The following is a 57,671-nucleotide window of genomic DNA, read 5'->3' on the forward strand; positions in this document are numbered from 1 at the left end:
AACTAACAATCAGTGGGGAGGAAGCAGACTTAAAACGTTCTTCCTGTCGCAACATTTGCACTAGACACATCCTGTGCGTCGGCCCCCCACAGATTGAAGTTTCACTTTATCATTCATACTCGGCTTTCATTTGCACTTCCTCAGCTAATACTTGTAGGTCATCGAAACTGATAACTCTAATTTCATAATGACTCTTTTCCTGCTTCCTTTTCGCTTCTTCAAATAAGTATTTTGGGCTTCCCTCTTTCTCCGTATCATAAAACAAAAGCAGAACATCACTTTTTTCTACAAAAAATTGGTTCTTTATACGGAATTGCCAAGGCTTTTCATAAGGCTTTCTCGAAACAGAATCAATATAATCAGCTTGTGCCAATATCGATTCATACCATTCTTTATTTGCTTCCTTCCATGTATCTTCCTGATTCAAGAAAGGAGTTATTACGGCAAGCTGAAGATCATGGAAGCCTTCAAGCTGAAGGTCGAACACTACCTCTGCAGCCCATAGTTCTGTACCAAGCTGACCGCTAATGATTACCCATTCCAGCCCTTCGTCTAATAGGGATAAGAGCTGGTTTTTTATTGCCAATTTAATAATATGAACAGCTGGATCATCATTTTTAAATATACCGATTTCATAAGGTTTATAGCCAGATATGATTGCAACTTTAGTCATAGCACTAGCCTTTCTATGTATACATGATAATTTCAAATGATACTTGCTCACTCACCGGATATATAAAAACAAGGGCATATCCAAATATGCCCTCGCCTTGATTATTTTCTGAAATATGGTCCTGCACCGTACATTCCCGGTCCCGGAACACCGAAGCCCGGAGCTACTGCCCCTGGACCAGGTGCACCATATCCTGCAGAAGGTACAAATCCAGGTGCTGCTGGTGCAACAAACTGTTGGTTTGTCACCTCATTAACTACTGATTGCGTATGCGGGAAAGAATGCACATGCTGGAAATTATGATGGTTCACAGTAGTTGTATGACTTGGATGGATATGTGGAACGATCGTATTCTGGAAATTATGATTCACACAACATTTAGTTGGTGAAACAAAAGCAGGTAAAATATTTGTTGGTCTTGGTCCGCAAAACATATCAAGATCCCCTTTCTCCATAATTTATTTACATTAACAGCCTATGTAGATGGGGGGAATCTTGTACTAATGAAAAAACCTATTTTCTTTACTTTTTACTTATATTGTGCTACTACCTAAAGAGAAACAAAAGCAACAGGATTTCAGAAATATGTATGACCCTTTTAGAACATACTATAAAAACTCCCTTTTAAGTTGGAGAATAAAACGGCTACAAATATAATAACGAAAAAAAACAGAAATAATATTGCTTTATACATGATATCTGCCTCACTCTATTCCTAAATAATACTGCACAATTACACATTTTACAGCTTTTGCAATAGGCTTACAACTAGGAATTAGTGGGTTTTTCAAACAATTATTAATTATTTGTGAAGATATTAGAGGACTCCTTCTTTCTCATCAGTCGCTGGAGCCTATTAATGAGATCCTCATATTTAACGGAAGCGCTCTCTATCTCATTTGCCTTATAAAAGGAATCAGCCATTTTCGTATATGTAAGAGCTTGTTCGATATTTTTTTGACGATGCTCAAAAATTTTCGCAAGTTCAATACATGCCTCCACCTTTATTTCCATTTCGCTTCCCTCAGCAACGTCTTTCCATAGCTGAATGGCTTCAAGCCATTTCTTTTGTTTCTTATATTCGAATGCAAGTGCATGCTTAGCTTGAAGTGCTTCAATGCCATCTCCTGCTGAAATATTTGAGAATGCCTTCTTGGCTGATGCAGTTTCTCCCAATTGGGAAAACCATCTCCCAACTTCGTATGTCTCCCGTGCAGTCTGTGACTTATCAATCCCAAGAATTTGATAAGATAGGTGAGTATATAAGCTAATAAGGGATAAAATGTCTATTTCATTATGTTTCAATACTCCTAGCATTCCTTCTGGATTTTTTGTTTCCACATAATCAAAATAAATCATCGGTGCTAAAAAACCTGGAAGATCATCCTTTCTTTCGACACCTAATATTTCTTTTTCAACTACAGACAACTTCAAACGTTCTAATTTATGCTTCCACATCCTTCTAGAAGCATGATATAAATCGAAATGGCCAAATGGAGGCAATTTAGGAACTTGATCCCGAATAAGAGTATGTCTCGTTTTCACTTGCGGCCAATCAAATGATTTTCCATTATAGGTTGCCATCATCTTATAATCAACACTGTCTAGAAAGCTTTTGTATAAAGCGACCTCTGCTCCTGGATGGGGCAAAATATGCTGCTTTAGACGAACCTTGTTTCCTTGAAGGCTAGCATGGCCAAGGATAAAGATTGTGTTTCCAGCACCTCCACCGAGTCCAGTTGTTTCTGTGTCAAAGAAAAAAAATTGATCTGCCCGAAACCCAGCAGCTGACAATGGATGATAGATATCTGAAGAATTCCATGCTTCCACAGCCTGATAAAATTGGTCAAACGTATAAATGCCGTGTTTCTCGTTAACTGAATATTCCTTTTCCCTAATTAAGCAAAAATCCTCGTCAAAATAATATGGTGTAACTCCTTCTTTTTCCCAAACCTCTCTATAAGGAAAGTCGGTTAATTCTACTTTTTGAACTCGCTTTTCAGTGCTGCTTTCATGCGATAGATGTGACTTTATTCGATTCAGCTTGTTTTTAATGGACATAGTTATCACCAGTGATTACATTTCTCGATGTGAAGCTTGTTAATATGTTGAGGACATCTGCTTTAGCCGTTTTTGAAGCAGTATCAGTCCCAATGCAGGAAGGACAGCCTTGCTCACAAAGACAATTGCCCACCATTTGTCTTGCCTCATGTAAAACATGTTCAAACCCTTCGTATATCTTTTCACTTAATCCAACCCCACCCGGATAGCGATCATAGAAAAATATCGTTGGCTTCTCATTGTGAGCCGCTTTCACCTGCGGGACAACATGAATATCCTGAGGGTCACACATGACAAAAAGCGGGGCAATATGCCTTAATGCATGAGCTGACCCTATAAGCCCTTGCTCTAATCTCTCTCGCTTGTCTTGTAAGCACTCTTCATTTAATGAGAACCACGCAGAGCTTGTATGAAGCTCTGCCTCTGGAAGACTTATAGGCCCTGAACCAATATTTTCGTGTGTTTCAAATTTTATCTTTTTAAAAATAGTTGCCATGGCAACAACGCTCACATCACCATAACCAATTTCTCCTGAAGGCAGGCAACGCTGCTTATCCTGTTCGAGAACCTTGAGCTCAACGGCCAAATTAGCATCTGTGAAGTAATCCGCCTCCACTTCTCTAACGAAGGCTTTTTTCTCCTCCCAGTCTAACAGCTCTACTTGGTACTGGGTTCCTTGATGAAGATAAATCGCCTCTTCATGCAGGAGCGTCATAGCAGAAAATTGATCCATTTCACCGATTACCTTCACATTCGCTATGTCAGATTGATCAATAATGACTACATTTTCCTGGGAAGCTGAACGTAAACTAATATTATGGGCAGGAAAAGAATCATTCATCCAATAATATTTTCCCCCATTTTCATAAAGAACCCGTTCTTCCGCTAAATATTCGAGGACTTCTTCCGTTTCAAATGATCCAAAGGATTCTCCTGCATGAAAGGGAAGCTCGAAGGCTGCGCATTTGATATGATCGATTAAAATAATCAAATTATCGGGATGAATTCTCGCTGTTTCAGGACTTCTTTTGAAGAAGTAATCCGGATTTTGAATGACATATTGATCCATTGGGCTGCTGCTCGCAACCATAATCACAAGGGATTCACCATGCCTCCTTCCGGCACGCCCTGCTTGCTGCCATGAGCTCGCAATCGTCCCAGGGAAGCCATTCATAATACACACTTGCAGCTGTCCAATATCTACTCCCAATTCCAAAGCATTCGTGCTGACAACACCGTATATTTCTCCAGAACGGAGTCCTTTTTCAATTTCCCGTCTCTCTGTTGGCAAATAACCGCCTCGGTAGCCGCGAATAGCCTTTGGCCCTAATTTATACTTTACGAGTTCCTGTAAATATGTAAGTAGGATCTCGACCCTTACACGGCTTCTCGCAAAAATAATCGTTTGTATTTTATTTTTCAACAAAATTGAAGCTAGCTTTCTAGCTTCTAATGTAGCGCTTCTTCTAATATTTAAAGGCTTATTAACAATTGGCGGATTATAGAAAACAAAATGCTTTCTCCCGCTTGGTGCCCCGTTATTATCAATTAATTTAACCGGTTTTTCTGTTAACTTCTCCGCAAGTTCCGATGGATTAGCGATAGTTGCCGATGTACAAATGAAAATAGGATCACTTCCATAAAAGCGGCAAATTCTTTGTAATCGCCGGATGACATTAGAGACATGACTTCCGAAAACACCACGGTATATATGAAGTTCATCAATCACAACAAATTTCAGGTTTTCAAAAAGGGAAACCCACTTTGTATGGTGGGGAAGGATAGCCGAATGAAGCATGTCTGGATTTGTAATGACGACATGCCCCGCTTTTCGGACCTTCTGCCGAATATTAGCAGGGGTATCCCCATCATATGTATAGCTATTAATAGCTAATCCTGTTTCATTTATGATTTCATTAATTTCGCTTTTTTGATCTTGGGCAAGGGCTTTAGTTGGAAACATATATAGCGCTCTTGCATGAGGGTCATTAATAATGGTCTGTAAAACAGGGAGATTGTAGCATAGTGTCTTTCCTGAAGCAGTTGGAGTTACTGCAACAAGACTTTGTCCCTTCATAGCGGTTTCATATGCCGATTTCTGATGAGTATAAAGACTTGTTATTCCTCTTCTTTGTAAAGCCTCCTTAAGATTAGGGCTTATATCAGCTGGAAGGTCGTCAATCCTCGCTTCCTTTTCTTCAATTGTGTGCCAATGAACGATGTTTTGCTTGAACTCTTCCAGTTCTTTCATTTCCTTCATTAATTCATGCAAGCTTTTCCGAACTTTCATCTTACTCACCTCATATCTATTATTCTAGCGAATAAGCGTTCGTTTTTAAAGAAAAACTTCCCTGTCATAAAATGTTCAAATTCTTCCAAACCCAAAACGCTTCTTTCTTGTGGCTTTTTTGTTACAATATTGGTAACAATGGTTTTACTTAAGAGGTGATAACATGAATTATTCTGACATTAAAAAGGTACTCTCGCAGTTTACTCTTTTTAAAGAGCTCAGTGATTCAGAAATTGACAAAATTGTTGAGATCTCCATCTCTAGGGAATGGAAAAAAGGCAGTCATGTATTCATGCAGGATGATCCGTTAGAGAATGTATATTTTATTCAAAGCGGACGAATTAAAATTTATAAAAGTGATGTGAATGGCAGAGAACAAATCGTGGCAATCGCTAAAAATGGGGATATGTTTCCACATGTAGGCTTTTTCCGAAAAGGAGGATACCCTGCTTTTTCTGAGGTACTCGAAAGCTCCACATTAGTTGTTGTGCCAATTGACCAATTTGAAAAGGTCCTTATAGAAAATCCTGAGCTATGTATTAAAGTGTTTAAAGTTCTGGGAGAAAAAATTGTTGACCTGCAAGAACGGCTCGAATCGCAAATCCTAAATAATACATATGAGCAAATTATTAAACTGCTCGTTCGCCTAGCAAAAATTCACGGTCAGAAAATGGATAATGGGTTCTATCTCTTAAAGGCAGAGTTCACTAATAAAGATCTCGCCAACATGATCGGCACAACGAGAGAAACTGTCAGCAGGACACTAACTAAGCTTAAAAAGGACCAGCTGATTGAAACAGATTCATCCGGAAATATTATTATTGATCCTGATAGTCTATTAGAAGAAATCTTATAAATAACAATGAAGAACCACTTATTAAAGGTGGTTCTTCTTTGTTAGCTATTAATTATATTGAAGCATTTCTTCCAAGTCTTCTTGAACCGTTCCAATAAGTTTTAGATTGAAAGTGTTTTGTAGTACATCCAAAACGCCTTCTGAAATAAATTCAGGTGCCTTAGGTCCTATACGGATATCCTGAATTCCTAAACTAAATAATCCTAGTAGAATCGCAACGGCCTTCTGTTCAAACCAAGATAATACAATACTTACTGGCAGCTCATTAATTTCACATTCAAAAGCATCTGCCAAAGCTTTCGCAATTTTCACGGTTGATCCCGAGTTATTGCATTGACCTAAATCAATATATCTCGGAATTTCTGTTCCTGGAACAACCCCGTAATCAACATCATTAAAACGGAACTTTCCACAGGATGTTGTTAGAATAACTGCTTCAGGCGGCAATGATGTAGCAAGTTCACGGTAGTATTCTCCGTCCTTCCCTGGGGCATCACAGCCAGCGATGACGAAGAACCGTTTTATTTTTCCTTCTTTAACAGCCACAATAACCTCTGGTGCAAGACCTAGTACGGTTTCATGGTGGAAGCCAGTTAGTAATGTTTCATCTGATTGAATATTTGCCTCTGGCAGCTCCAACGCCCGATTAATTAGCCGGCTATAATCATCATTCACTATTTTCTCTACATTTTCTAGACCTGCGACCTCATAGCTAAACATCCGGTCTGCATATGTACCTTTTATTGGCATGACACAGTTAGTCGTTGCCAAGATGGCGCCAGGGAACTTTTCAAATAATCTGCGCTGGTCATACCAAGCTTTACCGATATTTCCTTTTAAATGGCTATACTTCTTCAATTCAGGATACCCATGAGCAGGCAGCATTTCTGAGTGCGTATAAATATTAATTCCCTTTCCCTCTGTCTGCTTGAGCAGTTCCTCTAATGCGAATAAATTGTGGCCTGTTACGATAATACATTTACCTTCGATTTTGTTTTGCGATACGCGGATTGGCTGTGGAACGCCCAGTCTTGTAGTATGGGCCTCATCAAGCATTTCCATTGCCCTAACGGCTGAGCGCCCTACCTTTAACGCCATCTCAATATGTTCTTGTACATTAAAATTTGAGTTTGTTAATGTCAAATAAAGTGCCTCATGGGTCGTTGCATCAACAAATGGATCCGTGTATCCTAGCTGATTTGCATGTGTACGGTAGGCAGCAATCCCCTTTAAGCCAAAAATAATTGTATCTTGCAAGCTTGCAATGGTTTCATCTTTTCCACAAACACCGATAACTTTACATCCCCCACTCGGAGTTTGTTCACACTGGTAGCAAAACATTCTTTCAATCTCCCACTTTCCCAATAAATTAACATGATCTGAATATCTTCAATTCCAATGATCAAATGTGATTCAAATCACGCTTTTTCATAACATGATCAGAATATCCTCAATTCCAAAGTTAAAGTGTGATTCAAATCACGCTTTTTCAATTGTCAATATTTGTTCAAAAATTACCAATATTTTATTTACCAAGAACAAATACCCAGTTACCTTCATATGATATTGTGGCTATGCCAACATCATTAATTGATAGGGGCTGAAAAAATTGAGCAACGATAACAAAAAGGGAAAAAATGAGTTGGGAGATTTAGTGAAATCGGTGAATCATTTCTTTAATGAAAAACCAGTTAAGGGATTTCTGCAATCAATAGATGAATTCTTCAAGAGCCCATTTCCTTTTCATACTCCATTTCACGTTGATGTCCGAGAAACAATGGAGGAGCATATTATTACGGCAGAGCTGCCTGGTGTTAAACGTGAGCAGATTAAGCTCGATGTCTTTGATAATTACGTAACCATCTCCGTTCAATCTAATGAAATATTCACCGAAGAGGATGAGGACCAGAAGGTTAGAAGAATGCGGCAATCAATGCAAAAATCAAGCAGAACGATACCACTTCCGCAGCCAATTATCGAAAATAAGGTAAAAGCATCATACCAAAATGGACTCTTAAAGATCCGTGTTCCTAAACAAAAAGGAAAGCATATAAAAATCGATGAAATTGAATAAAAAACAAGCAGTCTAATAAACTGCTTGTTAATGCTCGGAAGTATCCAGCCATTTATTAAAATAACCAGTCGGTACACTGAAATAATCTCTTGTGAACCGAATAAATTCCTTCGTATCTACTTCCTTGTATTTAAAATGCTCATAGTAGCTAGAAAGAAATTGCATGCTAACTTCCTTTACATCGGCTCCTTTAAGTCTATACTTATCCTCCACCATCTTTAACATTTCAATGGCAGGCTGACCATAAATAAAGCCTGTATTTTTTACTTTATCTAATGAAACATTTGAATATTGTCTGCCAATTGGAGGATTAGCAGCCTTTATACGCTCCATTCGGTTATAGGGAATGCGAAATGCTTCACTCCTGCTTTGATTTTTGCCAGCATAAAAGTACATAGAGGTTGCAAACTCAGTCATGCCTTCATCAACCCATGCCTGATGATATTGATCGTTCGCCACCACACCATAGAAATACTGATGGGCGATTTCATGGACTACGGCGTTTCTGTAAAAATACGTATCCTCTATGTAAGGATTAATTGTTACTACACCTGAATATTCCATAAATGGGCCGTTATCTAAAATAATATCTAATTGTTTATGGGGATATTTCCCTATATTCTCCTGATAGAAGCTTAATGCATCTCTTGCTAACTCTAAAGTTTCCTTAATATTTTTCTGATGGTCCGTCTTTGTGAACAATCGGATCTTGACTCCGTCATTAGCCTCCGTTTCATGGATATCCATATCTCTAACAATGCCAATGAAGAAATCCCTCACTTTTTTTACTTTGATTTTCCCTTCACTTGCACCTATTCGAGGGTCCTTATCGGATGAAGAAATAAGGGAGTACCCTTCTGGAATTTTATAAGAGACTTCAAAATTAGAAAAGTCTGTATGGAACGTCTCCATTCCTACATCATAATCTTCCTTATTCCATTTTCCATTTTGATAGGTTGCCAGCATTGGGTACCAATGTGCCAAATAATAATTTTCCTTTTCTTTTGAAAGACGTACACCTTCATTTGGAATCGTGAATGAATACTCAATTTTAATTTGATATTTTTTCCTTTTCTGCATGGTTGACGGGATGCTAATGTTTAATTGATCTTTTTCCAAGCTATATTTTGCTTGCTCGCCATTTATAATGATTTTCTTCATTTGTACTGTAGAATAGCTTTTAACCGATTGGAAAGAATGCCCTTTTTCAAATGCATTTGGAATGAAATAAAAGGTGAGATCCTCCCAATAATTATCTGATTTATTTTTGATATGAATATTTGCTGTTGTATGAAAGACACCTTTTGAATCCATTTCTACATGCATATCATAGGACGCTTTACTATCATTTTTCACCCCTACATCTGCATCCTTCGTGGCTGTAACATAAACACCTGCCCCGGTAAATAACATGACAAGCAAAACGAAGGCAAGTCCTTCTCCTCGAGGGAGTATACGCTTCCTTTCCTGATTGAATTGCTTGCGAATAGGTAAAATCCGATGTACCTGTCCCGTCCTTATCCATGGTGTTCTTGAGTAGTTTGCCTGAAAGCGATTTTTTAGACCATTTGCTAATAAACTGAAAGATATGGTCGTAAATAAGAGAACCATTAAAGGGATCAACAAAATATGAGTATTCCCGTAAATATTTCCTCTAGCTTGTCCAACTAAACCAGATAGCTCCTTCGTTACCGATAGATAAATGATCGGATCAAATCGAACAGTAGTTCCGCCAATGAAAATATTCATAAGTGACAGCTGGCCCATAATAGTAATGACATAGACAATTTCCAAAATGAACATCACTAAAATCGTTTCCTTCATTTGCGGAAAAATATGCTTCCAAATTAGCCTGTTTTTGCTGGCCCCGAGAATATGTGCAGCCTCAATATATACAGATTTATATAACTCAGCCGTTTTCTGTCTCACGGAAGAAACAATACTAGGGATACTGATTACAGAAGCAATAATAATAAAATATCCTAAGAGAGTGCTTGTACTTAATTGACTATTAAAACTTATCGGCCTCATAAAAAAATATAAAATGAGAAACAAAGGGATATAGCTCCAGGCATTTTCAAAAGCACTCAACAAGCTAGATGTTTTTTTCCACATGCCTGCATATAATCCTATTATTGTCCCTAACACCATCTTAATACATGTAACAGCCAGTGCTACAAATACCGTATAACGAATTCCATATAGGATCATCGTCATCAAGTCATAGCCCCATTTATCTGTACCTAATGGGTAGCTTTCATTTTCAAAAGGTTCTATTGGCGGAGATAGTACCTTTCCATTCCTATATTGCGTTTCGAGCATCTCTGTTAATGAGTGCGGAGCCAGTATTGGACCAAATACACATAGAAAAAGAATGATTGATACGCAGAAAATCCCTACATATAAAGAATAATTGATGTTAAATAATTTATTCATATATAAATCCTCGTTTAAAAAGGTAAAGTACTATTCTAATGGATAAATAGACGACACCCGATATAAAAAGCATCGAGAAAAGGCCAATAGCAATTGGCTGAATCTCATTACTTTGAAAAATAAATTTCGTAATACCAGATACATTCATGATGTACTCGATGATAAATAGATTTCCGACGCTTAAGGAAATGACTTTAATTAATTCAGCTTTAATAAAGGGCTCAACATTTTTATAAACATGCTGGAAATTAATATAATTTAAACGCATTCCTTTTGCTACCGCTGTCTTAATATAATCTTCACTGCTCATTTGAAGATACTTCACTGATACAAGCTTAAACATATATAATGTCGGTGCAATACTTACAAGCAAGGTTGGAAACCAAAGATTGAGCGTTCCCGCATCGGCACGTAAAGAAATTATTCTAACTCCTGTGACTTTATAGATATTTACAGCTAAAATCAAAGACAAAATAATAATAATAAAATCAGGTATGGCTGATAAGAGGTTCAAAATGAAATTAAAAAGCTTTGTTAATCGAAAACGGCTTACGAAAATACCAAAAATCAAGCTAATAATAATTGAAACATTTACACCTATAAGCATGATTTTTAAACTAGTAAAAAAGTTATTCCGAATATCCTCCGCAATTTCCCGCTGCTGAGTCCCTAACTGATATGTACCAAGGCTACCATTACTGATTTCACTAATAAAATCACCATAAATTCTAGGCAATTTTTCGAAATGCCATTCCAGCCGATTCTCAAGCGGATTTACTTCTACTATCATTGGTATTGCAGCAAGAGAAAGGATTAAGAGGAATATGATAACAATTTGCTGTAATGAACGTAACATCTGGATCCCCCATTTATTGCAGATTAACGGGCTGTAAGACCCTCACTTCAAAAAGTTGCGTAAAGTAAAAAAATTCTAAGTGGGGATCAACAGCCCGTAAAGGCCCGATTGGTTCAACTAACAATCAGTGAGGGATGAAGGAACTCCCCCACTGATTGAAGTTTCACTTTATATTCATTTCTCTATTTTTTCACCATTTTCTATTTACTGTCAATCCTATTTTTTTTAGCCTATAAAAAACAAGGTATTCGCATGACTATTTTGGCGAATACCTTATTGTAAATTTTTTCATTAAACCTTGATAAACCCGCCTAATCCTTTTACAAGCGATGAAACCTGACTTACGGCATTAACCATCTGGCCGGCCGTATTCATCATTTTATTAATATCGATTGAACCATCCTGTGACTTAAATGAATTCATAAGGGATTGTACACCTGATGACTGTTTAGGCATAAAGGATTGCTTTGGGTAAGGGTTCATATAAGAATTAGAGAAATAGGGATTATAAGAGTTCGATATATTTTCGTTTGTTTCAGGATCTAAAGGATTTTGGAAAATGCTCTGTGAAACATTTCCTTGCCCCATCTGCATCCCATTTTGCTGCATCGGATATCCATTAGTTGGGTACTGGTTATACATTAAATTTTGGCTGCCCATGGCAGGATAGGAATTTTGATACATCATGTCACTTCCATATGGAAAAGGTTGATTGTGTGGACCGTTGTAGAACCCCATATTCCCTGTAGGAGAAGGATAATAAGGGGGCTGCTGTCTCCAATGATATTGGTTTAGTCCGTAATCAAATTTATTCATATAAGTTGGGTGATATTGATTCATATATGTTGGGTGATATTGATTTATATAATGGCTGGCTCCTCTTCGGCCAAACATGGGGACATCCTCCTCTTTCATAAACAATCTATCTCAGCTTGTTTGAGAAATCATTACTATAATTTATGAAAAGAATGCCTATATTGTGATTACACTGGAAACGTTTTCATTTTTTGTCTATTGTTGAAGATTCATGTCGGAAGTCTTAATATTTGAAAAATAAAGAACCATACCTTTTTTATGATAGGATATTGAAAAGAAATAAACGCTATGCAGTAAAATTTCGTTATTCTGCTAGTAAACTAGCTTTCTAGTTTAGCAGAATACGAGAGAAAATTAGAGGAGGGAAATTAGCATGAATGTTCACGAACTAGCAATGAAATTTTTTCAAATGAGGAATTACAGTCCTGAAAGTGTAAACGAATTACTTGATTTTACGAAAAAGTCATATGTTCAAAACGATATTTGTATTAATGTCTATCGTAACCTTGTTCGTGAACTCGAGGCTCAAGGAGCAGAGGTTCCTGAATCCCTTTAAGGCACATTAAGAGAGACAAACTATAGTATCGGCGTACAAGTAGTCAATCTTATCATCGCTGTAGATACTCTAAGCTGCAAATGACATAATTCAAACGGCCCTCCTATTACGTGACAGGAGGGCCCATTTCTTCTTTTACAGTTTGAAGCAGTCGGTCTAGTACATATTGCGAAGAAACAATTAAATTAGTGAACCTCGACTTGCTCGTTTCTGGATAAAAGGCTTGTACAGATATTGCTTCGATATTTTCATATGTAGATTCTACTTGCTGGGCAAATAGGTTTTTCGGTCGATTGGTTGTAATCCATTGGATCGCTTTATTTTTCCATTCATCGTTCGTTAATTTCACTTCATCCGCGAACGGTTTAACTTCTTTATAAAAATCTCCGGGCTTCTGCAGCTCCCTAGCCTTTTCATATCTTTCAGACAAAAAGAACATATAATTTAATAATTGGTTTGTCAGATGGATTAGTTCTACATCTTCATTCATAATAATCAGCTCCAAATTCATAGACAGAAATTGCTGTCAGGAGAATTTTTGCAAAAATAAAAGTAGCTTATAAAAATCAGCTACTAAACATTGACCCAATTTTAGTGTAATTTGTAACCTATTTCAAGCTTTATGCTTGGCTGACGATGAAAATTTTCCTTCACATCGGCCTTGCCGCTCTTAGCCTGATAATAAGCGGCTTCCGTTTCTAACGCTTCCATGCTTTTCGTACAGGCTGATATTTGGTCAGAACAATTTATTTGTAATTCGTTTCTAATGCCGGAAAAGTTTGAATCAAGTACAGTTTCTAATTCCTCAAGCTGATTATAAATTTCAGAAAGCATATTAATTAATTCCTCTTTTGCCTTAACATTTTTCTTCATCTTCTAAGCCCTCCTTGGAATAAGAACACCGGTTATTTAAGAATTGTCTAGCTCCAGCGCCTACCCCCTCGAGGTCACAAGCCAATCCTCCCAGAAAGGTAAAACCGCCTTTCCGAGAGGCTTGTCTTGTGCTTGTCGGGGGTGAGCAAGGCGCTTCCGCTTTTCTAATTGTTATGTACTCTATTCGCTCTCCTTAATTCCAATCCTTCAAGGCTGACAAAACTAGAAGCGTTTCGTCAAAGTAAGAAAAAATTTTTATTATTTCTCCCTTTCTTTCGACATTTTCGTCTCGCATGGAAACCCCATTACTGTGCAAACTAATAAGCGGAGGTGCGGTATTTTGAATAAAAAGGAAAAACATACAAGAAATCAACCAAAAAAGCAGGAAGAAACTAGAACCGGCTATGGAAATAAAAAACTTGAAGGACCCAATCGTCCATCAACATAACAAAGTATTTTTTCCATTTCACAGCCAAAAGGCGGAAGACAGCATTCGTGTCGAATTCCATTTTTTGGCTATCTTTTCATTTCCACGATTTCTTTTAAGTTAATAGCCTTCTTTATTTGAGCTTGTTTATTCATATACCATTCTGTCAATTCGATTGGGTGAATATGCTCCACATTTTCCTTTAACCATTTTCTTTTTAATCTTTTATTTTTGGACCAGTCTTCTGCCTTATGTTTTCTTTGCTTTATTAATGGGAATGTACATCGTAAAAATGGAGTCGTTCTTTTAGGCCGATCTTTAAAATAAAATTCATAATCATACCTGGAGCCAGTGTGAACGGTCCGCTTTGCGAATTCGTAAAAGGAAGGATATAACTCCTTTTGAAATAGAATATCGGCAAGGCGCTTACCTAGATCGATTCTTTTAGATAACGATATAAAACCATTTACACTCGCACCAAATAGCTGCCCATCACATGTTGGAAAGATAACGGAGCTATAATGAAACCAATCCTGAAGCAGGAACAGCGGAGTTTGAAAAACTTTCCTTCTATAGGCTGGATGCTTTATAACAGGCTTCTGAATGATATTTTGTTCGTTAATGATTTGTGAAATCATCAGTCTTTTTATACATCTGCGGTCCCAAAAAAGCCGCCATTCCTTAACCATATATGAAGATACATGGAAATATCTTAATAAATGAAACATTGGACGATTCATTTTCGTCGAATATTGATAGAGCAGCAATTGCGGAAATGCATCTTGAAAAATAAGCCAGTTGGCCCGCTCATAAGTTAGGAACAGTTTTTTTCTTAATTGTTTATTTATTATTTTTGAAAACCATTTACCTTCGAGATCACACATATTCCATCCAGCATTTCGGGACACCATGCTTGCAAGGAATGACCAAATAATTTCGGGATTTCGATTATAATAATGAAAATAGGCATCTGTCCGGGAAATATTATCAGCATTGTACTTTTGTGTATGTTTTTTTATTTTTTGAATCAATTCCAATTCTTCCATATTTAGCTGATTTAAATAATTTGCCCTTTCAAAAAACATAATTGATCTGCCTCCAAAAAAAGCATATGGCTTAACATTTGCAAATCTGTACTTTTTATTCAACCACAAATAACGAAGATTTGTTATGATAAGTAGTAGCTTGTGAGGTGAATTAAATGAATTTCCATTATCCGAACGGCAAGAAGTTTCTACCCGTTAAAAAAGAAACGATGCGCACCAAAATAGAAAAAAAATGGTCCTATAGCAACCGTGGTATGACTTTGGAGGAAGATATAAATGAAACGAATGAGTATTATTTAGCGAATGGAATTGCCTCCATTCATAAAAAGCCTACACCTGTGCAAATTGTTCATGTGGATTACCCGAAAAGAAGTGCGGCGGTCATAAAAGAAGCGTATTTCAAACAGGCTTCAACAACAGATTACAACGGTGTTTACAAAGGCAGGTATATTGATTTTGAGGCAAAGGAAACTCAGAATCAAACTTCCTTTCCATTAAAAAATTTCCATGACCATCAAATTTTGCATATGGAAACGATTCTGAAGCAAAAAGGGATCTGCTTTGTTTTATTAAGGTTTTCTGCAACAGAGGACATCTATCTGCTTGAGGCTCATCATCTACTTATGTTTTGGAAAAGGATGAAGGATGGCGGCAGAAAATCGATTACTATAGAGGAAATTGAAACTTTTGGCCACCAAATCCCACTAGGATATAACCCTAGAATTGACTATATTAAAAAAATCGATTATCTTTATAGCCTCGGATAAATATCTCAATCTACCTTCTACTCATCAGAAAGGATGAACATATATGGCAGAAAAATATCAATCGAGAGAGGAGCGCCGTAAACAGCAAGCTTCCAAGCCAAAAAACAAAGGAAAGAAACCGGCACAGAGCCTATTTAAACGTATCTTTCTTACACTAATTGCACTTGGAATTGTTGGAATGCTTGTTGGAGCTGGAACCTTTGCTTTTATGGTAAAGGACGCACCTAAACTTGATGAAAAACAATTAAGGGATCCAATCCCTTCGAAATTATTAGATAAAGACAATAATCTTATTACGGAAATTGGCTCTGAACGCCGAGAATATGTTGAATATGAGGATATTCCTAAATTAGTGGAAGAGGCCTTTCTTGCAACAGAGGATGTGCGGTTCTACAAGCACCATGGAATGGACTTAAAGCGTTTAGCTGGAGCAGTGCTTGCAAACGTTACCCGCGGGTTTGGTTCAGAAGGGGCAAGTACCATTACCCAGCAGGTAGTGAAAAATTCCTTTCTTAATAATAATAAAACAATAAGCAGAAAAGCCCAGGAAGCATGGTTGGCCTTTCAGCTAGAGCGTAAATATACGAAGCAAGAAATATTCGAGATGTATGTAAATAAAATCTGGATGGAAAATCGCAGTCATGGGGTTTTAACAGCTTCCCAAGTTTACTTTGGAAAGAATCTTGATGAGCTAACACTTCCTGAAGCTGCATTGCTTGCGGGCATTCCGCAAAGCCCTGCAAACTATAATCCTTTTAAACATCCAGATCGGGCAGAAAAAAGACGAAATATAGTCCTTTCCTTAATGCATCAGCATGGCTTTATTTCAAAAGAGAAAATGGAAGAAGCAAAGGCAGTTTCTGTAGAATCCTCACTCGTTCCTGAGGAAAATAGAAAGCAGAACGATTCTCCTTATGATTCCTTTGTAGATATCGTCATTGATGAGGTTCAGAAAAAGTATCCTGATCTAGATATTTCTTCCGACGGCTTGACGATTTATACAACATTAGACACGAATGCCCAGGATTATATGGAAAAAATGTTAAATACAAATGAAATTATTAATTTCCCAGACGAGGACTTCCAAGCCGGCATTACTTTGCTTGATACTAAAACGGGGGAAATTCGAGCTATTGGCGGCGGAAGAAATCTTAAAGTAAAGCGCGGGTTTAATTTTGCCCAAGATACGATGAGACATGCCGGATCCACATTTAAGCCAATTATTGATTATGGCCCTGCCATTGAATATTTAAAATGGGGCACCTTCTATACTCTTGACGATAAGCCCTATACTTATTCAAATGGGACGAAAATTAATAACTGGGACCGAAAGCATATGGGCCCTATGTCGATGAGAGAAGCTTTAGCTCGTTCAAGAAATATTCCAGCCCTGCAAACATTACAGGAGGTTGGACTTGATAATGCAAAACAATTTGCAAATAACCTAGGATTTAATATTAAGGATGTTTTTGAATCGTTTTCGATCGGTGCTTACGAGGTTTCACCGATGCAAATGGCTGGCGCATACAGTGCATTCGGCAATAACGGGATTTATACGGAACCTCATTCCATCACAGCCATTGAAATGCGTGATGGTTCAAAGATCGATGTCACTCCTGATTCAAAGCCAGTTATGAAGGATTACACAGCTTTTATGATTAACGATATGCTTAAAAGTGTATTGAAAGATTCATATGGAACAGGTAAATTAGCTAATATTTCAAACCTTCATGTTGCAGGTAAAACGGGTACAACTAATTACACGGCACAAGAAATAAAGGATTGGGATATTCAAAATGGAGGCATTCCAGATGCATGGTTTGCCGGATATACGACCAACTATACAGCTGCTGTATGGACTGGTTATAAGGAAAAGAAAAACTCTATCGCTCCTAAGGACCAAAAGCTCGCTATGCTTCTTTTCAAAAATTTAATGGCGCATGTTTCTCAAGGAGTCGAAACACCTGACTTCCCTGTTCCAAACAGTGTTGAAAAGATTGCGATAGAAAAAGGCTCAATCCCAGCAAAACTTGCTAGTGAATTTACGCCTAAAGATCAAATCATTTATGAGTATGCGGTTAAAGGAAATGCACCAACAGAGGTATCCGAGAAATTCGATAAGCTTGATTCTCCTTCAAACCTAAATGCATCATATGATGTAAATACGAATGAAATACTCTTAACGTGGGATTATCCAGAAGGGGTAGAGAACGTTCAATTTGAAGTTTCAGCGGCATTAGACGATGGTGCAGACCAGCTACTACAGGTGATAGCTGAAAAAGGAATTAAAGTTGCAAATCCGGTTCCAGGCGGCATATATCAGTTCAAGGTTACAGCAATCCGTGATGATCAAAAGAGTGAACCAGCAGTTCAAACAGTTCAAGTTCCTTTGCCGGAAATGGACGATGGATATGGTGATGGTCAGGACGGCGAGGATGGTATCCCTGATGATGATGGAAACGGAAATGACAATGGGAATGGGCAAGGAAACGGAAACGGTAATGGTAATGGTAATGGTAATGGACAGGGTGATGGTGATGGCGATGGTGGTGACGGTGATCAAACTGACACCAATCCGATCATCCCTCCAATTGTAAATCCACCTGGCAGCAGTGGATAATAAAGAAAAAAAGCGTCTTAAGCTTATGGCTTAGACGCTTTTTTCATTATCTGTTGTTTGACATATTGTTTATTCATTTCACCTATTAGCTCTGCTAATTGAATATAAGAGTGATATAAGGATGGTTTCTTCATAATAAATTCTAGTCGCTCTGATAAATTGACAGGCTTAATGGCTAATTTATTTAAGTCCAAATTTGAAAGAACAACCGGAAGTCCATTTCCCCAATAAACCAATTCGATTAAGAGGCTAATCCCTTTTTTCATAGGTGCCAGTACATGAATCATCTCCCGTTTAGCAAAAAGTGTTTCTAATAATTCTTTTACTTTTTGCCATTCCTCAATTAGAACTGGTATGCTTTTTTCTTGAATTTCCCATGGTTTTACTGCTTGTACTCCTGAAAAAAAAGCCGTCTCATAAAGAAATGGCCTTAGTGCATACAAATTTTTCATTTCTTCCACATCGAAGGTAATTTCCTCATTCTCTTCAAAGAAAAATGGATGTACTAATTCTATAGGAACGGAAAGGGGCTTGTTATTACTCATTCCCCTTTCTTCCCCTTCATTCTTTTTTTCCCTTCTCTGCATATTTCCAGTAGCGGGCAGCTCTCACATTGAGGATTTTGTGCTTTACAGTGATATCTCCCAAAGAAAATCATCCGATGATGCGTAACAGACCATTCGTCCATTGGCACCTTTTTCATCAATGTTTTCTCTACCTCTAAAACGGAATCTTTCCACCTGCAAATAGCTAATCTCTTACTAACTCGTTCAACATGGGTGTCAACAGCGATAGCTGGAACACCATATGCAACGGAGACTACTACATTAGCTGTTTTCCTGCCGACTCCCGGAAGCTTTGTCAGTTCATCCCGATCATGCGGCACTACTCCATTGTAATCATCTAATAGCATTCTGCACAGTTTTTGAATATTTTTACCCTTGTTTCGATAAAGCCCAATAGATCTAATATCCTCTTGCAGCTCCTCCAAAGGTACATTTAAATAATCCTCGGGAGTTTTATATTTTTGAAATAAATTCTTTGTTACTTTATTGACAAGCACATCCGTGCATTGTGCAGATAAAGCAACTGCAATGACAAGTTCAAATGGGTTGGAGTGGTTAAGTTCACAGTGTGCATCCGGAAACATTTCCCCCATCTCATCAAGGCAAAATCTTATTTGACTATTGTTCAACAACTTCCTCACCACTTTATTTATTCTACAATTATTGCTCTAGCCAATTATAAAAAGGTATGGTTTTTCCAGGTTGTTCAGAAGCTTCGTTAGCCTTAACTCTTTGCTGCTGGTTTTGTCTGAACTTTTTTCCGTAGCTCTTCGCTTGTTCAATTGTTTTTATTCCATTCTTTTTCCATTCGAATAAAATTCTATCGATATAACGGAAATTTAATTTCCCCGAAATAACCGCTTCTCGAAGAGCCGCTTTTATAATATGTGGATCATGGCGGTCATCATCCATCCACAATGCAAGTGTTTCACATTCAAATGGAGATAAAGGCCTTCCAAATTCTTGTTCAAAGCAAGTATATAAATCAGTCTCACTTTGCTGATTTATCTTTGCCGTTTCTTGCTTTTCCTTAAATAGAAAATAATCTATCAGCTTTTCCCATAAAGGTTCAATATTATATTGTTCGTAGCGAATTCCATCTGAAGAGTAGCTATCTTTAATTTCGATATACCCTTTCTGGATTAATTTTCTAAGGATCGATGTACATTCTGAAACGGAGATCGTCATGCTTGAAGACAATTCAACTGGAGTGGGAAATGCATTCCCTCTTTCAATAAAGGAAGTAACATGCAATATAAGCACTAGTTCATGCTCATTTAAATTCATCTCTTTATAATGAGTTAATAAAACCCCAGGTATCGTAATATTTCCTTCCTGGAGCCACTTTAATATACTTGTTTTGGACATTCCTGACACCTCCATATCAGTATATCATGAACAAAGTCTTTGTAGTAAGGAGAATAACAGGTAACTATTCCTTTCTTACTACTCTGAAAAAATTAGAGGAATCGCCAACAGGACGATTCCTCTAATTTTGCTCAAATTATGAAGAGCTGCTGCTTATGGATATAGTCGATTTAATAAACGCGGGAATGGAATCGTCTCACGCACATGCTCCACTCCGCTAATCCAAGCTACAGTTCTTTCTAGTCCAAGTCCAAACCCTGAGTGAGGAACTGAACCATATTCACGGAGTTCTAAATACCATTTATAAGTATCCATATCTAAATTATTCTCTTCAAGACGTTGCTTCATTAGATCATAATCATGAATCCGCTCTGAGCCGCCAATAATTTCCCCATATCCTTCCGGCGCAATTAAGTCCGCACACAGAACAACTTCTTCCCTGTTCGGATCTGGCTGCATGTAAAATGCCTTTAATGACGTTGGGTAATGAGTAATGAAAACCGGTTTGTCATAGCCTTCTGCAATCGCTGTTTCGTGAGGGGCACCGAGGTCATCTCCCCACTGGACATCGTCAAAGCCCTTTTCATGTAAAAACTTAATCGCTTCATCATAAGTAATGCGCGGGAATGGTGCCTTAATATTCTCAAGTTTAGACGTATCTCGGCCTAGAGTTTTTAATTCTAATTCACAATTTTTTAGGACAGATTGAACAATATATGACACGTAGTCCTCTTGCACCTTTAAGCTATCTTCATGTTCATAGAAAGCCATCTCTGGCTCAATCATCCAGAACTCAATTAAATGGCGGCGTGTTTTGGACTTTTCTGCACGGAAAGTTGGACCGAAAGAGAATACCTTTCCAAGTGCCATTGCCGCTGCTTCTAAATGTAATTGTCCGCTTTGTGATAAATAGGCATCTTCATCGAAGTATTTCGTAGCAAATAATTCTGATCCGCCTTCAGCCGAGCTTCCCGTTAAAATTGGAGGATCGACTTTTACGTACCCTTCATTATTAAAAAATTCATATGTTGAGCGAATAATTTCATTTCTAATTTTCATAACCGCATGCTGACGGCGGGAGCGAAGCCATAAATGACGATGATCCATTAGAAATTCAGTTCCATGCTCTTTCGGAGTAATTGGATAATCAACTGCTGCTTGGATCACTTCTAATCCTGTTACAAGCATCTCATATCCAAATGGTGAACGCTCATCCTTTTGAATTTTTCCAGTTATGTAAATAGAAGATTCTTGAGTAACAGACTTTGCCGCTTGAAAAACTTCTTCTGGAACATCCGTTTTCACGACAACGCCTTGAATGAATCCTGTTCCATCGCGAAGCTGAAGGAATGCAATTTTTCCGCTTGAACGTTTATTTGCGATCCAAGCGCCTATTTTCACTTCTTGATCAACATATTTGTATACTTCAGATATCGTTGTTTTTATCAATTATATTCCCTCCAAAAACTTGCAAATCACTTTTACATCCTATATATTATACTCTTTTGTATTAGAGACAAGCAACTAACAAAAGCGGCAGCTAGATATTTAGCTGCCGCTTTAATGTTATTTCATTTTCTTCTCAACAAATTGATGGATTCTTTCAACTGCTTTTTCTAATAAATCCAAGGAAGTTGCATAGGATAAACGAATATTATTAGGAGCACCAAAGCCTGATCCAGGAATAACGGCAACCATTGCTTCCTCAAGGAGCGCTTGGGAGAATTCATCTACATTTACAAAGCCTGTTAATTCAGCTGCCTCCTTCACATTAGGGAAAAGGTAAAAAGCACCTTGTGGTTTAATGCAGGTAAAGCCTGGAATAGCGACAAGCTTATCGTAAATAATATTTAAGCGCTGTTCAAAAGCCTTTTGCATTTCTGAAAGCATCTCTTGTGAACCCGCATATGCAGCAATCGCCCCATATTGAGCAGTTGTTGTTGGATTCGAAGTACTATGGCTCGCAAGATTTGTCATTGCCTTAATTAATTCTTTATTGCCGGCTGCATACCCAATTCTCCAGCCTGTCATAGAATGGGACTTTGATACACCGTTCACTAGTATTGTTTGTTCTCTAAGCTCTGGTGAAAGCTGAGCAATGGAAACATGTCTATTGTTTCCATAAACTAATTTTTCATAAATTTCATCTGAAACGATCAGAATATTATGCTTCAAACAAACCTCGCCCAATGCCTTTAACTCTTCTTCAGTATAAAGCATACCAGTCGGGTTACTTGGTGAATTGATTATAACTGCCTTTGTCTTATCCGTTAATGCTTCTGCTAGTTGATCAGGCGTAATTTTGTACTCGTTTTCCTCTTTACCTTCAACATAGACAGGAACACCGTCTGCTAATTTAACTTGTTCAGGATAGCTAACCCAATATGGAGTAGGGATAATTACTTCGTCCCCTTCATCCAAAATAGCTTGGAATAATGTATAAAGGACATGCTTTGCGCCGCTTCCCACGATGATTTGAGAGGCTTCATATTCAATTCCCTGGTCTGCTTTAAACTTGTTAACGATCTCTTTTTTCAATGCAGGAAGACCTGCAGATGGAGTATATTTCGTATGTCCTTCATTCATCGATTTAACGGCAGCATCAATAATATGCTGCGGCGTATTAAAGTCAGGCTCACCAGCTCCTAAGCCGATTACATCATAGCCTTGTTCCTTCAATTCTTTTGCTTTCGCTGTAATGGCAAGCGTTGTCGATGGGGTTAATGCTTTTACTCTTTGTGCTAATTGAAAGTTCATTTCCTTTTCCTCCACTCACATAATGACATTTAAGAAGACTAAGAGCTTGGATCATAAATTCTCTATCTTCTTTAGCCACTCACCTGTTTTGAAATCAACATAATAATAATTTATTAAATTCCCCTCTGTCCGGTAATAAATTTCCCATAACGGGATATTCTTTTCCATTCCGAGGCGAACGGAAATAATCTTTTTCGGATTTTTCTCTTCTTTTAGCTTATTAATTGCTTCCTGTTTGGAAACTCCATCTGTCACCTTTCTAACAATAATCTGTCCTTCTTTTTCAGGTACCCAGACGTAAATGTTTGATCCGGCTTTATTTATCCCTTTAATGACAAAATATGTTTCCAGTCCATGATAAAGTTGAAAATCCTCAGCCTTCCAAAGTCTCGTTTCTTCCATGGCTCTTTCAATGGCTTCTTTTTCAGCTGCCTTAACAGGCTCAACTGCATTTAAATAAATAATAACCCCAGATCCTAATATAATTGAAAATATCAATAAACTTATAATAATTATTTTTTTCACATTTGTCACTCTTCTTATGTACGATAAATCGAAAAAACAGCTTTATTTTGATCTTCTTTATCAAGTGCCAGTCCAAACATTAAATCATTTTCCTTTAAAGTTCTGTTCAAAGCATCAACAACTTTATAGAGGTCAGGGCTTAGTTGAATTTTCACGGTTGATAAAACCTCAATTTTACTTTCCATACTGGAATTCCTCCTCAGGTAGTACAATATTTGTAATTAATACGCAAGTAAATATAGGGCAAGCTATATATACGAAACATTTTAACCTTTAAATATCAGTATAACAGCTACATCAAACAGCTTGAATAAAAAATTCTATTAATTCTTCTAATCCACCAACGTCATTGGCTGCGCCTTAAAAGGCGCAGCTCTTTTTTAATTATTCGCAAGCCTTTTCCTTTATTTTACAAATATTTATTAATTAATTCGACTATTCCATTAATATTGCTTTTTGTATGAGGGATTTTCGGAATGGAATCTAAAAAAGCCTTTCCATATTGGGTTGTAACCAATCTGCGATCAAAAATAAAAATAAACCCCTTGTCGCTTCTCGTTCGAATCAGTCTTCCAAATCCCTGTTTAAAGCGAATAATCGCTTCCGGCAAAGAATAGTCAGAAAATGGATTTCCGCCATTTTGCTTAATTTGTTCACATCTCGCTTCTGTAAAAGGTTCATCCGGCGGTGAAAATGGAAGTCTAACGATGATTAAACACGTTAAATCCTCTCCAGGGATGTCTACACCTTCCCAGAAACTATTCGTTCCTAATAAAATTGCCTTTTCGAACTTTTGAAAATTACGTGTTAACCTCGATCTGCTCCCGCTCGATACGCCTTGGGCAATAATGGCATATTCATTTAAAAATCCAGATTCTTTTATAAGCTCATATGTTTTTTTGAGCATCTCATGAGAGGTAAATAATATGAGCATCCTTCCTTTTGTTGCTTCTGCTATGGAGATAATATGTTCACTAATGGACATTACATATTCATCCAATGAAACAGAATTTACTTCAGGAAGATCATCAGGAATGATGAGCTTTACTTGTTCATGATAATCAAATGGAGATTGAATTTGCTCTGCTGAGCATTCTGTTAATTGCAAGCCCAGTTCATTTAACATATAGTTGAATGAGTTTTTCACCGATAAGGTTGCAGAAGTGATAACAGCTGATTCTTTTTTACTGAAGAATTCTTCCTTTAATAAATGCCCTGCATTAACAGGCTGTGAATAGACGGTAGTAGCATTTTGCATAGATCGAACATCCATGTCGATCCATGTAACATATTCTTCAGATGGATGTAAAAAGATATGTTTAATGGCTTCAGCTATTTCTTTTAATTCTTCTACAACAGAAGCAAGCTCTTCCAATGAGGATTTTTCCCTGGCAGAAAGATTCTCCTTGATTATACTCATGACATTTAATCTTTTCTCTAGCTCTGCAGTAAAATCCTTAATGAGAAATAAAAATCTTTCAGCACTTGCTTGCACCGCTCTGCTTTCATGACTAGAATCATCACCTAAAAAACGGCTGCTAATCCGATTGTACCCTTTTCTGGATTTTGTTTTCTTTTTTGCAAATATGCTTATAATCTTAAATAGCTCATCCATTTCAAAACTAAGTTCTTGTATCATTTGATTCATTTCAAAAGAATGAACTAAGTGCTTCTTCTCAATCTCAGCTTTTTCTAGAACTTGTTCAAGCATAAACAGTAATTGTTTCTGTTCCAAATGCCCAATACGGCTGATCAAAAAACGTGTCTTTAAGTAATCTAAAGAAAAGCCAAAATACTGACCGGACACTTTCACAAAATGATGGCCCTCATCAATGACAATGTGACTATATTCTGGCAAAATCTTATTGTGTGAAACTAAATCACTCAGCAGCAGTGAATGATTCGTAATGATCAGGTCAGCTTTTAAAGCGGATTTTCGGGCCCGCAAATAAAAATCTCTTGAAATCCAAGATTTATTTTGAAGGAATATCGCCTCATCATTTTTGATTTTATTCCAAAATATCATTCCACCACTGGACAAATTTATTTCGTCTATATCCCCAGTATTCGTTTCTGTGAGCCATACAAGAATTTGCATTTTTGTTAAAATAGTGTCGTAATTATCATCTAAATCCTTTAAAGTTTGCTCAAATTTAGCCAAACTTAAATAATGGCTTCTTCCCTTTAGCAATACTGCCTTAACAGGAAATGGAAGCATCTGTTTTAATTTAGGAATATCATTGGAAAGAAGCTGCTCCTGAAGCTGTGTTGTATATGTACTAATCATGACAGTTTGTCTGTTTTCTTTTCCGTAAATAGCAGCAGGAATTAAATAGGCTAATGATTTGCCAACACCTGTGCCTGCCTCAATTAATGCATGTCGTTTATGTTTAAAGGCTTGATATACTGAATCCATCATTTTAAATTGTCCTAAACGAATTTCATAATTTGAAAAAGCCTTTTTGAAGAGCTCTTCTTTCGCTTCTTGCTGTTTAGGATAATTTAGTGTCTCATTGTCATCATCAGTATCTTGTTCATGAAACATTTTCAGTGCAATTCCTTGGTGAATTTCAAGATCGTTTTGTAAAACCTCGACCATTGCTTCTTTTTTCGTAAGAATTGAGTCTATGAGTAAATCTAAATCACTTTTTAATCCGCCAGAAAGCTTATAAATTTGCTTGATCGTGCAAAGTGGCAGCCGTTCTAGCCGGTCCAAAAGGAGAAGCAGAAGCTCAGCAGTTACATAGGCATCGCTGTCAGCCTGATGGGGACGCTCATGATTTAACCCTTCCCTAAAAGCCAATTCTGATAATTGAAAGCTATCTGCAGTTGGCATAAATACTCGAGAAAGCTCTACTGTATCCAAAACTGGTCCATAAAATCCATTGTAGCCAGCTAGAAGGAGCTCCTCCTGTAAGAACGATAAATCAAATAGGACATTATGTGCAACAAAATAAGCATCCTCTAATAAAGTAAGGACTTTTGGTGCTATTTCAGAAAAAACAGGGGCATCCTTTACTGCCTCATCATCTAAACCCGTTAACTCCTCAATGAATGGAGGGATTGACTGTCCTGGGTTCACAAGTGAGGAAAATTCTTCAACTATTTTTCCGTTTTCTATAACAACAGCGGCAAATTGGATCATTTTATCGCCCTTCTTTGGGGCGTTCCCTGTTGTTTCTAAATCGATTACAACATATTTATTACACATACTACACACCTCTAACATTCAGTCAATCAAACGGTACCATAAAAACGGAAAAAGAAAAAGAATTAATGCCATCCATTATATATTTTAGGCCATTTTCATTGTTTTCAAAAGAGTATTGGACAAAAAGGCCGACTCGGTCTTTACCGGTCAGCCTTTTAATAATAAGAAGCATGTTTACATCATGATCGTTTTTTCAGGTTCCTTATTGATTATTTCCTTAATTCTATTATTTTCACCCATTATAGCAACTTTAGGCTGATGAATATAAATTTTTTCCTCAGCAACTAGCGCATAGGAAATAATAATAACAACATCTCCCTCTTGGACAAGTCTAGCTGCAGCACCATTCACACAAATGACACCACTGCCTCTTTCTCCAGGAATGATATACGTCTCAAACCTTGCCCCATTGTTATTATTCACAATTTGTACCTTTTCATTTGGAAGCATTCCAACGGCATCAAGAATATCTGTATCAATTGTAACGCTGCCGACATAGTTTAGATTAGCCTCTGTCACAACTGCTCTATGAATTTTACCATTCATCATGGTGCGGAACATGATGTTTCCCCCTTAAACGAAATGTGGAAGCGCCTTGCCCACCCCCGACAAGCACAAGACGAGCCTCCCGGAAAGGTGTCTTTTCCTTTCTGGGAGGATTGGCTTGTGACCTCGAGGGGGTAGGCGCTGAAACTGGACACTCTTCAAACTTCAAAAAGCTAGATATTATTATAAATGGAATATCAAATTATCAATAAGCCGTGCTTTTGAAAATTTTACTGCTAAGGCAATAATAATGTTGCCTTCTAGCTCCTCAATTTCTTTAAGATTAGGATAAGAGTATATTTCAATATAGTCGATCGTTCCGCTCGTCTTTTCAGAAATCAATTCTTTCATAGACGAAATGATTTGTTGAGAGTCTCTTTCCCCTTCATCGATCATTGCTTTAGCCTCTAATAGACTTTTGTATAGAAATGGTGCTTGCTCTCTTTCTTCTGGAAGCAAATAAACATTTCTTGAGCTCTTAGCTAGCCCATCATGTTCTCTCACAATGTCCACCGGCACAATCTCAATTGGGAAATGGAAATCATTCACAAGTCCCTCCACAACAGCTAGCTGCTGAGCGTCTTTTTTGCCAAAATAAGCTCTATTCGGCTGAACAATATTGAAAAGCTTCGTTAAAACTGTTACAACACCATCAAAATGGCCCGGCCGGGATTGCCCGCATAATACCTCAGTCCGCTCCTTAGCGATTACGGTTGCCGATAAGGGTGCTGGGTACATTTCCTCTGCAGACGGATGGAAAATATAGTCAACGTGATGTTGTTCAGCTAAAGCACTATCACGGTCAAAGTCTCTAGGATATGAGCCTAAATCTTCAGTTACCCCAAATTGAAGCGGATTTACGAAAATACTTAGTACGACTATATCATTTTCTTCTCGAGCATGATCGATTAATGTCAGATGACCTTCATGTAAAAAACCCATTGTTGGGACATAGCCAATTGATTTACCTGACATTTTTTCTCGAATCATTGTTTGCTGCATGTCGCTAATCGTTGTAATGACTTTCATGCTTTCCCTCCGTACAAGCTTAAAAGCTCAGTTTCTTTCATTGAGAAACTATGCTCTTCTCCAGGAAATACTCCTTGTTTCACTTCATCCACATAAGCAGATAGACCTTCCTCTATGACTACATTCACATTTGAATATTTCTTAACAAATTTCGGTACTCTTTCAACACCATAGGAAAGTACATCATGATAGACAAGAACTTGTCCATCTGTTTCAATGCCAGCACCGATTCCTATTGTCGGGATTGTCAGGCATTCGGAAACTTCCTTTGCTAGCTGCTTCGGAACACATTCTAATACAACGGCAAACGCACCAGCATGCTCGCATTTTTTCGCGTCTTCGATCAGCTTACGAGCCGCTTCTGCATTTTTGCCTTGAACCTTATAGCCTCCAAGCACTGCGACAGATTGCGGTGTTAGTCCGAGATGAGCCATGACAGGTATACCAGCCTTTGTTAATGCTTCGATTCCGTCAATCACTTCATCTGCACCTTCAACTTTAACGGCATGTGCCCCTGTTTCTTGAATAATACGCGCACCATTTATAAGTGTGTCGCGAACTGACAGATGATAGCTCATGAATGGCATATCTACGACAATAAAGGTTTCCCCAGCTCCTCTTTTGACAGCCTTTCCATGATGAATCATGTCTTCTAACGTAACAGGGATGGTTGAATCATATCCTAATACAACCATTCCAAGTGAATCACCAACTAAAATCATATCAACCCCGGCTTTTTCCGCTTGCTTAGCAGCCGGAAAATCGTAAGCCGTCAGAACAGCAATCTTCTCACCGTTCTCCTTCATTTTCAAAAAATCAGTCGTTTGCTTCATCCTTATTCCTCCTTTGAATTAAGGAAGAGGGTGAAAAACAAAGATAAAAATCCTTCTGTAAGCAGAAGGATTCCGAATTTCTTTCGTTCTTTATTATGTCTCATCCCTCTGTCCCGGTCCATTATTGGATCTAGGCAGAATATCTTTAATTTTTAGGTGTTTCAAAGAATTTTTCATTGATGACCTAATCATACACGGTGCAGTTCAACTTGAGGATACTGCCCAATCATTTAGCTTACGCTAGACACGTTAATTATAACAAATCAATGATTCATTTGACTAGATAAACTTTTTTATTTAAGTTCAATGTCGGCTGAGTAAATATGGTGGATTTTACTCATTTCATCTTCTATCATAAGAACACCATCTTCAGTAATACCCAATGCCTTTCCTTGAATACTTCCCGTAATCGTTCTGGCTGTTATGACTTTGCCTATACTGATGGCATAACTTTCCCAAAGCAGCTTTATCGGGTAGAAGCCTTTTTCTAGGTATAGAGTATATAAATTCTCCAATTTGCTTAACAGAATTTTTACTAATTCTGCTCTTTGGAGTTTTTTACCGCTTTCGATAGATAGAGAGGTAGCAATAGTATGCAGTTCCTCAGGATAATCTTCCTTTTGCTGATTTACATTAATACCAATTCCAATAATAATGGAAGTGATCCGGTCTGCATCGGCTTGAAGCTCTGTCAATATTCCGGTCACCTTCTTCCCATTGATTAAAATATCATTCGGCCATTTTATTTGTGGAGATAGGTCAGTTAATTCTTCTATTGCTTGAACAACGGCAACCGCAGTTATTAAGGTTAGCTGTGGGGCCTTTGGAGGCGGGAGATTTGGACGCAAAATCACACTCATCCAAATCCCGGTATATTTCGGAGAATGCCATCTCCGGTCCATTCTTCCCCTGCCTAATAACTGCTCCTCGGCGATAATAACTGTACCCTCCGGAGTATCTTCATTTGCTAGACGATGGGCAATTTTTTGTGTGGAGTCAACACTTTCCTCGTAATGTATATTCTTTCCGATAAACTTTGTTAAAAGCCCCAACCTTATTTCATCTGCTGTAATTCTTTCCGGAACCCTTGTTATTCTATATCCCTTCCTGCGAACAGCTTCAAGTTCAAACCCGTCCTTACGCATATCTTCTATATGCTTCCAGACTGCTGTTCTTGAGCATCCTAATAGATCAGCTAAATATTGGCCAGACAAATATTCATCTTCATTTAGTGTAAATGCATCAAGCAGTTTCTTTCTTAACTCCGATTGCACCGTAACAGCCACTCCTTTAACGAATCTTTGCGATTACTGACTTGCTTGTTTAAGACTGCGATCTCAGCCTCAGCTAATTTTTCCTTTATCCAAGGTCCAGGGGTTTTTTGAAACCACTCTTGAAGGTCGGTTCCTGTAACCTGTAATTCACTTCGCTGTTTAATGGGCAATAAATTATAACTAAACAGTAAACTTTCTATATGTACGTTTACATCCTGATTATGTAATACATTATAAATTTTTTCTGTTCCCTCAATGATTTCAGAGCCCCCATCGAACATCGCTTTATTTGTCCAATCGCTTCTTTCTCTAAAATTCAGCCAAAACAATAATTGATTGATTTTTTTTATTTTTTTCACTGGCAGCTTCCAATTTTTCATAAAATCATTAACTTTATGTAAGTCAATCTTAAAAAGAAAGAGTAGCAGCCCCCACATTTCATTAGCTGAAAGTTTGCTGCTATCATACTTTTTAATGCCATTTATCGCTTCGACAAATGGATTCATACCCGGCAAGTGGCTTAAAAGGCCAGTATCAGCTAGTACAAGCAATGCTTGAATTCGATTTTTTCCAGCTAGAAGTTTTTCGAACTCAGCTAGTTTTCTCTCTGTTGAGATATTTGCCAGTAATGAAGCGGATGATTTCAAAGCCTGATAAGTCTTCTCTTCTATTTGAAAGCCTAATTGACTATAGAAACGAACAGCACGCATCATTCTTAAGGCGTCCTCTGAAAAACGATCCTCTGCCCCACCTACTGTTTGTATTATTTTTTCCTTGATAGCCCGCCTGCCATGAAACGGATCAATAAATCGGCCTTCCTTGTCCATGGCAATCGCATTCATCGTAAAATCCCTGCGTTTTAAGTCTTCATCCAATGACCGGATAAATTGAACCTCTGATGGCCTTCTAAAGTCAACATATTCTGCTTCAGTTCGGAAGGTTGTCACTTCATATGGAATCCCATTATATAGGACAACAATAGTTCCATGCTCGATTCCGACATCTATCGTTTTCGGAAAAATAGTTCTAATTTCCTCAGGTGTTGCAGAGGTAGCAATATCGACATCTGCAATCTCCTTATCTAACAAATAATCTCTAACCGATCCTCCGACAAAGTAAGCTTCATAGCCTGACTCTTGAATTTTTGATAAAAGGGGAATGGCTTTTAGAAAAGACTCTTTCAAATTACGTCATCCTCTTTAAGTAGGTTGTAATATATATTCTCATATTGAGTGACAATAAGTTCTGAGCGAAAGTTATGGTACGCTGTATTAATGGCCTCTCTGGAAAACCGTTGATGCAGTTCTTCATTAGATAGCAAATGGATGCCTTTTTCTGCAATTGCCGGAATATCGCCAAGTTCGCATAAATAGCCATTTTTCTCATTAGCTATCACTTCAGGAATACCGCCGATATTTGTCCCAATACAAGGTACTCCACAAGCCATTGCTTCGAGAGCAACTAAACCAAAGCTTTCCTTTTCGGAAAGCAACAGCATTAAATCACTAATTGAGTATAGCTCTTCAAGATTATCTTGTTTACCTAATAATAGTACTTTATCATTAATACCTAATTTATTTACAAGACTGCAAACGACAGTCATTTCAGGCCCATCTCCGACAAGAAGCAGCTTGGCAGGCAGCTTTTCTGCAATTAGAGCAAAAGCTTTTACTACATCCTGAACTCTTTTCACCCCGCGGAAATTTGAAACATGGATAATAACCTTTTCTTCTTTTTTTATTCCGTATTCCTTCCGTAAATAGGAAGAATCCATTAAACGATATACACGCTCATCAATAAAGTTGTAAACGACTTCAATCTTTTTTTCAGGTTTGATTACATCGTATGTTTGCGAAGTTAAGGAGTTTGATACTGCCGTAACGGCATCAGATTTTTCTATTCCAAAACGGATTGCCCCCGTTAAAGATTGATCATAGCCAAGAACTGTAATATCTGTCCCGTGTAAAGTGGTAACAATTTTAATATCCTGTTCACACATTTGCTTGGCAAGTATGGCACATACAGCATGCGGAATCGCATAATGGACATGGAGCAAATCAAGATTTTCCCGTTTTATAACTTCAGCCATCTTACTGGCAAGGGCAATATCATATGGGGGATACTGAAAAACGGAATATTGATTTACTTCTACTTGATGATAATAAATATTTGAATGCATTCTATTTAATCGGAACGGAAGGCTCGAGGAAATGAAATGAATTTCATGACCCCTTTCAGCAAGCTTTTTCCCTAATTCAGTAGCTATAGCTCCAGATCCGCCTACTGTCGGATAACAGGTTATCCCTATTTTTAATTTTGTTTTCATTCGTTTTCACCAAATAAATCTAGATTTATAATGACTGGCTTTTTGCGTTTGAACCCTTCAGCATAGGCTACTTCAACTTCTTTACCGAAAAGTCTTTCTCTTGCTTCAATCGTTTCAATATACCCATTTACAAGCGGAGTGTTGAAGGTCCCCGCATTTTTTACAAACTGGCTTTTATATGCTTGTAGGCTTTCAATTTTTTTATCCATATAATTTGATACATCAATGACAAAATCTGGTTCATGAAACCCATTAATCATATAAAAGTACAGGTTTTTAACCCGATGCGGGCCAAAATCCTCTTCAGAAGAATAGTTTCGTATTCCAGCAGAAAAGACCGCCTCCTCTACAAGACGGGCACATTGTCCATGATCAGGGTGCCGATCATGATAATAAGGTGCAAAAACAAGGGAAGGGCGATATTTGCGAATAACTGCTACCATTTTCTTTATATATTCTGGTTTAGGAAATAGCCCTCTATCAGGCAGACCGAGATTCTCCCTTATGCTAACGCCTAACACCTCTGCTGCTTTTTGGGCTTCTATCTTTCGTGTTTCGACCGTTCCATTCGATGATAGCTCCGCATTCGTTAGATCACAAATACCTATAGTTTTTCCTATATTTACGAATTTTCCAATGGATGCACCCATGCCGATTTCAACATCATCAGCATGTGCACCAAATGCAAGAATATCAAGCTTTATATCAGACATCCTTACCACCGCTTTTTCCATATACAATATTTCTCCAAGATAAGTCCCCGCGCTCAAGCCCTTTAATTATAATTTCTGCAGTCCCCATATTTGTTGCGAGTGGTACAGAGTATACATCGCATAAACGAATTAATGCTGTCACATCTGGCTCATGGGGCTGTGCTGTTAAAGGATCTCTGAAGAATATCACAATATCCATTTTATTATTGGCTACAAATGCACCGATTTCCTGATCTCCACCGTAGGGGCCTGATTGAAATCGATGAACGTTTAAGCCTGTTTCATTGATTATTCTTAAACCAGTAGTTCCTGTGGCGAAAAGAGTATGCTCGGCTAAAATGTCTTTATACGCCGTTACAAAGCCAACAAGCGCATCCTTTTTCTTATCATGTGCAATTAAAGCAATATTCATCTTATCGCCCCTTTCTATTCCAAAATATTTTCTAGACCGTATACTAATGTATCAATTTTCAACACGGTATCTACCGCATGTTTAACCCCCGACATAAAGGAGGCACGATTATAAGAGTCATGCCGGATTGTTAAGGTTTGTCCTTCTGAGCCGAACATCACTTGCTGATGGGCAATTAAGCCAGGCAATCTAACTGAATGAATATGCATCCCTTCAAAATCTGCTCCTCTTGCACCAGAGATTGTTTCCTTTTCATCCGGATGCCCTTGTTTTTTTGGCTGCCTAACCTCCGCAATCATTTCTGCCGTTTTTACCGCTGTTCCAGAAGGAGCATCCAGCTTTTGATCATGGTGGAGTTCGATAATTTCTACATCATTAAAATATCTTCCAGCCATTTGGGCAAACTTCATCATTAAAATAGCACCAATGGCAAAATTAGGTGCAATGATACAACCAAGTTCCTTTTCACTGCAAAGAGATTCAAGCTCACTTAGATTCTCTTTCGTAAAGCCAGTTGTTCCGACAACCGGTCTAACCCCATGCGTCAAAGCTGTTTTTGCATGTAGCATACCAAATTCAGGTGTAGTTAAATCGATTAGGACATCTGCATCAATTTCCTGGAAGCATTGAGACATATCCGTGTAAATTGGAATATCTATTCCAGTGAAGCCATCAAATTCACTGAGCAAGCCTCCTCCATTCTTATGATCAACTACTGCCACTAGCTGATAACGATCAGTTTGCTGAACAAGCTGAACGGCTTCCCTTCCCATTCTACCTCTTGCACCTGCAATCACAATATTGATTTTTTCCATTTTATTTATCCCCCTGCTCTTCAATTCTAGTCCAGCGGTCTTTATCGCGGGTATTAAATTTATTCATAATTTGATTATGTGCTGTCTCAAGATCGATATTTAATGAATTGGCTAAGCAAATGAGGACAAACAACATATCTCCCATTTCCTCTTCAATTGCTTTTTCCGCTTCAGTAGCTTTTTTCGGTTTCTCACCGTATTGATGATTGATCTCTCTTGCAAGTTCGCCTAGTTCCTCTGTTAGTCTTGCCAGCATGGCTAGAGGACTAAAATACCCTTCTTTAAATTGGCCTATGTATGCATCTACTTCTTCTTGTAGATCTTTCATTGTTTTTTCTTGCACTCTTTATTTCATCCCTTCTTCTGTTAAAAGGTAAACCTACTATTTCCCTTCTTTCATGTTAGCTAAACGATAGTTCTTTTACAAATATTTTTTATTAAATAATAGGTGGATACGTTTGTTCTAGTTTCCAAACACACTTGACTTTATCCTTAATAAACGGGCACAATAATTCATGTAGGAAATTGGAAGCGGAGGATTTTATGTGAAATTGAAAAATATTCTTTTTATCTTGTTTGGATCTGCCATCTTTTCTTTCGGCATCGTTCATTTTAATATGCAAAATAATTTATCTGAAGGGGGCTTTACTGGTATTACCCTTCTTTTATATTTCCTGTTTAAATGGGATCCTTCGTATACGAATTTGTTGTTAAATATTCCGTTATTTTTTCTAGGCTGGAAATTACTCGGGAAAAACTCATTCCTATATACAATTCTCGGTACTGTCAGCGTCTCGGTATTTTTATGGATATTTCAGCGTAATCAAATACATATGCCGCTCAATGAAGACTTAACACTTGCAGCATTATTTGCTGGTGTTTTTATCGGTATTGGCCTTGGAACTATATTCCGCTTTGGTGGAACCACTGGCGGAGTTGATATTATTGCAAGATTAGTGAACAAGTATGCAGGCATTAGCATGGGAAGAACGATGTTCATATTTGACGCCGTCGTGATTACGCTATCTTTAATTTTTTATTTATCCTATCAAGAAGCGATGTATACACTTGTTGCTGTATTTGTCGGAGCAAGGGTGATTGATTTCATGCAGGAAGGCTCATATTCTGCAAGAGGAGCAATGATTATTTCCGATTTAAATGATGAAATAGCCAACAAGATCATGATAGAAATGGAACGAGGCGTAACAGTCCTTAGGGGATATGGGTCATTTACTAAAAAGGATCGAGAAGTCTTATATTGTGTTGTCGGGAAGAATGAAATTGTCCGGTTAAAAAATGTCATTAACTCAGTGGATCCACATGCCTTTGTTTCGGTCACAGTTGTCCACGATGTACTTGGAGAAGGATTCACATTAGACGAAAACAAAAAGCCAATCGAACATTAAGACAAGACTAAAACCAGCCAACAGGCTGGTTTTAATCTTGTCTTTGCATTCCTGTATAAATAAGAATTAAGCGAAGTAATTCTAACACGGCAACAGCAGCTGCTGCTACATAGGTGAGTGCTGCCGCATTAAGCACCTTTCTCGTCTCCCTTTCCTCATCGTTTCTGATGATCCCTAGTGATACGATTTGATCCATAGCACGGTTGGATGCATTAAATTCAACTGGAAGAGTGACAAGCTGGAAGACTACAGCTGACGCCATAAAAATAATACCAAGTAACACAAATCCGCTTAAACCTGCAAAGAAACCGATCATAATCAGGATCCAAGAAAAATTGGAACCGATATTTGCGACTGGCACAAGCGTATGGCGGAAACGTAAAGGTGCATAATTTTGCTGATCCTGTATGGCATGACCGACTTCATGAGCTGCAATTGCCGCAGCGGCTACGGAGTGACCATGGAAATTTGCAGTTGACAGCCTTACTGTTTTGGAACGGGGATCATAATGGTCTGTTAAATGACCTCTTACTTCCTCAACACCGACATGGAATAATCCATTAGTGTCAAGAATTCTTCTTGCAACTTCCGCACCTCTCATATGTGATGAGGCTGGGACTTTTGAATATTTAGTATAGGAGCCTTTCACTCTCATTTGCGCCCATAGCGGAATCAAAATAATGATAGCAAAGTATATAAGGTACCCCCCCATTGCTATCCCTCCTTATTCAGCTTTCTCTAGATGCAGTATTAAAAATTGGTACTTGAAAGAATGACACTCCACAAAGTTAATGAAGCCTCTCTATATTATTGTATTTTTGCTGAAAGATGGCGTCAATCTTTTTGCCTCCTGGAAAGTGACTTTTCCTTCTCCTTTTCCTGATTTCCCTTATATTTTCTCCATCCAACGTAGGATAATGTAAGAATAATAATGCTTCCTGTTGAAATGATTACCCACCATAAGGAAGGATCTGCTTCGTCTTCTGTCATTTCATCAAATAATAGCTGTAAATCCGCTTCTAATGCTTCAAGCTCCATTTGGCTGGCTGTTTCAGTTAAAACTTGAGGCCTATATTTATCAATAAAATCTATTTTTGCATCTAATCTTTGTATGTGGTCTCTATCCACATTTATTTTTATACTAGGATAAATCATGTCATACAAAGATAAAAATGTATTCAATGTCGTATGAAATTGTTGTTTATCACCAGCATACACAGCTTCCTTAACTTCTGCAAAAACAGTCATAATGGGTGATTCCATTTCAGTCCATAATGGTTGATATGGAGAAGTTATGGCATCCATGACAAGCCTAAACTTCGTAACACGGTTAATTTTCTCTTCATGATTCATGGTGGCATTGGCAGCAGCCTGCACAGCCTCATCATGTGAAATGGTTAAGATTCTCAATTCATCCGCAGTGAAAGATCTTTCCTTTCCAGTAACAGAAACAAATTGTTCAGAAAAATAATCTAGAAGCCTTTTGGCATCTTCGTATCGATGAAGCTTAACCATCTGCAATGCTTCATCGGATAATTGATCCAATCTATCTACAGGTGAGGTTTCGTTTGCGATAACTGATATAGGCAATAATAGAAAACATATAATGACTGTAACAATAATCCTAGCTTTCATTCTTGTCCCCCCTCAAATTACTATTAAATATCTATGAGAGATGGGACAAGGTTATACCTATTCAATAAGAATTCAAATTTAAGATAAATCGATTTTTTCTTAAGGTTAAAAAAGCAGTGATACCTAATGAAAACATGCTAAGCCAAAATGTAAAATAACCAATTTGCGGCGTGTATAAGTCCAAAATAGGGTAACGGGGAAGCATAAAAAACACATAATCTATTACATCATTATGTAATGTCCAAATCCCCGTAACAACTAAATGCCAAGTTTTAATACGATAAAATGGAGCGTACAGTACACCTTGGACAGCCATCGCACCATGTGAAAGTATAAGCATAAGTGCAACCAAATCCAATTCTCCTGTTACATTGAAAACTAATAAGTTCATGACTACGGCCCATACCCCATATTTAATGAGCGTTACAATAGCCAATGCTTCAAAAAGGGGCCAGTTTTTCCCCAGTAAAAAAGCAATTAATACGAAGACAAAAAACAAGCTTGCAGTTGGACTGTCTGGAACGAAAGGCAAGAAAATGGGCGGTGTCTCAACTAGCTGCCATTTATACCAAATATAACCGTATACAGTTCCTGCAAAATTCACTATGAATAACAGCCACAGTACAGCTCGATGTGCTAGGATAGGATAAATCCACTTCATGAAGGTCCTCTTTTCTTTATATGGTTTGTATTATATTGACTATTTTACCATATACATTAAATATAGTTAGATTCAAAACATTTAACATCATCAAAAAAAGCTGACGCAAAACGTCAGCTTTTTCCAGTTATTTACTTGTTAAACCTGAAATATATTCAGCAAGTACTTTTAATTCTTCATCCGTTCCTTTAAACATACCTGGAGGCATGCTTCCTTTACCATTTACCGCAATATCAGAAATTTCTTCAGGAGTTAAGCCAGTGTCGATAAGAGCAGGTGACCCTGCACCACCTGTAAGTTCAGCTCCGTGACATGACAAGCAATTGTTTGCTTCAAGAAATTTATAGCCTTCTGCTTCAGTATCAATGTCAACTTCTGCTACGATTTTCCCTTGGTTTGCAGCAGCTTCCCAGTCATGAGTAGCTACAGACTGCCAAGTTAAAAATGTAATACCTGCGATAGCTAAAAGCATAAATCCAGTTGCTAATGGTCGTTTAGATGGTCTGCGTTCTGGACCACGGTCAATAAATGGCGCTAATAGTAACGCCCCAAATGCTAGACCTGGAATAATAAACGCACCTACCGCATTGTATGGTCCAGATGCATAAGTATATTTAAGCAATTGGTATAAGAATAAGAAATACCAGTCTGGAAGCGGGATATAAGCTGTATCACTCGGATCAGCTATTTTTTCTAACGGTGGTTCATGTGCAATTGTTAAACATAAAAATCCGATTAAGAAAACAGCACCAACCATCCATTCCTTTAATAGGAAGTTAGGCCAGAACGCCTCTGTTTTTCCAGGGTATTCCGAGTAATCTTTCGGAATATTCGGTTTACGTTCAGCAGGAACACGAGAGTCACCTACGAATTTCATACCTTTACCACGATGCATTGGGCGATTCCCCCTCCTTTTTCAATATTATCGTAATTGTATTTTTACAACGGACCTGAAATACCTTGTTTACGAATCATTACAAAGTGTGCTGCCATTAACCCGAATAAGGCTGCAGGCAAGAAGAATACGTGAATCGCGAAGAATCGGGTAATCGTTTGAGCACCGACAATATCCGGATCCCCTGCAATTAGCGTTTTTAATTGCATACCAATCAGTGGTGTTGATTCAATAATTTGCATTGTAACTTTTGTTGCAAATAATGCTTTCATATCCCAAGGCAATAGATAACCAGTTAATCCAAGTGCTAGCATAACGAAGAAAATAAGTACACCAACAACCCAGTTTAACTCACGAGGCTTCTTATAAGCACCTTGGAAGAAAACACGAAGCGTATGTAAGAACATCATTACAATGACTAAGCTTGCACCCCAGTGATGCATTCCACGGACAATTTGTCCAAAAGCAACATGGTTTTGCAAGTAATAAACAGATTCCCATGCATTTTTAATATCTGGAACATAATACATAGTTAAGAACATTCCAGATAAGATTTGGATAACAGTAACGAAGAACGTTAATCCGCCAAAGCAGTATACGAACGCAGAGAAGTGATGTGCAGGGTTTACGTGCTCAGGAACTTCATGGTCCGCGATGTCGCGCCATAAAGGCGTAATATCTAAACGTTCATCTACCCAATCATAAATTTTGTTTAACAATCATTACGCCCCCTTTGGCTTGGCTTTTCCTAAGTGAAGGAAGCCGTCTTTTTCGATGAAAGGATATACGTCAAGCGGTGCTATTGGCGGAGTTCCAGGAACGTTTGTACCATCTTTAGTATAAAGACCGCCATGACATGGACAGTAGAAGTGATTCTGATTGGATTTATCAGTATTCCAGTCAACTACACACCCTAAATGTTTACATACAGGCGATAAAGCTACAATTTCACCTTTTTCGTCTTTGTAAACCCATGCTGTACCTGTTACATCTGAAGTATACCATGCATCCTGCTGTTCAAATGTATAGTCAACCCTAGTTGGAACATCGGTAATTTCGGCAACTTTTTGTTTAGTTGGAATGAAATCACCTTCAGCTTTTGCTTGCAATACTGGATCAATTGCGAAACGAACCATAGGCATTAACATACCTGCAGCCATGAAACCGCCTACACCAGTTAGAGTATAGCTAAGGAATTGACGTCTTGATACACGATTTTTGCTCATACTTTTCCCCCCTCTATTATGAAGTTAAGTCCAACGGACAAAGTTCAACACAATATAAAACTAGGACATAACCATGATATATCAATCTTCTTTGAAGGTCAATATAATCCTTTGGTAAAAACATGTAGACTCTGTGACAGATTTAAATAATATTAAAAATAGTTACATTTTTAAAATAAAGGAGTATAATTATTATCTCGAATTTGTCTACACAGAAATACATTAATAGACGAATACCGTCAATTGGATATTTAAAAATACATAGTTTTTATTTTTCCGAATGGGAGGGAGTTTTGAGACCTTCTTAACGACCTTCGTATTCATTTTTCCGACTGGAAGGGAGTTTTGAACCCTTCTTAACGAGCTTCGTCTTCATTTTTTCGACTAAAGGGAGTAATAACCCTTAATAACAACCTTCATCATTTAGCATTTTGCCATTTTTGCATAAACAGAGTTAATAGCTGTTTAACTTGATCCTCCAGTATAGAATTTCGATTTCGCTCATCCATATGTTCAAGTGGAATGGATGGAAGCCAAATTAAACTTCCATTTAGCCGATCTTCAATTCCTTTCCAGCTGCTGTCAGAGGTGACGTGAAAAACATGCTTAAAACCATTTGCAAATAATTCATTCTCCCAAACCTTTACATCCTCGCCAAGCTTGTCCATTGTTGCTGATTTAAGATAAGAAAATCCCGTCAACATCATAACCCTTCCCCTAAACTGTCTTTCTAGCTGAACACTTAGTAAGGAAATAAACTCACTCATCGAAGCTGATTGTTTCATATCATTGCCGAGGGAAACAGGAAGCAATGGCAATACTGCTGTATCCACATACTCTTTTGACTGAAGAAACTTATCAATATCCTGAGAAATCCACTTCATCCAACTCACTCCATATTTCTAATTTATCCTATTTATCTTAACACTATTATGAAATTGCGACAAAAAAATAAAAGCCTGCTAATAATAGCAAGCAAGGATTAAGACTTTAATTTATTTAGTTTTTCAGTTAATTGGATGAAAGCGGACTCGTCTTGACTGTCCAAAGCCTCATCAATTTTCCTTAGAAGGGTCTCTCTTTGAAATTTCTTTATGCTGTCGCAAAGAAACTTTTCAGCAACCATTTTATCCTTCTCACTAATTTCCATTTTATTCGGTAAAAATGGGTTTTCCTCCAAAACAGCTGCATATTGATGGGCTTTATTGGAAGCGTGGAAATTTAGCTGGATAAAGATATCCTCATCACGATTAAGCCGTATGTCATGAAAAGATTTCTCTGCATCAGTCGTCATGACATTTTCCTTGTAGAAACGAAACGGGACTTCGTCAACACAATGAGTTGACATTATTAATCCTTTCGGACAATACTGTGCATGCTCAACAAAATGAACTTTTTCCATTAACTGATCATGGCTCATTAAGTAGTTAAGAATCCATACACATTCCCGTCTCTTTAATTGATAATGGTTTAGAAACCAGCGAATAAAATCTTTTTTCTCGTTGACAGATACAGGGGCTGACATATTCGATTCCCTCCTCTGCTATTACAAAATTAATAAGCCCATTTCACTTTTTTCATTGATCCAAGAGTCTTTGTAGTATTTCCTGATATTCAATGATGCCTGGCTCAAGTTTTACTAATTTACTAAAAACTTCGGCAGCTTCAGTGCTTTTTCCTTCCTCAATTAAAAAATTTCCGTAATCTATTAGAAAATCCGGCTCTTCCTTAAAGAAAGTATATGCACGATTGTATTTGTTTAATGCCAATGAATATTCTTCAAGCTGGTGATGGGCTAAGGCTGAATCCCAAATAAGCTGCGGCTCCTCTTCCTCAAAATCACTTAACAATTCCGTAATTTCCAAAACATCTTTATTTCTTTCCTGCCTAAGAAAAAGCTTTGTTAAGCTGGCCCCTGCTTCAATATATTCTGGGTCAAGTGCAAGCGCCTCTCTTAATAAATTTTCTGCTTCCTGTTCCTTGCCTAACTTTAGCGCAAGTTTACCGCCATATAAATAAAGCTCTTTATTATATTCATCATATTGAATTCCCATCTTAATCGCATTAAAGCTGTCTTCTAATTCCTCTTCACGCTCGTAAGCCTTGGAAAGATTGATATATAAGGAATGATATTCGGGATCAAGCTCCTTTAATTCATTAAACTTTTCGATGGCCGTTCTATTATATCCTGCTTGCAGTGCAGTAAATGCATAGCTAAACAGTGTATTAATTTCAAGTTTATCCTCCATAGCTTTTTCGTAGTAAGGCAAAGACTCCTCGAATGCTCCTCCCACGCTAAGAACCTCTGCTAGCCTCTGATTAACATTCACACCTGCAATGATTTCATCTGTATTAAGAACTTGTCTATAGATTTTTGCAGCTTCGAGAAATCTGCCTTGTTCTCCGTAAAGTTCGCCAAGTGCAAAATCAACAATTACCTCTTTAGGCAAAATGGACTTTGCTTTTAACAGCTTTTGTTCACTCACCTCATATAAACCTTCCATTTGATAAAGATCAGCAAGCAGCAATAGCGATTGCGGGAAACTTGGATCTTCCTCTTGTACTTTCTCTAAAACGAGTATTGCTTCATCCTCTTCTCCAAGATCAATATGAGTTTCTGCTAAAAGGACAAGCAATTCTCCCTCTTCCGGATAAGATTCAAGCAGTCTTTCGAATATTTTTTTTGCTTCCTCCAGAAATCCGTAGTGAAGTAATTCCTCACCTAGAACATATCTTTCTTCATGAGATCCATTTAATAAAATTCTCTTATAATGGGTCAACGCTTCTTCATGTTGACCGTTTTCAAGCAATTTAATAATTTCATTTATTTTCTCCATAGTAAGTTCCTTTCACGTCTATACGTCAATCTTAAAAAATGATGGTGTTTTTATTTTAACATGCTTGCCATATCCAGGCCTATAAACAACATCATGGCCAGAACGGATAACAAATCCATTTTGAACTGTAATGACTAACTTATCTCTATGATAATGAAACAATTGAGATTCTTCAATTTTTCGTATTTCTCTGCTTTGCAAATAGTAATTATAAGACAATTCGCACCCTTGATAAATGCTTGCCTTGAATGGATAAATCCCCATCTTACATAAAACGTCTTTTGGGATGGGCTTATCTTCTTGTAATTCTTCCTGTACAAACGGGATTTTTTCTTCTTTCATGAGCCTTTTCCATTCATTTGCGTCCTGTTTATTAGCATTCATAAATATTGGTATTAGGGGGCTGTTATAAGGAAACATAGCCTCCCGAAGCCATCCCCAAGGCAAATTGAACAGCTCGTACACTTGATTAATCTCAACAAAGATAGCGGGAACTTTTTCCTGCTTACACTTTCTTAAAAAAGATTGGGTTAATAGCCGGATTGGTATCCGAACACCTATAATAAAATCAATTGGGCTATTTAGCAGATGTATTTTTAAACGTTTAATTGCAGCTGATAATTCATACTCATGCTTCACAGCTGCCACTGTTATGAAGGTCGTGCATCCTTTTAGAATAAATTCTTCCATATAAAATTTTTTCATTTCCTGAAAAGATATTTCTAACGGAAAATCTTTTTTAAACAGGATTGAAGTGGGGGCCATTATAAATGGTTCAGCATTCATTTTTATATACTTATACCTTTTAAAGTCTGGTTTAATTGATACTATGGATCCGTTATCAATTAAAAGTGAGGCTTTCGTTAATTTCTGGTCCTTAAGAATATTGGCGTTTTCAATGATATATGTCATAAAACCACCCTTTATACGGTCTTAAGACAAGCTATGAAAAATATTAATATTTATGATTATTTATTTAGAAGTTATTCTCAATTTAATATTTGTAACAAAACAAAAAGAGGCTGATACGCAGCCCCTGAATAATATTTACTTACTAAGACTTTCTAAATGTGTAAAAAATGAAGGATAAGAGATATAAATTGACTCTTCATTTTTGAGGAATACCTCTTCCTTACATATAGCTGCGGCGATGGCAAGCATCATTCCAATTCTATGATCACCGTAACTTGAAACGATTCCACCGTTCAATTGAGAATTTCCTTTAATAATCATTCCATCCTCTGTTGCTTCAATATCTGCTCCAAGTTTCGTTAGCTCATTTACTACCGTATCTATCCGATTTGTCTCTTTCACCTTTAATTCCTCAGCATCTTTAATAACAGTTTCACCCTCAGCTTGTGAAGCTAGTAGAGCGATAATAGGGATTTCATCAATCAGTCTTGGAATTAGGTCGCCTTCAATCGTGATTCCCTTTAGAGTCGATGTTTTAATCGTAATATCTCCACACGGTTCAAATGTATCGTCTTCATAAGGAACAATGGTCATATCAGCGCCCATTGCTTTCAAAACATCAATAATTCCCGTTCTTGTCGGATTTAAGCCAACATTTTTTAATGTTATACAGCTATTAGGCACGATAGCCCCTGCAACGAGGAAGAAAGCCGCAGATGAAATGTCGCCTGGAACATGTATATCAGTTCCTGTAAGCTTCTGATCACCTTTAATGCGAATTGTACGTTCATCCACTTCAATCGAGCCGCCAAACTTATTTATCATTCTTTCAGTATGATCCCTAGTTTTCACTGGCTCTATGATAGTTGTAGTCCCATTAGCCTGTAATCCCGCAAACAACAGAGAAGACTTAACTTGGGCACTTGCAACAGGTAATGAATATTCCATTGGTTTTAACGAGCCGCCTGAAATGGAAATGGGTGTATATTCACCATTCTTCCTGCCCTGTATGACTGCTCCCATCGTTTGTAATGGCTTTGTCACCCTAGTCATCGGTCTTTTCCCAATCGATTCGTCTCCAACTAATACAGAATGAAAAGACCGTCCAGCAAGAATGCCTAACAATAATCGAATAGTTGTTCCCGAATTTCCGACATCTAATATATCTGAAGGTTCCTTTAGCCCATCAATGCCGTTTCCTTCAATGATCACTTTATCCTCTAGTTGCTGGATGGATATACCTAATTTTTTAAAGCAAGCGATTGTACTTAAACAATCCTCCCCGAGCAAAAAGTTTGTAACGGTCGTTTTCCCTTCAGCAATAGCCCCAAACATGATGGATCGGTGGGAGATTGATTTATCACCTGGAATATTGATTGATCCCCTTAAAGAAGGAATACTGGTCTTTAATTTAATTGGCTTCAAAAAAAACACCCCTTATATATGCTTTTTTCTCCCAAACTTAAATTCCTACAGAGGTTTCAAAATTAGTGTAATTATGAATACAAACCTCTGCACGCGCACGATCTTCTTCTGTTTGGAAACTAATAATTAGGATTCCATTAATATCCACTCGAGTTTCCAGGATTCGAATATTAGTAATGCTGATATCCTCTTTTGCTAAATATCCTGTAATCTCAGAAATTACACCTGGATAGTCAGGGATATCAACAAACAGATCGTAAAAAGATGGGATAGCTCCTTTTTCTTTTTGTGGCAATTCATCACGAAATTGCTTAGCACGATGAAAATAATGATAAATTTCATGTTCATTTTCTTCGGCAAGCATGTTAGTAACTTTCTGCATTTCTTTTTGCCAATCATCAAGAAGATGTAACATAACTTCTTTATTATGCAGTAAAATGTCTCTCCACATTTCAGGACTGCTAGATGCGATTCTTGTCACATCTCGAAAGCCTCCAGCTGCCAAACTTGGTACTAGCTTTTGCTTTGCACTTGTTTTCTCAGCTTGATGAACGAGAGAGGCTGCAATAATATGCGGAAAATGACTGATAACTCCTGTTAAATAATCATGTTCCTGTGGGGATAAGGTAATAAATCTTGCTTTTGTCCCAGAAAGCCAATTTTGCAGTTCCTGTAGCTTACTGTTTGAAATATGATCTTCAGGCGTAAAAATATAAAAGGCATTTTCAAAAAGGATCGATTTTGCAGCAGTTACACCGCTTTTGTGTGACCCAGCCATTGGATGCCCGCCAATAAAACTGATTCCCCTTTTCTTAAAAGCGTCAGCCAATTGAACGATTTCCTTTTTCGTACTGCCTGCATCTGAAATAATAACTTGATTCTTTAATGGAATATTTTCTAGGATTTTAAATATCTTTTCGGTTACTTTTACTGGAGTAGCAATTAAAATCAGGTCAGCATGTTCAGCAGCTTCTTCAATTGAAATGGCAATTTCATCAATCACCCCAAGCATCCTTCCAAGCTTTGTCTGTTCTTCGTTCGCATCAAAACCAACGACAACTGCATCCTTGTGAGTCTTTTTAATGCATAGTGCCAAGGATCCTCCAATTAATCCTAAACCTATAATAAGTACACGGCCTTTCAAGCGGCTCACCACCTTTATGATTGAGTTATCCATTGTAAAAGCACATTTACTGGCTAAATATATGGTAATTAGGGAAAAAAGCTTCAGAGGCTATAGCAGCCTCTGATTTCTAATAAATAATTGTTTTCTTATGAAATGATTGTCTTTTCAGCTAGTAATTCAGCCATAACCTGCATAACACCTTCATTTTGCTCCTTTGAACCAACTGTCACCCTCACACATGTAGGGAAACCAAGTGCCTTGCCTGAACGAACGATATATCCTCTTTCGAGCAAATATTGAAATACTTCGTTTCCGTCCTTGTTAAAATCAATGAGGATAAAGTTTGCTTGTGAGGGGTAATAGCTTAAGCCCTTCTCCTCACAAAATGCATAAAATTGTTCCAGACCCTCACGGTTTTTTTGTCTGCAGAAATCAACATACTCCTTGTCTTCAAGAGCTGCAACTGCTGCTGCTTGGGCCATTGTATTAACATTAAAAGGTTCTCTTGCTGGTTCTAAAACTTTAATGATTTCAGGTTGGCTAATCCCGAATCCAACACGAAGGCTTGCAAGGCCATAAATTTTTGAGAATGTACGCAAGACGATCATATTTGGAAAAGGATCCAGTAAATGTACCGAACTGCTATAGTCTTCAGCAACAGCATAGTCAAAATAGGCTTCATCAATGACAACGAGAATTTCATTCGGCACTTTCTCTAAGAATGAAACTAATCGATCTTCACCTATATATGTTCCTGTCGGATTATTTGGGTTACAAACCCACACTACTGAAGTTGACTCGTCTATAGCCTGCAGCATTCCATCTAGGTCATGTTCTCCGTTTATTTGAGGAATTTCCCTAACCTCTGCACCATCAATGACAGCGTTATGCTTATACTGCGAAAAGGTTTGTGTAGCCATTACTGTGTTAGTGCCTGGCTTTAAAAGAGCCCTTGAAATAATTTGGATGAGGTTATCAGCCCCATTGCCAAAAATAAATTGTGATGGGCTTAAATGGAAATAATCAGCAATCATTTCTCTTAAATTAGTAGCATTTCCGTCTGGATAAAAAGGAAATGATGCTGAAGAACAATTGATAGCAGCAATCACATTTTCAGAGCATCCGAACGGATTTTCATTGGATGCCAATTTTATAATTTTTTCCAAACCATACTGTCTTTTTACTTCATCGATTGGTTTCCCAGGCTGATAAGGAGATAAATGAAGCAACTGCTCTTTCCATTTCATAATGATTCACCTTTTCTTTTGAATGTCATTAAAAATCAATGTATAAAAGATTAATTTTAATACTATTCTGCAGTATTTAAATCAGGTCTTAATTTAATGGCGTCTCCTAAGTAAATATGACTAATATCTTTTTGTGAAATATTTGTATTCACATGCATCATGACACGGATACATTTTTCTAATGAGGAATCGACTGGAATCTCTCTCATACACATAACAGGGACATACTTCCAGCCCTCTATTAATCTCATTGCTTTGGCAGGGAATACTGCTGTGATATCCTCTGTCACTGAAATGAAGACAGATGCAACCATCTCAGCATCGATCGAATTTTCCTCAATCATCTTCCTCAGCAAAATCTCTGTAGCTTCAATAATTTCTTTTTCATTGTTTTCATTTATTGTAGTAGCTCCTCTTACGCCGCGTATCACATGCAACCCCTCCTTTATTTTTGAAAATATTCTAGCTGCTTGATCAATTCCGCTTCTGAAACCTCAAATAATTCGGGGTTACCGATTTCCTTTAATAGAACAAAGTTTACTTTTTGACCGATTGACTTTTTATCTTGTTTCATTCGCTCAATTAAATTTTGTATCGTCAGTGCTTTAGGTATTTTGGTTTCATAGCCTAGACGAGCGAGCCAATTTTTTAACGGCTCCATATTAAAGGATAAACCCGTTATGTTATCGCTTAGTTGCAATGCAAATAGCATGCCGATCAATATTGATTCCCCATGTGTCCATTTGCCGTAGCCCATTTCAGCTTCAATCGCATGGCCAAGCGTATGGCCAAAATTTAAGTAAGCACGGATTCCAGACTCTTTCTCATCCATAGAAACAAAATAGTTCTTAATTTCAATTCCCTTAACTAAAGCATATTGTAAATCCTCTCCACCAAGTTCATCTAGAGAATTTACATGAGTTAACAGCCAATCATAAAAGGACGGATCATGAATTAAGCTATGCTTTATGACTTCAGCAAAACCAGATCGTCTTTCTTTCAGCGGTAGCGATCGCAGAAAATGCAAATCATAGAATACAGCTTCCGGCTGATAAAAAGCGCCAATCATATTTTTTCCCAATGGATGATTGATAGCGACTTTCCCGCCAACTGCGCTATCATGAGCTAAGATTGTCGTTGGCACTTGGAGAAAAGGGATTCCTCGCATGAATGTCGAAGCTACAAATCCTCCAAGGTCTCCAATTGCTCCACCACCAAATGCAATCAGTATTGATTTTCTGTCCAGCTTTTTTTCTAACGCAAAACTTAATGACTGATAATATACATCAAAGGTTTTCGCTTTTTCTCCGCTTGGAACGATGCAGATTTCCGATTTGAAATTGGATATGGCAGCTTTCATGTCATCTAAATAAAGCTCTGCAACTGTTTCATCAGTCAAAACCATAATCGTTGTTAAGGAAGGGAATTTATCTTGAATAAATGAGCTTATTTGCTCGATAACCCCTGCGCCAACATATACAGGATATGTTTTCGAATTCGTTTCAATGGTTACCGCATCCATTAGAATTCCCTCGCAAACGCTCTCTGCTGATCAATAATTTCCTTTAATGTTTCAAACCGGTCCGAGTAGTATTGATCCACGATCGCTGCTGCTAATTCCCAGGCTATAACATTCTCTGCTACTACTGCTGCTGCAGGAACGGCACAGCTGTCAGACCTCTCAATGCTTGCTGCAAATGGCTCCTTCGTTTCAATATCCACACTTTGAAGCGGTTTATATAAAGTAGGAATAGGCTTCATGACTCCCCTTACTACAATCGGCATACCTGTTGACATTCCGCCTTCTAAGCCGCCTAAACGATTCGTTTTACGGTAATAGCCTTGTTCCTGGCTCCATGCAATTTCATCATGAACTTCGCTGCCTGGCTTACTTGCCGCTTCAAAGCCGATCCCAATCTCTACACCTTTAAAGGCATTGATGCTCATCATCCCGCTTGATAATTTAGCGTCAAGCTTACGATCATAGTGAACATAGCTGCCGACTCCTGGAGGCATGCCTTCAACGATGACTTCAACAATACCGCCAATAGAATCACCTTGCTCTTTTGCATCATCAATAGCTTTCATCATTTGCTGTGCTGCATCAGGATCTATGCAGCGAACTGGTGAGTCTTCTGAAATCTCCTTCAGCTTTTCAAGAGTTTCGTATTCTCTGACTGCGGATTTAATTCCGCCAATTTCTACAACATGAGAAGCGATATTTATTCCAAGCTCAGCTAATAGCTTTTTGGCAACTGCCCCTGCAGCCACCCTTACAGTCGTTTCTCTTGCTGAAGAGCGTTCAAGAACATTTCTCATGTCTCTATGTCCATATTTTAGAGCACCATTCAAATCAGCGTGCCCAGGGCGAGGACGAGTAATTTTTCTTTTTATCTCTTCTTCTTCTTCTGGAGCAATAGGATCTTGACCCATAATTTTCGTCCAGTGCTTCCAATCGTTATTTTCAACGACTAATGCAACTGGGGATCCTAAAGTGTATCCGTGCCTAACTCCCCCAGTAATTTGTACTGTATCCTTTTCAATTTGCATTCTTCTGCCTCGGCCATGTCCTTTTTGACGTCTAGCTAATTCTATATTTATATCAGAAGTAAGCAAAGGCAACCCCGCTGGCAGCCCCTCAATAATAGCGGTCAGCTGCGGTCCATGTGATTCACCTGAAGTCAAATATCTCAAAACTCTTTCCCCCTTCAACTCATTAAAGAATTATGTACCAATATAACATATCGGCAAAAATATGAATAGTAAAAATAGAAAATTCATTTAATTTTTTGCAAAAAAACAATAATTATTACGTACAATCCATTCAAGGAAGGCCGGCATTTTCAACACAAAAAAATATAAACTTCTAAAAGAAAGAAGCCTGCATCTAAACAGACTTCTGATCTTTATTTTTTTCTGTAGAAGAATGTATCCTCCGATTCAAAATCATATTTGCTAGGATTAAATATTTGCTCTGTGCTGCCAACAAAAAAAATGCCATCTGTTTTTAAAGCGTTGCTAAATTTATTATAAAGCGTATCCTTCGCCTCTTCCGTAAAATAAATGAGGACATTCCGGCACACAATGAGATCAAATGGTCCGCCAAATGGATCTGAAAGCAAATTTTGATTTCTAAAGGTTACAGTTTTTTTGATTTCATCTGACACTTTATAAAAGCTTCCGTCCTTCACAAAGTATTTCTTCTTCATATCTTCTGGGACTTCATTCAATGATCTTTCAGGGTATGTACCAATTTTTGCTCTCGCAATGACATTTTCATCAATATCTGTCGCCAATATTTGCACTTGGGATAATGACATAAAATTTGACATTACCATGGCTAACGTGTAAGGCTCTTCACCAGTGGAGCAAGCAGCACTCCATATTTTTAACCGTCTATTATTAGCCAGCAATTTAGGAAGTATTTTATTCTCTAGCACCTCCCACCTTTTTGAATTTCGATAAAATTCAGAAACGTTAATAGTCATTCTATCCAAAAATTCATTTAAAAGCTGATTATCCATTCTTATTGCTTCAAAAAACTCTTGAAAGGTCTTATATCCCTTTTTTTCATAAAGAGATAGGAGTCTCCTTTTCATTTGTGCTTCCTTATATAAAGATAGGTCAATTCCTGTTTTCTTCTTTATATTTACAATAAAGCTTTGATAATCACTAGACATTTGCCCTTCTCCCCTAAGCATATATTCATTCTATTCTCATATAAAGTAAGTATAGCTGAAAATTTGACAAAAAGGACCAAAATTTGTTTCAAAAAGGGATTATAACAAAAAAAAGCACCCGCAATGTTTGCGAGCACTTTTTCCATTTAGTTAATCCACTCATTCATTAACTTTGAGTATTCTACAAGTTCTTCTTGTTTGAAGAATAAGCCAATTTCACGTTCTGCACTTTCAGGTGAATCAGAACCGTGAATAATATTTTTTCCTACAGTAGCTGCGAAATCACCACGGATTGTACCTGGTGCTGAATCTTTTGGATTAGTTGCTCCCATCATTTGACGAGCTGTTGCAATTACATTTTCGCCTTCCCATACCATTGCGAAAACAGGGCCAGAAGTGATGAAATCTACTAATTCTCCGAAGAAAGGACGCTCTTTGTGCTCACCATAATGCTGCTCAGCAAGTTCCTTAGAGATGCTCATAAGCTTTCCACCAACAAGTTGAAAACCTTTCTTTTCGAAACGAGCAACGATCTCACCAATTAAATTACGTTGAACGCCGTCAGGCTTAACCATTAAAAATGTTTTTTCCATAAATGTCAACTCCTAAAGCTATGTATAGTGAATTATCCTAATACGATAATCCACGAAAATATTAACATTGTTTTGAAGATAATACAAGGTCAATGGAGAAACATCGACCAAATCGTGATTAAAAACTTCTTTTGCCAATCACTTTCGCAATATCGATTAGTGTTTTCTTTGCACGATTTTGCGGGAGTTCTTTTAATATATCCAGTGCCTTATTTAAATATAAATCACTGACTTGAAGAGATCTTTCGATGGCGCCAGAGTTCTTAATGAGCGAAATGATTCTTTCCATATCACTTCGTTCTGTCGTTTCACGAACTTTAATAATCTCTTTTCGAATTTCTGCATCCTCCATGGCAAAAAAGACCGGTAAAGTAATATTGCCTTGATGAAGGTCATCTCCAGCTGGTTTCCCGAGCTCTTTTTCCGTGCCTGTAAAGTCAAGGACGTCATCAATAATCTGATAGGACATTCCAACATAATACCCAAAGCGATACAGCTTTATGTGGACCTTTTCATCAACGTCAGCTGCAATTGCCCCAAGCTGGCAGCTTACAGCAATGAGTATCGCTGTCTTCCGCTTTATTCTTCGGAAGTAATCGCGAATATTTTGTTCAAAATTATATTTATCCTGAATCTGTTCAATCTCACCAATACAAAGTTCAACTAACGTGTTTGACAAAATCTGATGAGTAAATGGATTCTCAATATCTGTAATCAGTTCCAAAGCACGAGCAAAAATATAGTCCCCTGTGTACATGGCGACTTTATTATCCCATTTGGCTTTAATTGTTGGCTTTCCCCGTCTTAATTCTGCATCATCAATGACATCATCATGAACGAGGGAAGCCATGTGAATTAACTCAAGCGCAACAGCCACATTTTTTATTTTGTTAATGTCGTAAGCGCCAAACTTGCCAGCAAGCAAAACAAAAACGGGGCGGATTCTCTTTCCCCCAGCTTTTAATAAATGCAAGGATGCTTGGTGTAATAAAGGAGACTCCGCTTGAACTGTCTCTTCGAGTGTTTGCTCTATATTTTTTAAATCGGAATTTAGAAATGAATACATCATTTTTAACTTCATTTCCCATACTCACCCAGCTTAAAATCCTGTCTGCAGCTTCCATACATTAGAGGACGTACAAATCGAGCCAGAAGTTCTTCATTGGATCCGTCCGGACATTAATTTCTATGAAAAAAGCATTCAGAAAAAAGTTTTATTTTTCTTTACTTCCAATGTGCACCGCTGCAACTCCACCGCTGTACGGTTTATATGTTACTTTGACAAAACCAGCTTCTTCGAACATGTTTGCAAGCTCCTTCATACCAGGGAAATCGCGGGCTGATTCTTGTAACCATGAATACTCTTTATAGCTTTTTGCAAATATTTTTCCGAACATAGGCATGATAAAGCGGAAATAAAGGTAATATGCTTGTTTATAGCCAAACATCGTTGGCTGAGATGTTTCAAGGCAAACAGCCATACCACCAGGTTTAAGCACGCGGCGCATTTCCTTTAATACTTGCAAATAATCCGGCACATTTCGGAGTCCAAAGCCTATTGTCACATAATCAAAGGAGTGATCGGGGAATGGCAGTTCCATTGCATTGCCATGAACGAGCTTAACTTGCTTCAAATTCAGCTCTTTTACCTTTTGCTCACCGATTTTCAGCATGTTTTTGCTGAAATCAAGGCCTACCACTTCTCCCTCAGTTCCTACTGCCTCTGCCAAGCTAATAGTCCAATCAGCAGTTCCACAGCAAAGGTCTAATGCTTTGGAACCTTTTTGGACATTCATGCGTTTCATGGTGTCCTTACGCCATCTTAAATGCTGCTGAAAGCTAATGACGGAATTCATCTTGTCATAATTGTCATAGATCTTCTCAAAAACATGATGGACGCGCTCTTCTTTTGATTGTTGCATGCCTTCTAACCTTCCTCCACAAATATATTTTCTGCGGGCTGATGCTGACTAATGATTGCATATGCTCTTTGCTTCATCGGTTCATTCAGATTCGGGAGTTTGCTCATATATTTATCAATTAATTGCTTTGAGCTATTAAGATACCTGTCGCACGTGTGAATCAATAAGTGCTGCTGCTCTTCACATAGCTCGGTATTTTGATTTTTAGGTAGTAACAATTTTTTCAGTGCCTCAAAAACGATTGATGTCTCACCTTTTAAAAATCTCATCTTTTCCATCAACAATCTTTTTCTAAATAAAAGGTTAGAGGCAAATTCGTTCCAATTCGGATCCTCTATTAAATCAATTACCTTTTCAAATAATGAGGATTCAATCTTTTTTACACTTTCCATTAATATATCAACTGCTTCAACTGCTGTTTGATAAACAGAAATCTTATTTTCATTTACTTCTTTAATACCTGTAGCCAGCGATTTAATCAAGGGGATATCTTCAAGTTCGGCAAGAATCTTATAATATAAACCGCTATAATACACACCGGCGAGAACTGTTAGCTGCCTGTCTTTTAGTTGATCTGAGTCCAGCTCTTCATTCGTTACTAATTCATGTGTATCAAGCGCAATTTGAATCAGCATCGTTGTAATAGCAAAGTTTCTTAGCCTTTCTTCAGGAAGATTAACATGATCAAGAACCGTAACTAGAAGTAATAGCTTATCTTCATCTATATTTGGAGATTCTATGTATTTAAGTAAATAAGGGTGCCGTATCTTTTTTTCGATTTGCTCCTTAACAATTTCCATTTTCACATTCATGTCTAGCATGCGATCACCCTTGATTTCCTTAAGTTTTCTTCATCAGTGCGTTATTATCATTTTCTTCTTTTTTACATTTATTACACATATCTAATATCCATAAGGCAGGACAATTATATCACAACTTAGAATACCTTAATAGGAGATTTTCCGGAAAAACTAAAGTCTTACATATAAAAGCCTGCAAATGGATTAAAGTGAAACTTCATTTAATGGGGCGCTTTATCCCCGCTAAATGTTAGTTGAACCAATCGGGCCTTTACGGGCTGTTGATCCCCAAGTAGAATTTATTGTTTTAAACAACATTTTGAAGTGGGGATCTTACAGCTCGTTAATCTGCGATAAAGTTATTTTTTCGCTTCGCTGTCTATCTCACCATAAGATGTCAGGATTTTCGCGCTTCCTCTTATTTTAATGGCGGAAGTATGCTCTGTGAACTGAGCAATCATGACTTCACCTTGATCCAGTTTTTCCGAATGATGAAATCTAGTATCAGTTCCTCTTGTTAAACCTATGACATTGACACCGTCTTCCTTTGCCTTAATAACGATATAATCATTTCCATTGGGATTTTTCTTATCCATACTAACACCCTTTTAGCGATTATTTAAGCGTCAAGAAGAATTCTCTCATTCTTAGCTTAATGGATTAAAACTTGATTAAAGCTAAAACTTCAGCACGTGCTTTATCATCTTCTGAGAATGTACCTCTAACAGCAGTTGTAACTGTTTTGGAGCCCGGCTTTTTCACTCCGCGCATCGTCATGCACATATGTTCAGCTTCCACTACAACCATTACTCCATTTGGCTCAAGCTTCTCTAAAATCGCATCCGCCACTGTAGAAGTAATTCGTTCCTGAAGCTGTGGACGTTTCGCAACTGCCTCCACTGCCCTAGCCAATTTACTTAATCCTGCAACTCGGCCATTTCTAGGAATATATGCAACATGTGCTTTTCCGTAAAAAGGTACAAGGTGGTGCTCACAAAGTGAATAGAAAGGGATGTCCTTTACTAACACTAACTCTTCATGATCTTCGCTAAAAATGGTCTCGAAGTATTCTTTCGGATCCTGATTTAATCCTGCAAACACCTCTTCATACATTTTTGCTACTCGCTTTGGTGTATCTAATAATCCTTCACGGTTTGGATCTTCCCCGACTGCTTCTAATATTAAACGTACGGCATCTTCTATCTGCGCACGATTTACGTTCGACATCAAACTTCCCCCTCAGACAATCTTGCTTTCTTAAACTCCAATATTTCCATATTAGCATATTATTTTCATTACAAGCAAAAAGAAATGCAGGGGGGCATTGATATAAAAAAAACCGCGAATGATCGCGGTTTTTAACTTAGGCTTTGTTTAAGCACTTGTATGTACTTATTTAACAGCATCTTTCAATGCTTTTCCTGGTTTGAATGCAGGAACTTTGCTTGCAGCGATTTCGATTTCTTCGCCAGTTTGCGGGTTGCGTCCTTTACGGGCAGCACGCTCACGAACTTCAAAGTTTCCGAAACCAATTAATTGTACTTTATCACCAGCTTTTAAAGCATCTAGGATTGCATCAAATACTGCATCAACTGCTTTAGTAGCGTCCTTTTTAGAAAGTTCACTGCTCTCAGCAACTGCGTTAATTAGTTCTGTCTTGTTCATGGTTTCACCTCCTCCCAAAAATATAAATGGGTGACTTAAATTAGACATATTAAGCATTCTTACTTACATTTGTAAACAAAATTACTGAATTCTAAACGTTGTAACAAATTTTTGTTTAACATGTCTCATAATAAATTAAATGGATGAAGTTTTCAAACCATTTCTCCAAAAAACCTTTATTACTAAGGGTTTAGGATGTCACAACGGTAATTCTGTTAAAAGATTATCACAATCATTTCGTGTTATCAAGAATAATTCACGTTTTATTGGGAAAGTTTTCTTTTTACACCCATTTACCGCCTAATTTTTTGTTTATTTGTCATATTATATAAAAAAACAAAAAAAGACCCCGAGTGGAGTCTTATAAAATAATGGCTATTAAACCGCCTGATCCTTCATTTATAATTCTTTCTAGTGTCTCTTTTAATTTATATCTTGCATTTTCAGGCATCATCGAAAGCTTTGCCTGAATTCCTTCTCGAACAATCGAGCTAAGGCTGCGGCCAAAAATATCGGAATTCCAAATTGATAAAGGATCATCCTCGAAATCCTGCATTAAATAGCGAACGAGTTCTTCACTTTGCTTTTCTGTTCCAATGATTGGAGAAAACTCTGATTCTACATCAACCTTAATCATATGAATGGATGGAGCTACTGCTTTAAGTCTTACCCCAAACCGCGAGCCATGGCGTGTGATTTCCGGTTCATCAAGGCTCATGTCGGACAATGATGGGGCCGCAATCCCATAGCCAGTTTGTTTTACCATTTTCAATGCATCTGAAATTTGATCAAACTCCCTTTTGGCATGGGCAAAATCTTGCATTAATTCTAATAAATGATCTTTGCCGCGAATTTCTACTCCCACAATCTCTTTTAATACTTCATCATAAAGATCGTCTGGGGCATATAAGTCAA

At 37.7% G+C, this 57,671-nt stretch carries 60 protein-coding genes (1 of these 60 only partly in view); 6 read left to right on the top strand and 54 right to left on the bottom strand.

The genetic code is table 11. The annotated features are described in order from the left end of the window. Positions 1-109: 109 nt before the first annotated feature. The 4 genes from V7127_RS18755 to V7127_RS18770 form a co-directional block, all read right to left on the bottom strand. Positions 110-673: a DUF1273 domain-containing protein gene (locus tag V7127_RS18755; RefSeq protein ID WP_335344792.1), complete on the bottom strand. Its 564-nt coding sequence runs from the start codon at positions 671-673 to the stop codon at positions 110-112. Positions 674-774: 101 nt separating this feature from the next. Then, complete coding sequence (locus tag V7127_RS18760) at positions 775-1,128, bottom strand: spore coat protein (protein ID WP_335488555.1); 354 nt, start codon at positions 1,126-1,128, stop codon at positions 775-777. A gap of 343 nt (positions 1,129-1,471) precedes the next feature. Continuing rightward, a complete protein-coding gene (locus V7127_RS18765) occupies positions 1,472-2,734 on the bottom strand; it encodes a ribonuclease H-like domain-containing protein (protein WP_335344435.1) in 1,263 nt (420 codons plus the stop codon). Continuing rightward, on the bottom strand, positions 2,724-5,024 hold the full coding sequence (locus V7127_RS18770) for a DEAD/DEAH box helicase (protein ID WP_335488557.1): 2,301 nt from the start codon (positions 5,022-5,024) through the stop codon (positions 2,724-2,726). Before V7127_RS18770 ends, V7127_RS18765 begins: the two co-directional genes overlap by 11 nt. Before the next feature lie 163 nt (positions 5,025-5,187). On the opposite strand from V7127_RS18770, the gene V7127_RS18775 reads away from it, so the two are divergent. Next, on the top strand, positions 5,188-5,880 hold the full coding sequence (locus tag V7127_RS18775; RefSeq protein WP_335344434.1) for a Crp/Fnr family transcriptional regulator: 693 nt from the start codon (positions 5,188-5,190) through the stop codon (positions 5,878-5,880). Positions 5,881-5,928: 48 nt separating this feature from the next. On the opposite strand, the gene hcp is transcribed toward V7127_RS18775, so the two are convergent. After that, on the bottom strand, positions 5,929-7,221 hold the full coding sequence (gene hcp / locus V7127_RS18780; RefSeq protein WP_335344433.1) for a hydroxylamine reductase: 1,293 nt from the start codon (positions 7,219-7,221) through the stop codon (positions 5,929-5,931). Between the two features lie 268 nt (positions 7,222-7,489). On the opposite strand from hcp, the gene V7127_RS18785 reads away from it, so the two are divergent. Then, positions 7,490-7,954: an Hsp20/alpha crystallin family protein gene (locus V7127_RS18785; RefSeq protein ID WP_335344432.1), complete on the top strand. Its 465-nt coding sequence runs from the start codon at positions 7,490-7,492 to the stop codon at positions 7,952-7,954. A gap of 27 nt (positions 7,955-7,981) precedes the next feature. Here the strand turns inward: V7127_RS18785 and V7127_RS18790 are convergent, their stop codons facing one another. From V7127_RS18790 to V7127_RS18800, 3 genes are all read right to left on the bottom strand, one after another. Beyond that, positions 7,982-10,390 (bottom strand): ABC transporter permease subunit, encoded by a 2,409-nt coding sequence (locus V7127_RS18790; protein WP_335488560.1) that lies wholly within the window; start codon positions 10,388-10,390, stop codon positions 7,982-7,984. Continuing rightward, positions 10,383-11,246: an ABC transporter permease subunit gene (locus tag V7127_RS18795; protein WP_335354098.1), complete on the bottom strand. Its 864-nt coding sequence runs from the start codon at positions 11,244-11,246 to the stop codon at positions 10,383-10,385. Before V7127_RS18795 ends, V7127_RS18790 begins: the two co-directional genes overlap by 8 nt. A gap of 291 nt (positions 11,247-11,537) precedes the next feature. Then, positions 11,538-12,140 carry a YppG family protein gene (locus tag V7127_RS18800; RefSeq protein WP_335348100.1) on the bottom strand — a complete coding sequence of 201 codons (603 nt, stop codon included), beginning with the start codon at positions 12,138-12,140 and terminating at the stop codon, positions 11,538-11,540. 295 nt (positions 12,141-12,435) lie between these two features. On the opposite strand from V7127_RS18800, the gene V7127_RS18805 reads away from it, so the two are divergent. Beyond that, the gene (locus tag V7127_RS18805) at positions 12,436-12,618 is read left to right on the top strand and encodes a YppF family protein (protein WP_335348101.1); all 183 of its coding nucleotides are present in this window, start codon (positions 12,436-12,438) and stop codon (positions 12,616-12,618) included. Between the two features lie 106 nt (positions 12,619-12,724). Here V7127_RS18805 and V7127_RS18810 read toward each other — a convergent pair whose 3' ends face one another. From V7127_RS18810 to V7127_RS18820, 3 genes are all read right to left on the bottom strand, one after another. Next, on the bottom strand, positions 12,725-13,108 hold the full coding sequence (locus V7127_RS18810; protein ID WP_335348102.1) for a YppE family protein: 384 nt from the start codon (positions 13,106-13,108) through the stop codon (positions 12,725-12,727). Between the two features lie 101 nt (positions 13,109-13,209). Next, positions 13,210-13,491, bottom strand: coding sequence for a hypothetical protein (locus V7127_RS18815; protein WP_335348103.1), 282 nt, complete (start codon positions 13,489-13,491; stop codon positions 13,210-13,212). Between the two features lie 516 nt (positions 13,492-14,007). Beyond that, the gene (locus tag V7127_RS18820; RefSeq protein WP_335488563.1) at positions 14,008-15,003 is read right to left on the bottom strand and encodes a DUF2515 domain-containing protein; all 996 of its coding nucleotides are present in this window, start codon (positions 15,001-15,003) and stop codon (positions 14,008-14,010) included. Between the two features lie 116 nt (positions 15,004-15,119). Here V7127_RS18820 and recU point away from each other — a divergent pair, with 116 nt between their 5' ends. Continuing rightward, positions 15,120-15,731 carry a Holliday junction resolvase RecU gene (gene recU / locus V7127_RS18825; RefSeq protein ID WP_335488566.1) on the top strand — a complete coding sequence of 204 codons (612 nt, stop codon included), beginning with the start codon at positions 15,120-15,122 and terminating at the stop codon, positions 15,729-15,731. A 43-nt stretch (positions 15,732-15,774) separates the two neighbouring features. Beyond that, entirely contained in the window at positions 15,775-18,351 is a 2,577-nt protein-coding gene (locus V7127_RS18830; RefSeq protein ID WP_335348105.1) for a PBP1A family penicillin-binding protein, read from the top strand. A gap of 23 nt (positions 18,352-18,374) precedes the next feature. Here the strand turns inward: V7127_RS18830 and V7127_RS18835 are convergent, their stop codons facing one another. The 18 genes from V7127_RS18835 to V7127_RS18920 form a co-directional block, all read right to left on the bottom strand. Beyond that, positions 18,375-18,896, bottom strand: coding sequence for a YpoC family protein (locus V7127_RS18835; protein ID WP_335348106.1), 522 nt, complete (start codon positions 18,894-18,896; stop codon positions 18,375-18,377). Continuing rightward, positions 18,893-19,549 (bottom strand): endonuclease III, encoded by a 657-nt coding sequence (gene nth / locus V7127_RS18840; protein WP_335348107.1) that lies wholly within the window; start codon positions 19,547-19,549, stop codon positions 18,893-18,895. Before nth ends, V7127_RS18835 begins: the two co-directional genes overlap by 4 nt. 28 nt (positions 19,550-19,577) lie before the next feature. Then, positions 19,578-20,285, bottom strand: a complete 708-nt coding sequence (locus tag V7127_RS18845; RefSeq protein ID WP_335348108.1) for a DnaD domain-containing protein — start codon at positions 20,283-20,285, stop codon at positions 19,578-19,580. A gap of 153 nt (positions 20,286-20,438) precedes the next feature. After that, positions 20,439-21,731, bottom strand: coding sequence for an asparagine--tRNA ligase (asnS, locus tag V7127_RS18850; protein WP_335354265.1), 1,293 nt, complete (start codon positions 21,729-21,731; stop codon positions 20,439-20,441). 120 nt (positions 21,732-21,851) lie between these two features. Then, positions 21,852-23,042 carry a pyridoxal phosphate-dependent aminotransferase gene (locus tag V7127_RS18855; protein ID WP_335488569.1) on the bottom strand — a complete coding sequence of 397 codons (1,191 nt, stop codon included), beginning with the start codon at positions 23,040-23,042 and terminating at the stop codon, positions 21,852-21,854. Between the two features lie 51 nt (positions 23,043-23,093). Next, positions 23,094-23,567 (bottom strand): cell wall elongation regulator TseB-like domain-containing protein, encoded by a 474-nt coding sequence (locus V7127_RS18860; RefSeq protein WP_335488571.1) that lies wholly within the window; start codon positions 23,565-23,567, stop codon positions 23,094-23,096. A gap of 14 nt (positions 23,568-23,581) precedes the next feature. Beyond that, complete coding sequence (locus tag V7127_RS18865; RefSeq protein WP_335345578.1) at positions 23,582-23,752, bottom strand: YpmA family protein; 171 nt, start codon at positions 23,750-23,752, stop codon at positions 23,582-23,584. A gap of 224 nt (positions 23,753-23,976) precedes the next feature. Next, entirely contained in the window at positions 23,977-26,778 is a 2,802-nt protein-coding gene (gene dinG, locus V7127_RS18870; protein ID WP_335488574.1) for an ATP-dependent DNA helicase DinG, read from the bottom strand. Between the two features lie 174 nt (positions 26,779-26,952). Next, positions 26,953-27,339 (bottom strand): aspartate 1-decarboxylase, encoded by a 387-nt coding sequence (gene panD / locus V7127_RS18875; protein WP_335345580.1) that lies wholly within the window; start codon positions 27,337-27,339, stop codon positions 26,953-26,955. A 168-nt stretch (positions 27,340-27,507) separates the two neighbouring features. Beyond that, on the bottom strand, positions 27,508-28,353 hold the full coding sequence (gene panC, locus V7127_RS18880) for a pantoate--beta-alanine ligase (protein WP_335488578.1): 846 nt from the start codon (positions 28,351-28,353) through the stop codon (positions 27,508-27,510). Beyond that, positions 28,350-29,186, bottom strand: coding sequence for a 3-methyl-2-oxobutanoate hydroxymethyltransferase (gene panB, locus V7127_RS18885; RefSeq protein ID WP_335488581.1), 837 nt, complete (start codon positions 29,184-29,186; stop codon positions 28,350-28,352). Before panB ends, panC begins: the two co-directional genes overlap by 4 nt. A gap of 293 nt (positions 29,187-29,479) precedes the next feature. Then, positions 29,480-30,460, bottom strand: coding sequence for a biotin--[acetyl-CoA-carboxylase] ligase (locus V7127_RS18890; RefSeq protein WP_335354262.1), 981 nt, complete (start codon positions 30,458-30,460; stop codon positions 29,480-29,482). After that, positions 30,445-31,644, bottom strand: a complete 1,200-nt coding sequence (locus V7127_RS18895) for a CCA tRNA nucleotidyltransferase (protein ID WP_335345584.1) — start codon at positions 31,642-31,644, stop codon at positions 30,445-30,447. Before V7127_RS18895 ends, V7127_RS18890 begins: the two co-directional genes overlap by 16 nt. Further along, positions 31,641-32,786 (bottom strand): N-acetyl-alpha-D-glucosaminyl L-malate synthase BshA, encoded by a 1,146-nt coding sequence (gene bshA, locus V7127_RS18900; RefSeq protein ID WP_335354261.1) that lies wholly within the window; start codon positions 32,784-32,786, stop codon positions 31,641-31,643. Before bshA ends, V7127_RS18895 begins: the two co-directional genes overlap by 4 nt. After that, entirely contained in the window at positions 32,783-33,520 is a 738-nt protein-coding gene (gene bshB1, locus V7127_RS18905) for a bacillithiol biosynthesis deacetylase BshB1 (protein ID WP_438824036.1), read from the bottom strand. Before bshB1 ends, bshA begins: the two co-directional genes overlap by 4 nt. Then, complete coding sequence (gene mgsA, locus V7127_RS18910) at positions 33,492-33,911, bottom strand: methylglyoxal synthase (protein ID WP_335345586.1); 420 nt, start codon at positions 33,909-33,911, stop codon at positions 33,492-33,494. The genes bshB1 and mgsA overlap by 29 nt, the downstream gene beginning before the upstream one ends. A 14-nt stretch (positions 33,912-33,925) precedes the next feature. After that, a complete protein-coding gene (gene dapB, locus V7127_RS18915; protein ID WP_335488584.1) occupies positions 33,926-34,726 on the bottom strand; it encodes a 4-hydroxy-tetrahydrodipicolinate reductase in 801 nt (266 codons plus the stop codon). 1 nt (position 34,727) lies between these two features. Continuing rightward, positions 34,728-35,069, bottom strand: a complete 342-nt coding sequence (locus V7127_RS18920) for a nucleotide pyrophosphohydrolase (protein ID WP_335345588.1) — start codon at positions 35,067-35,069, stop codon at positions 34,728-34,730. 202 nt (positions 35,070-35,271) lie between these two features. On the opposite strand from V7127_RS18920, the gene V7127_RS18925 reads away from it, so the two are divergent. After that, a complete protein-coding gene (locus V7127_RS18925; protein WP_335345589.1) occupies positions 35,272-36,132 on the top strand; it encodes a YitT family protein in 861 nt (286 codons plus the stop codon). 31 nt (positions 36,133-36,163) lie between these two features. Here the strand turns inward: V7127_RS18925 and V7127_RS18930 are convergent, their stop codons facing one another. The 25 genes from V7127_RS18930 to spoIVA form a co-directional block, all read right to left on the bottom strand. Beyond that, the gene (locus V7127_RS18930) at positions 36,164-36,844 is read right to left on the bottom strand and encodes a zinc metallopeptidase (protein ID WP_335345590.1); all 681 of its coding nucleotides are present in this window, start codon (positions 36,842-36,844) and stop codon (positions 36,164-36,166) included. Positions 36,845-36,966: 122 nt separating this feature from the next. After that, complete coding sequence (gene ypjB / locus V7127_RS18935; protein ID WP_335488587.1) at positions 36,967-37,767, bottom strand: sporulation protein YpjB; 801 nt, start codon at positions 37,765-37,767, stop codon at positions 36,967-36,969. Between the two features lie 61 nt (positions 37,768-37,828). Beyond that, complete coding sequence (locus tag V7127_RS18940; protein ID WP_335488589.1) at positions 37,829-38,428, bottom strand: DUF1405 domain-containing protein; 600 nt, start codon at positions 38,426-38,428, stop codon at positions 37,829-37,831. A gap of 127 nt (positions 38,429-38,555) precedes the next feature. Continuing rightward, entirely contained in the window at positions 38,556-39,323 is a 768-nt protein-coding gene (locus V7127_RS18945; RefSeq protein ID WP_335345593.1) for a menaquinol-cytochrome c reductase cytochrome b/c subunit, read from the bottom strand. A 44-nt stretch (positions 39,324-39,367) separates the two neighbouring features. After that, positions 39,368-40,042, bottom strand: coding sequence for a menaquinol-cytochrome c reductase cytochrome b subunit (gene qcrB / locus V7127_RS18950; protein ID WP_335345594.1), 675 nt, complete (start codon positions 40,040-40,042; stop codon positions 39,368-39,370). A gap of 3 nt (positions 40,043-40,045) precedes the next feature. Next, positions 40,046-40,549: a ubiquinol-cytochrome c reductase iron-sulfur subunit gene (locus V7127_RS18955; RefSeq protein WP_335345595.1), complete on the bottom strand. Its 504-nt coding sequence runs from the start codon at positions 40,547-40,549 to the stop codon at positions 40,046-40,048. Positions 40,550-40,968: 419 nt separating this feature from the next. Next, positions 40,969-41,433: a YpiF family protein gene (locus V7127_RS18960; protein WP_335347339.1), complete on the bottom strand. Its 465-nt coding sequence runs from the start codon at positions 41,431-41,433 to the stop codon at positions 40,969-40,971. A 98-nt stretch (positions 41,434-41,531) separates the two neighbouring features. Beyond that, positions 41,532-42,074, bottom strand: coding sequence for a ReoY family proteolytic degradation factor (locus tag V7127_RS18965; protein WP_335488591.1), 543 nt, complete (start codon positions 42,072-42,074; stop codon positions 41,532-41,534). A 52-nt stretch (positions 42,075-42,126) separates the two neighbouring features. After that, positions 42,127-43,386, bottom strand: a complete 1,260-nt coding sequence (locus V7127_RS18970) for a tetratricopeptide repeat protein (RefSeq protein ID WP_335347341.1) — start codon at positions 43,384-43,386, stop codon at positions 42,127-42,129. An 18-nt stretch (positions 43,387-43,404) separates the two neighbouring features. Beyond that, positions 43,405-44,298 carry a hypothetical protein gene (locus V7127_RS18975; RefSeq protein ID WP_335488595.1) on the bottom strand — a complete coding sequence of 298 codons (894 nt, stop codon included), beginning with the start codon at positions 44,296-44,298 and terminating at the stop codon, positions 43,405-43,407. A 135-nt stretch (positions 44,299-44,433) separates the two neighbouring features. Next, on the bottom strand, positions 44,434-45,723 hold the full coding sequence (aroA, locus tag V7127_RS18980) for a 3-phosphoshikimate 1-carboxyvinyltransferase (protein WP_335488598.1): 1,290 nt from the start codon (positions 45,721-45,723) through the stop codon (positions 44,434-44,436). Positions 45,724-45,760: 37 nt separating this feature from the next. Beyond that, positions 45,761-46,867, bottom strand: a complete 1,107-nt coding sequence (locus V7127_RS18985) for a prephenate dehydrogenase (protein ID WP_335354257.1) — start codon at positions 46,865-46,867, stop codon at positions 45,761-45,763. 128 nt (positions 46,868-46,995) lie between these two features. Then, positions 46,996-48,096, bottom strand: a complete 1,101-nt coding sequence (hisC, locus tag V7127_RS18990) for a histidinol-phosphate transaminase (RefSeq protein WP_335488601.1) — start codon at positions 48,094-48,096, stop codon at positions 46,996-46,998. A gap of 62 nt (positions 48,097-48,158) precedes the next feature. Then, positions 48,159-48,527 carry a chorismate mutase gene (gene aroH, locus V7127_RS18995; protein ID WP_335347515.1) on the bottom strand — a complete coding sequence of 123 codons (369 nt, stop codon included), beginning with the start codon at positions 48,525-48,527 and terminating at the stop codon, positions 48,159-48,161. A 14-nt stretch (positions 48,528-48,541) separates the two neighbouring features. Beyond that, positions 48,542-49,618 (bottom strand): 3-dehydroquinate synthase, encoded by a 1,077-nt coding sequence (gene aroB / locus V7127_RS19000; protein ID WP_335347514.1) that lies wholly within the window; start codon positions 49,616-49,618, stop codon positions 48,542-48,544. After that, positions 49,618-50,790 (bottom strand): chorismate synthase, encoded by a 1,173-nt coding sequence (aroC, locus tag V7127_RS19005; protein ID WP_335488605.1) that lies wholly within the window; start codon positions 50,788-50,790, stop codon positions 49,618-49,620. Before aroC ends, aroB begins: the two co-directional genes overlap by 1 nt. Positions 50,791-51,002: 212 nt before the next feature. Further along, positions 51,003-51,776: a CheR family methyltransferase gene (locus V7127_RS19010; RefSeq protein ID WP_335488608.1), complete on the bottom strand. Its 774-nt coding sequence runs from the start codon at positions 51,774-51,776 to the stop codon at positions 51,003-51,005. A 146-nt stretch (positions 51,777-51,922) separates the two neighbouring features. Beyond that, a complete protein-coding gene (gene ndk, locus V7127_RS19015; RefSeq protein ID WP_335347511.1) occupies positions 51,923-52,369 on the bottom strand; it encodes a nucleoside-diphosphate kinase in 447 nt (148 codons plus the stop codon). Positions 52,370-52,487: 118 nt separating this feature from the next. Next, positions 52,488-53,450 (bottom strand): heptaprenyl diphosphate synthase component II, encoded by a 963-nt coding sequence (hepT, locus tag V7127_RS19020; RefSeq protein ID WP_335488611.1) that lies wholly within the window; start codon positions 53,448-53,450, stop codon positions 52,488-52,490. A 133-nt stretch (positions 53,451-53,583) separates the two neighbouring features. Continuing rightward, positions 53,584-54,291, bottom strand: coding sequence for a demethylmenaquinone methyltransferase (locus V7127_RS19025; protein ID WP_335347509.1), 708 nt, complete (start codon positions 54,289-54,291; stop codon positions 53,584-53,586). 5 nt (positions 54,292-54,296) lie between these two features. Beyond that, complete coding sequence (locus V7127_RS19030; RefSeq protein WP_335488614.1) at positions 54,297-55,103, bottom strand: heptaprenyl diphosphate synthase component 1; 807 nt, start codon at positions 55,101-55,103, stop codon at positions 54,297-54,299. Between the two features lie 347 nt (positions 55,104-55,450). Continuing rightward, positions 55,451-55,687 (bottom strand): trp RNA-binding attenuation protein MtrB, encoded by a 237-nt coding sequence (gene mtrB, locus V7127_RS19035; RefSeq protein WP_335347293.1) that lies wholly within the window; start codon positions 55,685-55,687, stop codon positions 55,451-55,453. Positions 55,688-55,751: 64 nt separating this feature from the next. Beyond that, positions 55,752-56,318: a GTP cyclohydrolase I FolE gene (folE, locus tag V7127_RS19040; RefSeq protein ID WP_335347294.1), complete on the bottom strand. Its 567-nt coding sequence runs from the start codon at positions 56,316-56,318 to the stop codon at positions 55,752-55,754. 165 nt (positions 56,319-56,483) lie between these two features. Continuing rightward, on the bottom strand, positions 56,484-56,756 hold the full coding sequence (locus V7127_RS19045; RefSeq protein WP_066294243.1) for an HU family DNA-binding protein: 273 nt from the start codon (positions 56,754-56,756) through the stop codon (positions 56,484-56,486). Positions 56,757-57,117: 361 nt separating this feature from the next. Next, a protein-coding gene (gene spoIVA, locus V7127_RS19050) for a stage IV sporulation protein A (protein ID WP_335347295.1) crosses the window boundary here: on the bottom strand, positions 57,118-57,671 show its end. Its footprint extends 925 nt past the window's final position; only the last 554 of its 1,479 coding nucleotides appear in the window; its start codon lies off the right edge, out of view — the gene reads right to left on this strand; it ends in the stop codon at positions 57,118-57,120.

Source organism: Bacillus sp. JJ1773, from assembly GCF_036962035.1.
Classification (GTDB): Bacteria; Bacillota; Bacilli; order Bacillales; family Cytobacillaceae; genus Cytobacillus.

Bases quoted from the DNA above. Each gene is read 5' to 3' on its own strand.
- V7127_RS18755 (WP_335344792.1), bottom strand. From the start codon at position 673: ATGACTAAAGTTGCAATCATATCTGGCTATAAACCTTATGAAATCGGT.
- V7127_RS18760 (WP_335488555.1), bottom strand. From the start codon at position 1,128: ATGGAGAAAGGGGATCTTGATATGTTTTGCGGACCAAGACCAACAAAT.
- V7127_RS18765 (WP_335344435.1), bottom strand. From the start codon at position 2,734: ATGTCCATTAAAAACAAGCTGAATCGAATAAAGTCACATCTATCGCAT.
- V7127_RS18770 (WP_335488557.1), bottom strand. From the start codon at position 5,024: ATGAAAGTTCGGAAAAGCTTGCATGAATTAATGAAGGAAATGAAAGAA.
- V7127_RS18775 (WP_335344434.1), top strand. From the start codon at position 5,188: ATGAATTATTCTGACATTAAAAAGGTACTCTCGCAGTTTACTCTTTTT.
- hcp (WP_335344433.1), bottom strand. From the start codon at position 7,221: ATGTTTTGCTACCAGTGTGAACAAACTCCGAGTGGGGGATGTAAAGTT.
- V7127_RS18790 (WP_335488560.1), bottom strand. From the start codon at position 10,390: ATGAATAAATTATTTAACATCAATTATTCTTTATATGTAGGGATTTTC.
- V7127_RS18795 (WP_335354098.1), bottom strand. From the start codon at position 11,246: ATGTTACGTTCATTACAGCAAATTGTTATCATATTCCTCTTAATCCTT.
- V7127_RS18800 (WP_335348100.1), bottom strand. From the start codon at position 12,140: ATGTTTGGCCGAAGAGGAGCCAGCCATTATATAAATCAATATCACCCA.
- V7127_RS18805 (WP_335348101.1), top strand. From the start codon at position 12,436: ATGAATGTTCACGAACTAGCAATGAAATTTTTTCAAATGAGGAATTAC.
- V7127_RS18810 (WP_335348102.1), bottom strand. From the start codon at position 13,108: ATGAATGAAGATGTAGAACTAATCCATCTGACAAACCAATTATTAAAT.
- V7127_RS18815 (WP_335348103.1), bottom strand. From the start codon at position 13,491: ATGAAGAAAAATGTTAAGGCAAAAGAGGAATTAATTAATATGCTTTCT.
- V7127_RS18820 (WP_335488563.1), bottom strand. From the start codon at position 15,003: ATGTTTTTTGAAAGGGCAAATTATTTAAATCAGCTAAATATGGAAGAA.
- recU (WP_335488566.1), top strand. From the start codon at position 15,120: ATGAATTTCCATTATCCGAACGGCAAGAAGTTTCTACCCGTTAAAAAA.
- V7127_RS18830 (WP_335348105.1), top strand. From the start codon at position 15,775: ATGGCAGAAAAATATCAATCGAGAGAGGAGCGCCGTAAACAGCAAGCT.
- V7127_RS18835 (WP_335348106.1), bottom strand. From the start codon at position 18,896: ATGAGTAATAACAAGCCCCTTTCCGTTCCTATAGAATTAGTACATCCA.
- V7127_RS18845 (WP_335348108.1), bottom strand. From the start codon at position 20,285: ATGTCCAAAACAAGTATATTAAAGTGGCTCCAGGAAGGAAATATTACG.
- V7127_RS18855 (WP_335488569.1), bottom strand. From the start codon at position 23,042: ATGAACTTTCAATTAGCACAAAGAGTAAAAGCATTAACCCCATCGACA.
- V7127_RS18865 (WP_335345578.1), bottom strand. From the start codon at position 23,752: ATGGAAAGTAAAATTGAGGTTTTATCAACCGTGAAAATTCAACTAAGC.
- dinG (WP_335488574.1), bottom strand. From the start codon at position 26,778: ATGTGTAATAAATATGTTGTAATCGATTTAGAAACAACAGGGAACGCC.
- panD (WP_335345580.1), bottom strand. From the start codon at position 27,339: ATGTTCCGCACCATGATGAATGGTAAAATTCATAGAGCAGTTGTGACA.
- panC (WP_335488578.1), bottom strand. From the start codon at position 28,353: ATGAAAGTCATTACAACGATTAGCGACATGCAGCAAACAATGATTCGA.
- panB (WP_335488581.1), bottom strand. From the start codon at position 29,186: ATGAAGCAAACGACTGATTTTTTGAAAATGAAGGAGAACGGTGAGAAG.
- bshA (WP_335354261.1), bottom strand. From the start codon at position 32,786: ATGAAAACAAAATTAAAAATAGGGATAACCTGTTATCCGACAGTAGGC.
- bshB1 (WP_438824036.1), bottom strand. From the start codon at position 33,520: ATGGAAAAAGCGGTGGTAAGGATGTCTGATATAAAGCTTGATATTCTT.
- mgsA (WP_335345586.1), bottom strand. From the start codon at position 33,911: ATGAATATTGCTTTAATTGCACATGATAAGAAAAAGGATGCGCTTGTT.
- dapB (WP_335488584.1), bottom strand. From the start codon at position 34,726: ATGGAAAAAATCAATATTGTGATTGCAGGTGCAAGAGGTAGAATGGGA.
- V7127_RS18930 (WP_335345590.1), bottom strand. From the start codon at position 36,844: ATGGGGGGGTACCTTATATACTTTGCTATCATTATTTTGATTCCGCTA.
- ypjB (WP_335488587.1), bottom strand. From the start codon at position 37,767: ATGAAAGCTAGGATTATTGTTACAGTCATTATATGTTTTCTATTATTG.
- V7127_RS18940 (WP_335488589.1), bottom strand. From the start codon at position 38,428: ATGAAGTGGATTTATCCTATCCTAGCACATCGAGCTGTACTGTGGCTG.
- V7127_RS18945 (WP_335345593.1), bottom strand. From the start codon at position 39,323: ATGCATCGTGGTAAAGGTATGAAATTCGTAGGTGACTCTCGTGTTCCT.
- V7127_RS18955 (WP_335345595.1), bottom strand. From the start codon at position 40,549: ATGAGCAAAAATCGTGTATCAAGACGTCAATTCCTTAGCTATACTCTA.
- V7127_RS18960 (WP_335347339.1), bottom strand. From the start codon at position 41,433: ATGAAGTGGATTTCTCAGGATATTGATAAGTTTCTTCAGTCAAAAGAG.
- V7127_RS18965 (WP_335488591.1), bottom strand. From the start codon at position 42,074: ATGTCAGCCCCTGTATCTGTCAACGAGAAAAAAGATTTTATTCGCTGG.
- V7127_RS18970 (WP_335347341.1), bottom strand. From the start codon at position 43,386: ATGGAGAAAATAAATGAAATTATTAAATTGCTTGAAAACGGTCAACAT.
- V7127_RS18975 (WP_335488595.1), bottom strand. From the start codon at position 44,298: ATGACATATATCATTGAAAACGCCAATATTCTTAAGGACCAGAAATTA.
- hisC (WP_335488601.1), bottom strand. From the start codon at position 48,096: ATGAAATGGAAAGAGCAGTTGCTTCATTTATCTCCTTATCAGCCTGGG.
- aroB (WP_335347514.1), bottom strand. From the start codon at position 49,618: ATGGATGCGGTAACCATTGAAACGAATTCGAAAACATATCCTGTATAT.
- V7127_RS19010 (WP_335488608.1), bottom strand. From the start codon at position 51,776: ATGTCTAGTGATTATCAAAGCTTTATTGTAAATATAAAGAAGAAAACA.
- ndk (WP_335347511.1), bottom strand. From the start codon at position 52,369: ATGGAAAAAACATTTTTAATGGTTAAGCCTGACGGCGTTCAACGTAAT.
- hepT (WP_335488611.1), bottom strand. From the start codon at position 53,450: ATGAAGTTAAAAATGATGTATTCATTTCTAAATTCCGATTTAAAAAAT.
- V7127_RS19025 (WP_335347509.1), bottom strand. From the start codon at position 54,291: ATGCAACAATCAAAAGAAGAGCGCGTCCATCATGTTTTTGAGAAGATC.
- V7127_RS19030 (WP_335488614.1), bottom strand. From the start codon at position 55,103: ATGAATGTGAAAATGGAAATTGTTAAGGAGCAAATCGAAAAAAAGATA.
- mtrB (WP_335347293.1), bottom strand. From the start codon at position 55,687: ATGGATAAGAAAAATCCCAATGGAAATGATTATATCGTTATTAAGGCA.
- folE (WP_335347294.1), bottom strand. From the start codon at position 56,318: ATGTCGAACGTAAATCGTGCGCAGATAGAAGATGCCGTACGTTTAATA.
- V7127_RS19045 (WP_066294243.1), bottom strand. From the start codon at position 56,756: ATGAACAAGACAGAACTAATTAACGCAGTTGCTGAGAGCAGTGAACTT.